This is a genomic window from Paenibacillus sp. p3-SID1389 (assembly GCF_025151705.1).
Taxonomy (GTDB): domain Bacteria; phylum Bacillota; class Bacilli; order Paenibacillales; family Paenibacillaceae; genus Fontibacillus; species Fontibacillus phoenicis.
The window spans coordinates 1-57671 of record NZ_JALXVO010000007.1; the positions used below are offsets into that span (position 1 = coordinate 1).

Here is a 57671-nt window from a genome sequence, read left to right on the forward strand (position 1 = left end):
TTCCCTTTGCCGGTGTGGCGGAATTGGCAGACGCGCGCGACTCAAAATCGTGAGGGAAACCGTGGGGGTTCGAGTCCCTTCACCGGCATCAAACAAGCAGATTTATTAAATCACGATTCGTGATTTAATAAATCTGCTTTTTTTGTTACAACGTGAGATGATCTTAAGTTTAATAATTACAATACCAAATGGCATCGAAGAGCTCAGGAGGAAACGATACAAAAGTCACCCAGTGAAAATTGATATAGCTGGCACAATAACTTACTTGAGTTAATGTTCGGCAGTAGCGCTGAAGCGTACGAGAAATTGTGCATTGACGGTTACTTGGTTAAGCCGTCTACTTTTGAATATACAAATGAAAAGAAATTTGGTTTCTTCAGTAATTGGCGGAGATAGCCAGGAACCAGAAATTGTAGCAGAAATTATAAATGGGTAGTATGAATTTCATAAGCAATTATTATTGCGATTTATTTGATTTAAATGGATATATTTTCTATTGATGTAATAATGTTTGACAAAAAATATTGAAATCAAATCTTAATTTGCAGTTTCTGTCTTGCGTCGATGTTGTAAGATGTTAGCTTTAATGTGCCGGCCGGATCAATAATCGGGTTGTTTATTGGTGATAACGGGGCAGGCAAATCAACGACATTCAAAGTAATCCTGGGAGTAGTATCCAAAAGATAGCGGTATAGTAAAAATATATAAGATAAAAAAATGTTTTGTACATAGTTGATAGAGTAGGCTTTTAGAGAAGAGGGACTTAGTCTAAAAAGATAGATTTAGATTTTCTTGTAGGGTTAGATGTGTTGTTTTTTAGTTGGAATGAAAACTTTTAAAGAGGTGAAAAACAGTGATCTCAAAAAAGATGAAAGCATTAACTGTATTTAGTCTTTTGGCATCTTTATTATTTCTTAGTCTTAATTCAGGTGTTTATGCATCGGAAACGAATCTTTCAAAAAGTACATTAGATGAAATTTCTGCTGTTTATGACTCCCTACCAAAGAATTTGAAACAAAATAAGGCCAATCTTATTAATGAGAACATTATGATTTATGATGAAAGCGGCCGAATTAAAAATGAAATCCATTCTGACGGACTTTCGGGAGAAACAGCTGTATCAAATAAATCTTGGAAAATTCAGCAATGCAGAAACAACTTTGAAAGATGAAATAGCTAAACAATATTCCCAAGGGCTAGTTGACAGTTCCACTGTTAATAGTCTCGAGAATAGTTCTGTTACTCCTTTTGCAGTTGTTGATTATTATGTTGCCGGCAAAAGGATGAATTCACTATTATCCTCAAGTGATTTTCTTTACAACAATGACGACGCAATGACTGAAAGTGAAATTCAGAGTTTCCTTACAAGTAAAAATTCTGTTTTAAGGAATAACATTAAGATTTACGCTATCAATTCTAGTGGTAATGCTTATGATACTGGTAGAACAGTAAAACCTTCAAAGGTTATTAGTGATGCAGCAAAGAATGCGGGTATTAATCCTCGAGTGATACTGGTTACCCTACAGAAAGAAAGCAGTCTAGTTACCAGTACAGATACTAACGTTAACAGAAGAGCATTTCATTACGCTATGGGCTATGGAGCGACGGATAGTGGGGATATTACCACGTACACCGGTTTTGATAAGCAGGTCGAACTTGCCAGTGCGTGGATGTATGATAAGTGGCTGCATGATTCCAAGCTAGATGTGTTTTTGACTGTTAATGGCGGTGTATCAAAAACATCTGGTGGTGTGACTTATGCTGGGAAAATACAGGTGGACACTTTTCCAGCATGGGTATTGTATACGTATACTCCACATGTAATTGACTATTCTTTATTACCGACAATAGGTGGCGGAAACTATTTATTCCTGAAAGTCTTTGAAGGCTGGTGGAGTAGCTGGTATGATTGAATATGAATAAAGAAAAAACACATGCGAGAGGATTTTTTATAATAAATGAAAAAAATTTTAATTGCTATTGTAAGTTGTCTGATTTTAATAGGCGTACTTTATTATATCAACTCTGATCCAAAGCGAGGACAAGAAGATCTTCAAGCATTATTCAACAGGTGGGATAGAGGAGAAGTAGAGGATTCAGAGAAAACAAAGATCATGAACACACTAGCCGATAGATTAAGGGAAAATCCACAGTTTTCTATTAAAGAGATAGAAGAAATATCAAATTTCTTTTCATTTTTTGAAGCTGATTCCTTAAAAGTAATTCAGTACATTGAAAATCCGGAGTTTTACGGCTCCAGTGGTAGGGAGAGTTTTCACATTGTGGTCTATAACGATCTGGTCGAGATCATCGACAGTCGAGGGAGTATGCGGATTGAAGATATAAAAAGGCGGGACGAACACCTTTATTATGTTTATGCCACTGATTATAAAATAACGAATATAACAGGTATCCACATATTTAAGATTGAGATCGAGGATGGACAAACCCTAGACTGGAGTTCTTTGATTAATAAAGAAAGGTTGACTGACAATTTTCAATATGATGAAGCAAGTGAAGTATTATATTATCACGATGGACACATCTATTATAAAGAAATAAGGGACAATGGGAATGAAGTTTTGATTACAGCAGCTGATACCGACTACTTATTACAATTGGGTGATGATGGTCTTTATTATATAGCACCTGAATAACGCTTATAAGGTATCGACTCGCAAGAAGTGACGATACGTCTGAATGCGGCGCTGGTTAAAGAGTAATCCAGTTTATTCCAAAGAACGTTGCCATCATGAGTCACGATAATATCACCATACTCAAATGCTGCAAAGCTGATATCATTTGTACCTTCAGGGGAATAGATAATAACGAATAAAATCGAATATTAATGCTTGACTTCTATGTCGAAGTCGATATAATAGAAAGAGTGGCCCGATTTTTTAGAATCGGTAAAACACTTGATTACGGGACGTAGCTCAGCTTGGTAGAGCACCTGGTTTGGGACCAGGGGGTCGCATGTTCGAATCGTGTCGTCCCGATCCATGGAAGCAGTCATCTTAACGGATGGCTGCTTTTTTAATGTTTAAGAATGGGATGCCGCCGTTTTCGAGAATTGAATAAAGGCTCCCACTATCGGTCAAAATAGAGACAAAAGTCCGATAGAAGGGGATAACCGTGAATATCTTCCAAATCAAAAAACATCTGAAAAAACGATGGAGAAGATGGAGACGCGCCATATGGACCGCCAGCGCCTTGGCACTGATTGCGGTTATGGCCTGGATGGGGCTTCGATTATCCGATCAAATGGAGAAGTTGATGGCTCGTGAACCGATGGCGATCGAAACCCTGGGAATGTGGCAAGAAGCTGCTCCGGATGCCGATAACGAATGGTTATCGGATCTGGAAGAGGGGAAATCGAGAATCGTCCATCTGACGAAAATATACACCTGTGGTGAAGAAAGCAGTGTTCTCGGCATTATGACCCCCAATGAAATCGCTGAGTTGATGAAGGATCACCCTACATGGAAAGGCAGACTTGGCGCAGGGGGCGACGTTTGGATCGAAGAGAAAATCGATGGTCTTTCCGAAGACTGCAAAACGCAAGGATACATCGGCTTGGACAAGGATGGCAACTTAACGTTATTTGACGGTCCGCCGAAGAAGGAAAAGGCAGTTCGTACTTTTTTTCAGATCGACGTGGAAATGATGGAGAGCGCTTTGCCGGCAGAAGTAATCCAGCAGTTGCGGCAAGGGATTCGTATTCAGGATGTTGAGGAATACAATAGTGTACTGTCCACCTTCAGCGATTTCGCGATTGAACCGTCGGAGAGAGTCATGCAGCAGGAGGAACAGCCTTAAAACGCTGCTCGCTTATTATCGCTGAATGAATAATAGAACAACCAGAAGAGGGTGTCTCATGAAGTTATCGTAGATAACGGAGGGACGTCCCTCTTTTTATTTTGCCAGCGTTAATTACACTTTTTTCACCTGCAAATAAGTTTTTCCTCAATCTTGACCGATCTTTTGCTATAATAAAGTGAATACATATGTTCGCTTTATGTAGGACAGGGCTCCATCCGAGGATCAAGGGGGAGTTATAGCAACGATAGGGGGAGATGAGCCTTGCGGATACTTGGAATTGACCCTGGCATTGCGATTGTCGGGTTCGGATTTATCGATAAACAAGGCAATAGGGTCACGCCGGTGCAGTACGGCTGCATCCAAACCGAGGCCCATACGCCCGAGGAAGAACGGCTTATGCATGTCTATGAGGCGATGGTTCAGTTGATTGACAAATATAAGCCGGATGCGGTGGCGTTCGAGAAGCTGTTTTTTAATCGGAACGTTACGACGGCGATGTCGGTCAGTCAAGCGAGGGGCGTGTTGGTGCTCGCTGCGGCACAGAAGGGGCTTCCGATTGCGGAATACACCCCGATGCAGGTGAAGCAGGCGATCGTAGGTTACGGGAAGGCGGAGAAGCGCCAGGTGCAGGAGATGACGCGCATGTTCCTGAAGCTCCAGGCGATTCCGAAGCCCGACGACGTGGCGGATGCGTTATCCGTGGCGATCTGCCATGCGCATTCGTATACTTTAAACTCTAAAATAAACGAGGTATTGCGTTCATGATCGATTTTTTGCGGGGCCAGATTGCCCATTTGGAAACAGAGTACGTCGTCTTGGATGTACAGGGGGTAGGGTATCGGGTGTTTTGTCCGAATCCGTACGCTTTTGCAGCCAAAGGACAGGAAACGGTGACGATCTACACCCATCACCATGTGCGTGAAGATGCGATTCTGTTGTTTGGATTCCCCACTCGTGAGGAGCAGAAGCTGTTCCGCAAGCTGATTGAGGTATCCGGGATCGGCCCGCGTGTCGCGCTGGGGATTTTGAGCGGCGGGAGCCCGGACCATGTTGTGGCGGCGATTCATCAGGAGAATGTCTCCTTTTTGACCAAGCTGCCCGGGATTGGGAAGAAGACGGCGCAGCGGATGATTTTGGACCTGAAGGACAAGCTGGAGGGCGTCGGAGGTACGTTGTTTGATCCGGTGCCTGCGGATGTTGGCGAGACCTTGGGGGATGACGGTAATCCGGGATGGCCGGAGGCCCGCGAAGGCCTGAAAGCACTGGGTTATACCGAAGCAGAGCTGGACAAGGTATGGCATCGCCTGAAGGACGATGTCGGGCCGGACGAGGCGGTAGATTCCGTCATGAAGAAGGCGCTCAAGCTGCTGTACGCCGGCTGAGGATGAGGACAGGAAGGGGAGCGTAGCGCATGATGGAGGACCGGATTATTTCCGCGAATTTAATGCTGGAGGACCAGGCGGTGGAGTTAAGCCTGCGGCCGCGTTATTTGGCGGAGTATATCGGACAGAACCAGATCAAGGAAAATTTAAAAATATATATCGAAGCGGCAAAAATGCGCAAAGAAGCGCTGGATCACGTGCTGCTCTATGGACCGCCAGGACTCGGCAAGACGACGCTGGCTAACATTATCGCCAACGAGCTGGGCGTGAATTTGCGCACGACCTCGGGACCGGCCATTGAGCGGCCGGGGGATTTGGCTGCGCTGCTGACCAATCTGCAGGAAGGCGACGTCCTGTTTATCGACGAGATTCACCGGCTGCATCGGACGGTGGAGGAAGTGCTATATCCGGCGATGGAGGATTTTGCGCTGGATATTATGATCGGCAAGGGGCCAAGTGCGCGGTCGGTTCGGCTGGACTTGCCGCCTTTTACGCTCGTTGGCGCTACGACGCGGGCAGGGCTCCTGTCGGCGCCGCTACGAGACCGTTTTGGGGTCGTCAGCCGCCTCGAGTTCTATAACATCGACGAACTTAGCTATATCGTGTCGCGAGGCGCGGATATTTTCGGCATCGAAATGATTGGGGATGCGGCGACGGAAATCGCGCTTCGTTCGCGGGGAACGCCGCGGATTGCAAATCGCTTGTTGAAGCGCGTGCGCGACTATGCGCAGGTGCGGGGCGATGGCATGATTACCACAGAAATTGCCAAAGAAGCGCTGAAAATGCTGCAGGTTGATCCTATGGGGCTGGATTTGATCGACCACAAAATGCTGCGGGCGATGATTACGAGCTTTCGCGGCGGCCCCGTCGGGCTGGATACCATCGCCGCAACCATCGGTGAAGAGAGTCAGACGATCGAGGACGTGTATGAACCTTACCTGCTGCAGATCGGATTTCTGCAGAGGACGCCGCGAGGACGGGTGGTCACGCCGGCAGCCTATCAGCATTTAGGTCTGCCGATGCCCGAGACACCTTAGCATTTGTGAACTTGGCTCGAAGGCATCATAAAGGGGGAGAAGCAGGTTTGAAACGTACAACACGAACGAGACGAGCATTTTCGTTAGCCCGATGGGGAAAAGGAATTGTTGCGGGTTTGCTGTTAGCTGGGGCTTTTCAGCTGCCGGCAGCGGCTGACGATTCGGATACATCTCGCGTCCGCGTAGCGATGTACCTGGACTTGGGCAGCACCTATAAATCGACAACTCCAGCTGTTACTTTAAAAACGGCGGCAGCGGCAGAGGTAATCTTGGCGGGCAGTTCGGCGCCGGAGACTTGGCTGCAGCTGGGAGCGGGGGCTACGACGAGATTTAGCGTCAATGGATATAAGGTTAAAGCATTGGAATCTGCGGATTGGGCAACGGTCGCTGCTGCGGTCAAGAAGCTGCAAGCCACGTCAGACCGTCCGGTGGCTTATGCCGTAAATCAAGCGGGAAGCACAATCTACCGCGTTTATACAGGCCCTTACGCCAGTGCAGAGGAAGCGCAAAAAGCAGCGGATCGGGTCAGCCAAACGCTGTCTGCATCCTTAAAAGGCGCTAAAGCCGAAGCACGCGGCCCTCTGTACGTGTCCGCCGGTTCGTTTGCAAGTCAGGCGGAAGCCGAGAATCTTCGCCAAACGCTGTCCGCCCAGCATGCGGAGGCGGTAGTGGCGATGACCGGCCCCGGGCAATATGCGGTATGGGTCGGCGGCGCGTTAAGTGCCTCCGAGCAGTCCGCGCTCCAAACCGAGCTGGCCGGACTCCATCCGAATCTTTCCTTAGCGCCAGTTAATGAAAATGTCCCTGCATTACTCCTGCACCGGGACGTGACGCTAAATTTGGAGGCTCCGGCAGGCGTTGACCATTATGAGTTAAGCGGAGAAGGCACCAAATTGACGCTTCGGGATAACGGCAATTCGCCGATCCAGGTGGTGGAGCGTTCGGGGCGCAGCTACCGCGGAGATTTTGAGATCAGTAAAGTGAACGGCCAACTGGCGCTCGTCAACGAGCTGCCGTTAGAGCAATACCTGTATTCTGTTGTCGCCGGTGAAGTTCCATCGTCTTGGCCGCAGGAGGCGTTGAAGGCCCAGGCGGTTGCGGCACGCAGCTATGCGCTGTATAATGCAGGGCTCAATAAGTTTAAGGTAGCCGGCCTGGTGGATACGACTTTAAGCCAAGTCTACAATGGGACGGAAAAAGAGGTCGCCAGCATCGTTCAAGCGGTGGATGCTACGGCAGGAGAAGTGCTGGTATCGTCAAACGGACAAATTGTAGAAGGCATCTTTGCGTCGAACAGCGGCGGGGTGACGGCGGATTCGGTTGAGGTTTGGGGGAATGTGAATCCGATCTATTCCAGCGTTCCCAGCGACGGGGACGAATCTGCGCAAGCCTCATTAAAATCGTGGTATTATGTGCTGTTGTCGAGCGGGATCACGGGATACGTCCGTGAAGATAATACCGTCGTCAACGGGACGAATCCGGCAGGGTTGCAGAAGCTGATGGTGACGACCAGCAATGTACTGGTCCGGAAGCTGCCGCTCATTCAATCGGATGTGGATCCCCTGGCGAAGCTGAATCCAGGCGACCAAGCCATCGTATTGGACAAGGTGCCTGAATCCAGCTCCTATGCATGGATTCGCGGACCATATACCTCCGATGAACTGGTGAAGTCTCTAAAGGGGAAAACGACCTCCGACGTCCCTTCCTCGATATCCAATCTGGAGGTCAGCCAGCGGGGCCCATCCGGACGCGTGACGCAGGTCAAAGCCAATGGACAGCCGCTGAACGTCAAATATCCGGATACGTATCGCTCTGCTCTGAATGGCTTGCCCAGCACTTTGTTTGATATCGTGCAAACGGGACGTTATACTGTACAAGGTGCAGGAGGAACGACTGGTACCGGTACAGCTATGTCCGCAACGACGATTCAGTCGGCATCAGGCAAGACGACAGCCAGCGGCAAGCTGGTTGTGATGAGCGGCGATCGAACAGCCCGCGTGGTGGATACGTCGAACCAATTCGTCTTCGTGGGACGCGGAAACGGTCATGGCCTGGGACTTTCCCAATGGGGGGCCAAAGGATTGGCCGACGCCGGGTATGATTACCGGCAAATCTTGCAACACTACTATCAAAATGTGTCTATCGTTAAGGAATGAGAATATACCGATGAATGTAGATCTATACGACTTCGAGCTTCCGGAGGAGCTCATCGCCCAGACACCGCTAGCCGAACGCACCGCTTCGCGCTTGCTGACGCTAAATAAACAGACCGGGGAAATCCGGCATCACAAGTTTTCCGATATATTGGATTACTTACAGCCAGGCGATACGCTGGTGCTGAATGATACGCGGGTCATTCCCGCCCGCTTGTTTGGGATAAAGGAAGGGACCGGTGCCAAAGCCGAAGTGCTGTTGCTCAAAAACTTGGGCGAGGACCGCTGGGAAGCCTTGGTCAAACCCGGTAAGAAATTAAAAACCGGATCGGTGATCGTGTTTGGGGACGAGCTGCGAGCCACCGTCGAGTCCGAAGGGGATATGGGCGAACGCGTACTTCGGTTCGCTTATAAAGGGATTTTTAACGAAATCCTAGATCGCTTGGGCCAAATGCCGTTGCCTCCTTATATTAAGGAGAAGCTGGATGACCGCGAACGTTATCAGACTGTGTATTCCAAGCATGAGGGTTCAGCCGCCGCACCAACGGCAGGCTTGCATTTCACCGAAGAGTTGCTGGAGCAAGTGCGGGCGAAAGGAGTGACGATCGCTTTCGTCACGCTGCACGTCGGGTTGGGCACGTTCCGGCCGATGTCGGTGGACCGGGTTGAGGATCACGTCATGCACGAAGAATATTATGTGCTGCCGCAGGAAACAGCTGACGTCTTAAATGAAACGAAAGCGAGAGGCGGCAGGGTCATTGCCGTCGGGACGACCTCGGCACGAACGTTGGAGACGGTGGCTAAGCAATGTGAGGGCGGCCCCATCGTCAAGAGCAGCGGCTGGACAGGGATCTTTATTTATCCCGGCTACCAGTTTGGACTGGTCGATGCGCTGCTTACGAACTTCCATCTCCCGAAATCAACGCTGGTGATGCTGGTCAGCGCGCTGGCGGGACGCGAGCGGATCCTCCAGGCTTACCAGGAAGCGATCAACTTGAAGTACCGGTTCTTCAGCTTTGGTGACGCCATGTTTATTTACTAAACGCATTTTTATTTGAGTAGAGGATGGTTGATCAGATTGGCAGCAGCAATTACGTATGAACATATCAAAACCTGCAAGCAGTCCGGAGCCCGGTTAGGGCGCGTGCATACGCCGCACGGCTCGTTCGAAACACCGATCTTTATGCCGGTGGGTACGCAGGCAACAGTAAAAACGATGAGTCCGGAAGAGCTGAAGGAGATGGATGCGCGAATCATCTTAAGCAATACGTACCATCTCTTCCTGCGTCCGGGACATGAAATTATTCGTGAGGCCGGCGGACTGCACAAATTTATGAATTGGGACCGCGCGATTTTGACGGACAGCGGCGGGTTTCAAGTGTTCTCGCTGAGTGAAATGCGCAAAATCACGGAGGAAGGCGTACATTTCCGCTCCCACTTGAACGGCGATAAACTATTCCTGTCTCCGGAAGTGGCAATGGAAATCCAAAATGCGCTCGGCTCGGACATCATGATGGCGTTTGACGAATGCCCACCGTATCCGGCGGATTATGAATACGTGAAAAATTCCCTGGAGCGTACGACCCGCTGGGCGGAACGCTGCTTGCAGAGCCATGCCCGTCCGCACGATCAAGGACTGTTTGCCATCGTTCAAGGCGGCATGTACGAGGATCTGCGCAAGCAAAGCGCCCGCGATTTGACTTCCCTAGATTTTCCGGGGTATGCTATTGGTGGACTGAGTGTAGGCGAGCCTAAGCCGCTCATGTACGAGGTGCTGGAATATACCGTTCCGCTGCTGCCGGCAGACAAGCCCCGTTATTTGATGGGCGTCGGGTCTCCGGATGCTTTAATTGAAGGAGCGATTCGCGGCATCGACATGTTCGATTGCGTGTTGCCGACACGGATTGCGCGTAACGGAACGACGATGACCAGCCAAGGCCGTTTAGTCGTACGCAATGCTCAGTATGCCAACGATTTCGGACCGCTGGATCCCGAGTGTGACTGCTATACCTGCCGAAATTACTCCAGGGCGTATCTCCGCCACCTGATCAAAGCCGACGAGACGTTTGGGCTGCGATTAACTACATACCATAATCTGCATTTCCTCATCAATTTGATGGGTAAAGTGCGTCAGGCGATTATGGAAGATCGGTTGTTGAGTTTCCGGGATGAATTTTTTGAGCAGTACGGTCTGTTTGGCAATGACAAAGGATTTTAAGCAAAGTTTCAGTTTGATGTTGGAAAGGGGGAAATGACATGTTCTTTCAGTATGCCGCGCAACAAACATCTGGAGGTAATCCGCTAATCTCCATGATCATTCCGTTTGTTATTATGATCGCCGTTTTCTACTTTTTATTGATTCGTCCGCAGAAGAAGAAGCAACAGCAACGGAACTCGATGCTGAGCGCTTTGAAGAAAGGCGATAAGATCGTGACGATTGGCGGATTGCATGGAACGATTATGGAGCTGACCGACGATACGGTAGTGCTTCGCGTGAATGACGTGACAAAGCTGACGTTTGACCGCAGCGCGATCAGTCACACCATTAAAGAGTCGGAAGGTTAATCGCGTTACAGACAAACACAAATAGGAAGAGCCTGTATGCTACAGGCTCTTTTTTAAGATATCAGAAAGTATAAACTTCGGGGCATTGGCATCCTGATATCGCAAGAAAAACTTCCGCTAAACGCGGTCTGTCTACTTTGAATGTACGTCGATAGACGTTTTTCTTATGGTCTGATGCGGCTTAAGGTTTCCGGATCGCGCGGAGTTCGCCAAGCGGTTGCCCCAGGCAAGGCCGATGGTGGAGGCCAAAGCAGCCAGTACCAGCCCTCCAAGCATGTCCGTCAACCAGTGAATCCCCATATAAAAGATTGAAAACACTATAATCAATGAACAAGCTGAAGCAAACCAACCCCAGCGCCGGTTCCCTGAACGGATCGCCAAAATAGCCATCGATACGGAGACCGAAGTGTGGAGGCTAGGAAAGCAGTTATTCAGACCGGACAAGGGGCGGTAAACCTGTTCGAAATTTGGAAAAACCTCTAGCATATAAAAGATAGCCCCTGACGGCGGATACGACCATACCTCGTTCACCGGGAACAGCAAATAAAAGGGGACCGCTGCCAGATAATTGAGGATCACAGTGCAACAGGTCGCATAAAGAAACGGCAGACGATCATCGGACGCATAGATTCCCAGCGATGCAAGAATTAACGCCTGCAAGATGACTAGATAGAAGAAAGCTGTTATTACCGTTACAGTCGTTGAGTGAAACAAGCTTTGAAACGTTGAAACGAAATGTCCCTCAATTCCAAATACCCACGGTGTGAAATCGGTATGAAAAGGAAGATGATCTTCTAGGATCAGTTCAAACTTATTTATCAGCAACACGCCAACCATCAGAAGTAAAAGCCAAAGCAAATGTTTTGATTTGATCAGTTGCTGCAATAGGGAAGTAACGGCATGCCATGGCGAGCGGAGCGTGTTCACCCAGACCATGATGATCACGGAAATCCCGGTCAGCCACGAGATGCCGGACATGGAATGATCCATCGTGCGAGAACGACCTCCTCATGATGATGTCGATTGGACTAAGTCTAACTTACCATGAATGGAGGCCGCCGTAAAACCTTAAGTTATTTGCGGCCAAGATTTACGCCAATCATGCCGCCGATCGCACCGATGACAAACCCCGGCAGGATATATCCCCATTCCCGGAGCCCCAATGACGTATCTAGAGCCAAGAAGCTGATCAGCAGCAAGATGAGCACGTACAGTGCACCGGTCAGAGCGCCTTGATACCATCCCTTCTGTTTGGCACGTTTGCCGGAGACGATCCCCCCGAACAAGACGGCAACAGCATGCACCAGATACGTGTACATCGACAGTTCAAACTCTTCAACCATTTCGCCTTGCAACAATAAAGATAGAATCAATGCGCCGATCATCATCCATAAAAATCCATACCACAACCCTGCAACGGTGGGCTGGGACATACGCATCCCGAAAATTCGGCGGATCAAATGCATCGTGGTCAGCCTCCTGTTTTCTGTCTTCGACAGACGTTTTACCACATTTTATGGTCAAGCTAACTGAGATAGACCTACTTGGCCCAATTGAGTTAGGAAGATTCATGTAAGCCTCCCGGATTTTAACCTGTGATCTTTCGCATGGAACGGGAAGGCGGCGGTCAGAATACCAATACCATGTTTTGTGCGAACTTGTAACCAGAGGAGGGATTGGCGTGGTCGAGCATGTGGCAAACCATGTTTTCCGAACCGTCCTGATGTATTTCTTGGTATTCGGAGTCATGCGGATTATGGGAAAAAGAGAAATCGGCGAGCTGTCGATCTTCGACCTGGTCATCTCGATCATGATCGCAGAGATCGCCGTTTTTGCCCTGGAAGATATCAATCGGCCGATTTATGACGGAGTCATACCGATGTTGACCCTGCTGCTGATTCAAATCGCCATCGCCATGCTGTCGCTTCGCTTCCGTAAAATAAGGCTGTGGTTTGATGGCGAGCCCAGCGTCATTATCCGAAACGGGAAAATTAACCGGGAAGAAATGAAACGCCAGCGATACAACTTAGATGATTTAATGATGCAGCTGCGCTCGCAGCAGATCGACAGCGTTGCCGACGTCGAGTTTGCCGTGTTGGAAACGAGCGGGCAGCTTAGTGTGATTCCCAAAGACAAATCCGAAGGGGGAGAGCAGCCTTCCCAAAAGAAGGATGCCAACCTCTCGGCAAAAATCAAATATGAAGCACTCCCGCTGCCGCTCATTATGGATGGCAAGGTAAACGACGAGAACTTGCGCAAAATCGGAAAAACCCGCTTTTGGCTGAAAAATCAGATTCAAATGAAAGGCTTAACGGATTTCAAGCAGGTGTTCTTTTGCAGTATCGATCATAATGGAAAGCTGTATATCAATGAGATGAACGCAAAACAATAACCTTCGTTATTTCCGAAACCATTTGCCTAGGACAGGCAGCCGCTTAAGGTCATGGAGATCAAACAATCCCATGATTCCGGCTAGAGCTAAATACAGCAATCCGGACAGGGAGGCCGCCATCAAGAACTGCCAGCCCATTTGAGAGCTCAGGACGAGGTTCTTATATAAATAGTCCGCGGCGGCGGCCATGATGATCATCGCCGCTCCAACCTTGAGGATATCCAGGTAAGGCATACGATAACGCAGTGATTTGGACACACCGACAGCATGCATGACGGTCACGATGATAAAGTTGATAATAATCGCGATAATTGCCCCGTAGATGCCTAGTGCCGGGTTCGAGGCCAGATAGAAGATTAAGGTGATTTTGATGATGGCCCCAACCAGTGTGTTAATGAGTGCGCGGCCCGGCTTATCCAACGCTTGCAGCGTGGCCTGCAGCGGCGTTTGGATATACAGCAGAAGGGCGAAGGGGGCCATGATTTTGAGCATGCCTCCGATCGTGCCATCGTTGTACACAAGCCGGCAGATCGGGTCAGCCAACACGAACATGATCGCGGCGAACGGAGCGCCGGTGACCAGCGCAAGCCGCAAGGATTGATGGAGACGCAGGTGGATCGTTCTGGTGTCGCCGCGTGCCTGCGCTTCAGCCAGCGAAGGGACAAGCGAGACGGCGAGCGACGAAGTTAACGCTCCCGGCAGCAGCAACAGCGGGATGATCATCCCTTGCAGCGCCCCGTATTGGGAGGTCGCAACGCCAACTCCTACGCCGGCGATCGCCAAGCTCCGCGCGGTTGTAATCGACTCCAGCAGGTAGGAGAGCGAGCCGACCAGACGGCTGCCGGTAACCGGAATGGCGATGCGCAGAATTCGGCGCAGGTTGGCGTGGAACGGATAGGCGGAGGAGGCGGATGTTTCCTCATTCGGGTTCACAGCATTGGCAGGGCTCACTGCTAGATTGCCGGGTGTAGAGCCTCCCAGCCGCTCCCTCCGCTTCAGGCGGTGATACTGCCAGAGCAGGACCCCCATGCCTACGATCTCGCCGGCAACAACACCAAGCATGGCTCCTGCAGCCGCATAGGCGATGCCCATCGGGAGCATGAGATACGAGAACCAGAGGACGCCGATAATTCGGGCCACCGTTTCCATGATGGACGACACCGCCGAGGGAATCATATCCTGCTTCCCTTGGAAATATCCGCGGAAGACCGAAGAGACTGAGACGATGATGATCATCGGGCTCATTGCGATAAAAGTGTGATAAACCCGGGCATCGGTCAGAATGTAACGGGTCACCCATGGCGCGCCAAACAAGCAGAGAAACGTAAACAGAAAGCCGGCTGCCGTCGTAAATACTAAGCTTGTCCGTAAAATCGACACCGAGCGCCCGGGCTGACCCGAGGATTCTGCTTCGGCCACCAGCTTGGCTACAGCGAGCGGAATGCCGCCGGTAATAATCGTTACGAGCACGAGAAAAAAGGGATAACCGAGCTGATACAGCCCTACGCCTTCGGCCCCAATCACACGGGGCAACATGATGCGCGGAATGAAGCCCAGGAGGCGGTTTACGATCCCAGCCACAAGCAGGATCATCGTACCTTGGATAAAGGTTTGCTTATTCAATCGAAACTCCACTCCCCCGGCAGCACTTTGGTAATTTCTACATACGCGAAGTCGATAGAAATCTGCTGCCTTATAAACTCGTAAGCGAGGCGTACAACCTCTCACTTCATGGATATGACAGACCTGTCCCGGTTCATGACTTGTCTTTTTCGCAAGATTCGAAAACCGAACAACTCGAGCAAGCAGGATTCGAAGATTTAGGGTAGAATGTAATAAGACGGGTTTTCGAAGGAGGCTGGAAGTATGGCTGAAGAACAAATGACGGACCAACAATTAAATGAGGCAATCGAAAGCTTGTGTCGCAGTAAGGCCGAGGAGTTCCGGCTGATCGGGTACGAGCATGTGACCGGACCTGACATTTGGGAATGTATCAGCCATAAATACGAGAAGGGGGGAATCCCTCCCTTGTACCAATTGGTGAATGACATTCTTTCTTTGAAAGTCACCCAGTTTATGAACTATATGACGATGTCCGCCTTTCGGGGATCCCGTTTGGATTAAATGGGATCTTTTTTTCGTGCCGGTCGTTAATCGAATTGACAATTTTAGATAAATTGACTGGTTTTTCGGCCATCGCTATAATAGGAATATTGAGAATTTGAAAGGGGAAAGAAGTACGGGATGAAAAGAATTATCACATTCATAACCGTCGTGGTTGTCTCGTTTGGCATCATGGCTTGGACAACCCCCGACCTATTAAAGAACGTACGTCTCGGCCTTGATCTGAAAGGCGGCTTTGAGATTCTATATGAAGCCAGTCCGTTGGAAGGCGGAGGTCAGGTCACGAAGGAATCCTTAATCCAAACGGCCAAGAGCCTGGAGGACCGGGCGAACAAGCTGGGAACCAGCGAGCCGGAAGTCACGACGGAAGGCACGAACCGGATCCGCTTGAAGGTGGCCGGCGTTACCGATGAAGAAACAGTGCGCAAGACGATGAAGGAGCCGGCTTCGCTGACGTTCCGCAGTAAGGACGGCACGGAGAAGAACGCGGACGAATACAACAAGATCGAAATGATCGGAACCGATTTCGCGGAAAATGGTGCCAAACTGGAATTCACACAGATGAATGAACCGGTTGTCAGCATTAAAGTGAAAAACAAAGAAAAGTTCGCTGAAGTCACCAAACGTTTGCTGGGACAACCCCTGGCGATTTATATGAACGATGAGCTGGTCTCCGCTCCGATCGTTCAAGCCGTTTTGACCGACGGGTCCGCACAAATCAGTGTGGGCGGCGACTTGGAGAAGGCGAAAGAGCTGCGCGACAAGATCAATCTTGGCGCCCTCCCGTTGAAGCTGACGGAGAAATATTCTCAAAGCGTCGGCGCGACGCTCGGTAAGCAGTCACTGGATCAGACGATTGAAGCCGGCCTGATTGGCTCTCTTTTCATTCTGCTGTTCATGGTCGGGATGTACCGGGTGCCTGGGCTAATTGCCTCGTTTACCCTGATTGTGCATACCTGGCTGCTCATTCTCGTGTTCGTCTGGGCAGACTTTACGTTAACTCTTCCAGGGATTGCGGCTATCATTCTCGGGATTGGGATGGCGGTGGACGCCAACATTATTACCAATGAACGGATTCATGAGGAAATACGGGCCGGCAAGAGTATCATGTCTGCGGTCAAAGCAGGGGACAAGCATTCTCTCCGTACAGTGCTTGATTCGCAGATCACGACGATTATCGTTGCGGCCGTGATGTATGCGTATGGTACGGGGGCCGTTAAAGGCTTTGCCTTGGTGCTCATCGTGGAAATCGTACTTAGTATCGCCACGAATATCTATCTCGCCCGTTTCCTGCTGAACCTGCTGCTCAAAGCCGGCAAGCTGTTGAAACCGAAGTATTTCGGTGTGAAGGAGCGTGACATTCGTGAGCTTTAAGAAGAACCTGGATTATATACATCTGAGTAAATACTTCTACACCCTTTCAATCGTCTTGACGATTGCCGGCATCATTTGCTTGGCGTTCTTCGGTTTGAACTATAGCGTAGATTTCAAAGCAGGGTCTAATGTGGATATTTCCCTGTCCAAGCCGCTGACGGCCGATCAAGTCCGCCCGATCTTGAAAAATATGGGGATCGAGGAGAATGAAGCGAGCATCAGTCCTGGACAAGACCGGATGAATATCCGATTTACGCAAGTATTAAGTGAAGAGAATGACGCGAAGCTGAAAGCGGAAATTGCCAAATTAGACGATAAAGCTTCGTTTGAAGTGAATACGGTTGACCCGGAAATGGCGAAAGAACTGGCGCGCAATGCAATTTATGCCGTGTTGATCTCCTGTATCGGGATTATTATTTACGTTGGCATCCGGTTTGAATGGCGGTTTGCTGTGGCTGCGATCATCGCGCTGCTGCATGACGCTTTTATGGTCATTTCCGTCTTCTCGATCTTCCGGCTCGAGGTTGACTTGACCTTTATCGTCGCTGTACTTACGATTATCGGCTATTCGATTAACGATACGATCGTTATCTTTGACCGGATTCGCGAAAATCTGCGATTTGCCAAAACGAAAACTCGTCAGGACCTGATCAATCTGGTGAACGTGAGCGTATCGCAAACGATTATGCGTTCCTTGTATACCGCGTTGACGGTGTTCGTGGCGGCCTTCTTCCTCCTCATTCTAGGCGGAGAGTCGATCCGGATGTTCTCGCTTGCGATGGTGATCGGCCTGTTGTTTGGGGCGTATTCGTCTATCTTTATCGCAAGCCCGCTCTGGTTCCTGCTCAAGAGTAAGCAAAAGCATAAACCGGCTAAAGCTTCCTGAACGGCCGAAATGTCTGATTGAAGCACCCATTCATTCGCTGAATTAAAGCTAGAGCCGCGTCTTCTGACGCGGCTTTCGTAACTTGTCCGCTTTTACGTGCATCAGGAGGGGGATTATGACACGAGAACAAGCTGTTATTCCGGCACCGACAGCATGGCCCGGGATCGTTGGGGATCTTGTCCTGGCCGTGTTTTTGGGGACGGTTGGTCTGCTGTACGACAGTCTGACATTGCTGGCCGGGGCATTATATTCTGCGTACGATGTTGCGGTTGGCGTCGCCGCGAGACTGTCTGTACCGGGAAAAAGGCGTTTGCGGCTGGCTGGTTCGTCCGCAAGCAAAGCGACGCCTGAGCCGCTGCCGGCGATTTTCTTCTCCGTTTTTTTGTTGATGGGCACCGTTCAACTGTGGATTGCGTCCATCACTGACATGGTTGAGGGCGACACCACTCCACCGGAGACTTTCGTTTTGGCAGCCGTGCTCCTATCGATGGCTTTGCGGGAAACGTTGTTTCAAATCAAGTTGCGTATTTCCCGCAGGAAGTCGGATCAGGAGTTGCAGCTGATCGTCGAGAAGCATCGTCATTCGTTGTTCTCATCTGTAGTTGTTCTCGCGGGTGTGTTTGGGGCGATGGGAGGGCAAGCCTGGGATGTGCCCGTCCTGGCGTATCTTGATCCGGTTGCCGCGATCCTTGTCGCCTTACATGTGATGATCCAAGTCTATCGGCTGGTGAGACGCTCCATCTACGGACCGGTTCGGACGGAGGTACGCGAAGAGGATGCTGCTACCTTCATCGAGACGGTACAGCGGGTGCATGGCGTGATTACAGTAGATGATTTGAAAGCGCAGGAGAACGGACATTATGTGACCGTGACCGCCAAGATTAGCGTAAATCCTAAGCTTACCGTTATGGAAGCCAACGATATCGCCAATCGGGCCAAAATGCTGCTGCTCAACCGCTTTTCCCATGTCACTGACGTTCGGATTCAAGTCGGGCCTTACGAGGCGGGGTATCCTTATAAGAGCAATACCGATGCTGATAGTGATTTGCCGAACTTGCTGCAGTAAGCTGGCCCCGGGATAGAACCGACAGGAAGAAAGAAGGTGACGTTTTTTGCTTCATGCCAAATATCGCTGGACACAGCTTCCCTATGACGAAGAGGCTGCCAGACGGCTGGCCGGCCAGCTGAATATTTCCCCTTTGCTGGCGTCTTTGCTGGTGACGCGGGAGATGGAAAGCCCTGAGAAGGCGGAGCTCTTCTTAAGAGGAAGCCTTGCCGATCAACACGATCCCATGCTGCTCAGCGGCATGAAAGAAGCCGTACCGCGCATCCGCCGTGCGGTGGAAAATGGGGAGCGGATTTTGATATACGGGGATTATGACGCCGATGGGGTGTCATCGACGACTTTAATGATCTACCTGATGAGGCATCTCGGTGCTACATATGACTACTACATCCCGCATCGAACGAAAGAGGGATATGGGCTACATATTCCGGTGCTGGAGCATTATCACAAGAAAGGCTTTACGCTGATCGTGACGGTAGATACGGGGATCAGCGCCGTTGAGCAGGTGGCCTACGCCAATGCGGTGGGCATGGACGTGATCGTCACTGACCACCACGAACCGCCGGCGGTTTTACCGGAAGCGTACGCTTTGATTAACCCCAAGCTGCCATACTGCACGTATCCGTTTAAAGGACTGGCCGGGGTGGGGGTGGCGTACAAGCTGGCCCAAGCGCTCCTGGGGGAGGACACCCCCATTGCTTGGACCGAGCTGGCCGCGCTGGGGACGATTGCCGACCTGATGCCACTGACCGGAGAGAACCGGATGATCGTCAAGTCCGGTCTGGCATCGATGGAGCGCTCGGCATTCCCGGGCATGACGGCATTGCTCGGAACCTCCGGCTGGTCCAGCGGGGAAGTTACTTCGACAGCCGTCGCCTTCGGGTTGGCACCGCGGATTAATGCCAGCGGCCGCATGAGCCACGCCAACCGCGCCGTCGCCTTATTGACGGCGGAGAACATGGAAGAAGCCGAGGCGATCGCCGAGGAGCTGGATGTGCTGAACAAGGAGCGCCAAATAATTGTCGAGGATATGGTGCAAGAAGCGCTCCAGCAGCTGGAAAGCCAGGAGCAGTCGGAAGGGCTGCCCGACGTGATTGTGGTGGCCGGCGAAGGCTGGAATGCCGGCGTTGTCGGGATCGTCGCCTCCAAATTGCTGGAACGGTATTATCGCCCGACCATCGTGTTGGGAATTCATCCCGAGACCGGGGAGTGCAAAGGCTCCGCCCGCTCAATTCCCGGCTTTGACATCTATGAAGCCTTAACCGATTGCGCCGACCTGCTGGACCACTTTGGCGGACATCCATCCGCTGCAGGGATGTCCCTAAGCCGGGAGCGATTGGAGGAATTTGGCCGAAGGCTGAATGCTTTTGCCGCCGGGCGGCTCACGCCGGAGCATTTCGTGCCGGTCCTGGAGACCGATTTGACTTGCTCTTTAAAAGACATTACGCTGCAAGCAATCGAACAACTCCAGCAACTGGCTCCATTTGGCATGGCAAACACCTGTCCCAGGCTGCTTCTTCGTGGCCTAAAGCTGCTGGAATGCCGCCAGATGGGCAAAGACGGCAAGCACTTGAAGCTGATTCTTGGCCAAAACGGTAAAACCGTAGAAGCCGTCGCGTTTGGCAAAGGTGAATTGGCCCCGTTGCTGTCGGAAGAAGCTCGGATCGATATCGTTGCGGAAGCCAGTGTCAACGAGTGGAACGGCTCGCGCAAGCCGCAGCTCATGATCCAGGATTTAGCGGTGTCTCATCTGCAGGTGTTTGATTACCGCGGCTCCCGGAATCCATCGCAGCTGCTCGAAGAGCTTCGAGGGAAGCTGGATAAGCTGCCCGCCTGCGGTTCGGGAGCGTCGGCTGTCGTCGTAAATGAAGGTTCCGCATTTTTCCATACCCTTGATTTGAAGGAGACCCCGATTTGGGTATATGATAAGAACGTTGGCGTGCGTCCTGGGAACGAGCTCGCGCAAACCGCTGGGATTCACGCTGCGTCGACATTGTTCGTCCTGGAGCTTCCGGATGCACCGGAGAGCTGGACTGGGATGGTATCCGCTTTTACCGGTCTGGAGCGCATCTATATGCTGCATTCGCTGCGTGCGCCCCAAGAGCGCATCGAGCCGCCTTCTCGCGATCATTTCAAGCTCGTGTACAGCTTGATCTATCGGGGAGCCGGCCAAGGGCTTCCTGAGGAAGAACTGTTGGCGGCGCTTGTGAAGCGTACCGGTTGGTCAAAGCGGATGGTTGAGATGGCGCTTGGGGTATTCGAGGAGCTGGGATTTATTATTCGGGCATCCGGGATGATTCGGATCCATCCGTCTCCTTCCAAGCAGGCCTTGGAAACGTCAAGCCGTTACCGGGAGCTGGGACTGCTGGCTGAAATCGAACAGATGCTGCAGTACGGCCGGGTGCCGGAAATTACGGAATGGATGCTAACCCATATTCAGGGAGCCTCATAAATGTTTTGTTCTGAAACTTAGAAATGATTTGCACGCATTTGAACTAGGAGGAGATTGGTTTGGATTTTAAAGAGTACATCCGGGTGATTCCTGATTTCCCTCAACCGGGCATTAGCTTCAAGGATATTACGACGTTGCTCAATGACGGTAACATGTACCGCAAGGCGATCGACGAACTGAAGCAGCGGGTATCTCATTTGAAGATCGATTTGATTGCCGGCCCTGAAGCCCGCGGTTTCGTTGTGGGTGCGCCGCTGGCTTACGCGCTTGGCGTCGGGTTCGTACCGATCCGCAAGAGTGGGAAGCTGCCTTATAAAACGATTGAGGTGGAATACGACCTGGAATACGGCAAAGACCGGTTAGCGATGCACAGCGATGCGGTAAAGCCGGGGCAAAACGTGCTGATTGCGGATGACTTGCTAGCGACTGGGGGAACGATCTCAACCTCTGTGGATCTGGTTCGTCAACTAGGAGGGAACGTCGTTGGTACTGCCTTCCTGATTGAGTTAAGTGAGCTGGAAGGCCGCAAGAAGCTGCCGGGAATTGAAGTCTTTTCACTCGTGCAATACGAATAAAAATAGATCCCATACAAAAGGGGCTGCTGCCACGTATCACATGGCAACAGCCCCTAATTTGTATAGAAGAGTGAGCTTAATGGGCCGCTTCTTCGTTATCGTTGCTTAACTTCAGCACTTGAATGAGCTTGAAGAACAGGCTAAGCACAATGCCAACGATCGTTGCCAAGGCCATACCCTTCAGCACGACGTTACCCATGGTCAGTTGGGTGCCGCTCAGGCCGATGACCAGCACAACGGTGGTCAGCAGCATGTTGGTAGGCTTGGAGAAATCCACCTTCTGCTCCACGAAGATCCGCAAGCCCGAGGCGGCGATAACGCCAAACAGCAGCAAGGATACGCCGCCCATAACCGGATCCGGAATATTAGCGATGATTGCCGAGAACTTCCCGGAGAAGGAGAGCAGGATGGCAAAGATCGCCGCACCCCCGATCACGTACACAGAAAACACGCGGGTTAATGCCATGACACCAATGTTCTCCCCATAGGTCGTGTTCGGCGTGGAGCCTACAAAACCGGAAAGAATCGTGGAGATCCCGTTCCCCATCAGCGACCGGTGCAAGCCCGGGTCCTTGGACAAGTCCTTGCCCACAATGTTGCTCGTCACCAGCAGGTGGCCGATATGCTCCACGATGACGACCAGCGCGACCGGCACGATCGAGATGATGACGGAGGTATCCCATTGCGGGGTTGTGACCGTCGGCAGGGTGATCCACTTCGCTTGTTCGATCGCTGAGGTGTCGACCACACCCATGAATAAAGCTAGAACATAACCAACGACGATCCCGATCAAGATGTGAATAATCTTCGGAAAGCCGCGGAACAAGACAGCGCCAAGTACCGTAACGACTAACGTCACGAGCGACAGCGTGATGGACGTTCCATCTGGCGTCCAGCCCTCCGAGCCATCGGTGATCCATCCGGCCATGCCGGCTGCGACGGGAATCAGCTCCAGGCCGATCAGGGCAACGATAGCCCCCATAGCGGCTGGTGGGAATACGACGTCGATCCACTTCGTGCCAGCGTATTTAATCAGCAGCGCAATCAGAACGAAGATCGCGCCGGTGACGATAAACGCGCCGAGAGCCAAAGCGTAGCCGTTCCCCGGATGAGTCTGGAGAACCGCCTGAACCGGTGCGATGAAGGCAAAGCTGGAACCCAGATAAGCAGGGATTTTCCCTTTGCAGATGAGGATGTACAACAGGGTACCGATGCCGTTCATCAGCAGGATCATGCCGGGGTCGACGCCAAACAGGTTAGGCACCAGCACCGTGCTTCCGAACATGGCAAATAAGTGCTGCAGGCTTAACAGCACGCCCGGTCCGAACGGGACTTTCTCATTCACTTGAATTTCACGTTGCAACGAGTTCACTCCTCTATAGATACGTTCATAAGATAACTATCCTTAATAGGATAATGACATTGGCGACAATTTTCAACATAAAAATACTTGACTTTTGTTTTTCTTTCCCAGGTAATCCCTTCATCGGCTGGTCGGTATACCCTCCCGAAGGCAGGCAGATCTTGCCGGGATGCTGTCCGTGCAGCGAAGACAATACCTGGAGTTGACGTGAGGGAACGCAAGAGGCATAATTATAGGAAATCAAAATGAGGCGAATTATGCTCTTGTATGCGTTTTTTCAGTATATTTTCATATAGAAAGGAATCAACAGGATCTCAATGGGCATAGAGCAATTACTCGAAAAGGCGTCTGCCTATATAAAGGAACCGGATCTGAAGCGGATTCGGGAAGCGTACGAGTTTGCGGATCAAGCCCATCACGGACAGGTTCGCAAATCCGGAGAACCTTATATCCTACATCCTTTGGCCGTAGCGGATATTGTAGTGAACATGCAAATGGATGCGCTGTCGGTCATTGCGGCCTTGCTTCATGATGTGGTGGAAGACACGACAGTGTCCTTAAAGGAGATACAGGAGCATTTCGGCAGTGATTGTGCATTGCTCGTTGACGGCTTAACCAAGCTGGAGCGGATCAAATTCCAATCCAAAGAAGAGCAGCAGAACGAGAACTACCGTAAAATGTTCATTGCGATGGCACAAGACATCCGCGTCATCGTCATCAAATTGGCGGACCGGCTGCATAACATGCGGACTTTGAAATACCAGTCCGAGGAGAGTCAGCGCCGGATTGCATATGAAACGCTGGAAATCTTCTGCCCTATCGCGAACCGGCTCGGGATCTCCGCTATCAAATGGGAAATGGAGGATATTGCCCTGCGGTACTTGAACCCGCAGCAATATTACCGGATCGCCAACTTGATGCGCAAGAAACGGGCGGAGCGCGAGGAATACATCAAGAACGTGATCGCCCGTATCGCCGAGAAGCTGGACGAAATGGGCATCCAAGCGGATTTGTCGGGGCGACCCAAGCATATTTACAGCGTGTATAAGAAAATGACGATGAAAAACAAGCAGTTCAACGAAATTTACGATCTGCTGGCCATCCGTATCATCGTGGACAATATCAAGGACTGTTACGCGACCCTGGGGATCATCCATACGTTATGGAAGCCGATGCCGGGGCGGTTTAAAGACTATATCGCCATGCCGAAGGCGAACATGTACCAGTCGTTGCATACGACGGTCGTTGGGCCTAACGGGGAACCTACAGAGGTTCAAATCCGCACATGGGAAATGCACCGGACGGCAGAATACGGGATTGCCGCGCACTGGGCCTACAAGGAAGGCGCAGGGACGAGCGGTCTCGAGAACAAAATTACGTTCTTTAACGAAATCCTGGAGCTTCAACATGAAGCCAAGGATGCTTCCGAATTCGTGGAATCGCTCAAAATGGACTTCTTCTCGGACCTGGTGTTTGTGTTTACGCCGTCCGGGGAAGTCATTGAGCTTCCGGCAGGCTCCGTGCCGCTGGACTTCGCGTACCGTATCCATACGGAAGTTGGCAATCGTACGATTGGGGCCAAGGTGAACGGACGGATCGTCCCGCTGGATCATCGGCTGAAAACCGGGGACATCGTGGAGATCTTGACCTCCAAACACTCGTACGGACCTAGTCAGGACTGGCTCAAAATTGCGCAATCCTCCCATGCTCGCAGCAAGATCAAGCAATGGTTCAAGAAGGAAAAGCGCGAAGAAAACGTGGAAAAAGGACGCGAAGCGATCGAACGCGAGCTGAAGCGGGCGGGGCTCGAGCCTTCCTTGTGGATGAGCGACGACAAGCTGTTGGAAGCGGCGAAGAAGTATGCCTTCAACGACATCGACGATATGCTGTCGGCGATTGGGTTCGGCGGGATCACGGCCTCCCAAGTCGTGACGAAGCTGACCGAGAAGCTGCGCAAGGAGCAGGAGGAAGCGGCCGGGCACATCGAGTTGACCACCGAGGTCAAAGAAGTGAAAGCGCCGGAAGAACGCCGGCATCGCCCAACGAACGGCGTCGTCGTGAAGGGGATCGACAATTTGCTGGTGCGGTTTGCTAGATGCTGCAATCCGGTACCTGGCGACGAGATCGTTGGTTACATCACCCGCGGCCGCGGCGTATCCGTGCATCGCAGCGACTGTCCGAACATCCCGAGCGGAGGAGAAGGCGAAGAGGCGGCGCGTGTGATCGACGTGGAATGGGAAGATTCGATCGAAGCGAATTACAGTGTCGATATCGAAATTACCGGGCACGACCGTCGTAACTTCTTAAACGAAGTGCTGCAGGCTGTGTCGGAAAGCAAAACGAATATTTCGGCCGTCTCGGGGCGGTCGGATAAGAACAAAATGGCTTTGGTGCATATGACGATTCTGATTCGGAATACCGATCATCTGCAATCCGTTGTGGAGAAGATCAAACGGGTGAAGGATGTGTACACGGTTCACCGGATTATGCAGTAGCAGATAGGAAAGGATTCAAACCAAGATGAGAGTGGTTGTGCAGCGTTGCCGTGAGGCGCGCGTGGTCGTAGCGGGAGAGACGGTAGGGGCGATCGGACCGGGGCTCATGCTGTTGGTTGGCGTGACGCATGAGGATACCGAGCAGGATGCCGCCTATTTGGCGGAGAAGATCTCCGGCTTACGCATATTTGAAGACGAAGCAGGCAAGATGAACCTGGCGGTTACGGAGATCGGCGGGGCGATTTTGTCGGTCTCCCAGTTTACCTTGTACGGTGATTGCCGCAAGGGCAAACGGCCCAACTTCATGGCGGCGGCCCGGCCGGAAACGGCGGAGCCGCTGTACGAGCGGTTTAACGAGCTGCTTCGGGCGAAAGGGTTGACGGTCGAAACCGGTATGTTTGGCGCCGATATGGACGTTCAGCTGACGAATTGGGGTCCGGTGACCCTGATCGTGGACAGCCCTGGCAGCGAGGGATAACTGCGAGGATACGGAAGTGGGGCAAGACGCGGAAATTCTGCGTCTTGCCCCGCTTTTATGTTAGGAGGAAGGTATCGGACAGATTTTCTTGCTGTGCAACGGAACGGGGCAATATGGACAAATTCCCTTCATTTTCATGCAGGATTTCGGGTTCTGTAGGATAAGCGGACCGATTTTGGTACAACCTTGTGATAAAGAGCTTGACGACCAAAGGAGGTGCTCACATGCACCAATCCGTGAAATCGAGAGACTGGCAATCCTCTCCGCTCATGACAGCGGGACACCGCAGCGAAGCCCGGATGACGGCCCGTCTGGCCGAACCGGAGCGCTTTGAACCGATGATGCAGGAGACCAGGCCCTCTGCCGAATGGCTCCCTCGACCCGGAAGCTGATGCTGAATGAATAAGGAGGAATCGGTCATGGCCAGACATATTCAGGCCTATTTTAATACAGAAGATCAAGTGGAAGGTGCGCGTATCGCCCTGCTGGCCTACAACACGAATGAGGTTGAAGCAGGGAATGTATCGAACGAATGGGGCGAAGACGATGAGCTTCAGGTTTCGTTATTGCCTCTAAATAATGGGGTGATCAGCGCATCAGGCGCAAACAACCCGGGAGTTGTTCCTGTACCCGGAACGGTACGCGGTGTGCAGAGCGTGCTGCCGGTGGTAGCTTTGGGAGAAGACAATACCGGCGACACGTTAGATGGTGAACGCAGCCAAGCGGTGGGAGACGGAGAACGGCTAATGACATCGAAACCTCCCATCGAGACCGGTGACGAGCCGCAGGGATGGAAATATGTACTCAGTGCAAAGGTGAAGGACAGCGATTATGAGACGGTTGTGCGGAAATTGCGCGAACATGGGGGCTATGTTGTAACGGAATAGTAGGGGGATATGGGTTCTTGTAATATAACTGTAATATTAGATACATGTTCCCTTAACATTGCTTGTTTATAATAACAGCATGACCCCCTTTTTAATATAATACCTTTTGGACCTGCACCCCGTTGGTGACAGGTTTTTTTCTTTGTGTAGACATTTTTCGCGTCTCGGGCTTGACTTTAGCGCGGTGGTTTCATACAATCTAAAAATAACAGTTGACGTCACTTCTATGGCGTAAATTGAAACGAATAGGTATTCGATGACGGGACAAAGTAGTTTAACCCCACACCCACAGAGAGGAATCCCCGACTTCGGCGCGGCAGACGGATCAATCGTATTCGTTATGCGGGCGGTGAAGCAGGCTGGAAGGATTCTGATGATGATTAAACGAAAGACTTCCCCGAGAACCGGCGGCGAAATCTAAGGCGGCTTATGGCTTGGACTTCGAGAGTAGACGTGCGGCGTAGGCGGGCGATAACCGTTTGAAGCGAATTTGATGCTTGGAAGCTGATGCGCATGTGCGAAGCGGAGCAGCTTTTGAGAGTCGACATTCGGAATGTGGGTGGCACCACGGGTGATTGTGAAACGATCTCTCGTCCCTGTTTGGATCAAACAGGAACGGGAGATTTTTTATATTGGCTTACGAGTCTGAGATGGAGGATGAACAATATGGCTTTTCAGAAACCGACGGGCACGCAGGATATCTTGCCAGGAACCGTCGAGAAATGGCAGTTTATTGAGGAGAAGGCCAGGGACTTGTGCCGGCGTTTTAATTACCGGGAAATTCGGACCCCGATCTTTGAACAGACCTCGCTGTTTGAACGCGGCGTAGGGGAGACGACGGATATCGTCGAGAAGGAAATGTACACGTTTCTGGATAAAGGGGATCGCAGCATGACGCTGCGTCCAGAAGGGACGGCCGGCGTTGTCCGCTCCTATGTGGAGAACAAGTTGTACGGCGAACCGGACGTCAGCAAGCTGTATTATATCGGGCCGATGTTCCGTTACGAGCGCCCGCAGGCAGGGCGTCAACGCCAATTCCACCAGTTTGGAGTGGAGGCGTTTGGTGCGACGGATCCGGCGATCGACGCCGAGGTTGTGGCGCTGGGTTATCAGTTTTGCCGTGAGCTGGGTCTTCAAGGGGTGAAGGTGGAGATCAACTCCGTTGGCAATCCATCCAGTCGGGCGGCTTACCGCGAGAAGCTGCTGGAGTTCCTGCTGCCGATGAAGGACAGCTTGTGCAAAGACTGCCAAGCTCGGATTGAACGCAATCCGCTGCGTGTGCTGGACTGTAAGACGGACCAGGATAAATTCGACGGGGCGCCGTCGATTCTGGATAGTTTGGATGAGGAGTGCACCACGCATTTTGCGAAGGTTCAGGAGCTGCTGAGCGCGATGGAGATCGACTATGAAATCAATCCACGCCTTGTTCGCGGGTTGGACTACTACACGCACACCGCTTTTGAATACAAAGCCCAAGGCATCGGCGCCATCGATACGATTGGCGGCGGCGGCCGTTATAACGGGCTGGTGGCGGAAGTGGGCGGTCCCGATCAACCGGGCATCGGGTTCGGGATGGGACTCGAACGGATCGCGCTGATTTTGGAAAAGCAAGAGATCGAGCTCGGCGCCGTCAAGCCGCTGGATGTGTATCTGATTGCCTTAGGCGAAGCTGCGGAGAAGGAGATTACGACCCAGCTGTTTAAGCTGCGGCAAGCGGGATTCTCTGCGGAACGCGATTATCTGGGCCGGAAGATGAAGGCGCAAATGAAATCCGCTGACCGGATGCAGGCGCGCTATACCGCAATTCTCGGCGACGATGAGCTGCAGCGCGGGGAAATCGCGTTGAAGTCGATGGACAGCGGCGAGCAGCGCACCGTGAAGTTAAGCGAATTGCTGAATGAGTTGCAGTAACCTAAACAACTACAAAAACAAAACGCGAAGAAAAGGGGAGTTACGATGAAACGAACGCATCATTGCGGCGCGCTGAGCACCGCGAACATCGGGGAAACCGTTACATTAAACGGCTGGGTGCAAACCCGCCGGGACTTGGGGGGTGTCCTGTTCATCGATCTGCGCGACCGCAGCGGCATTGTGCAAATCGTCTTTAACCCGGCTTATTCCGGCGAAGCGCTAAAAATTGCCGACCGCGTGCGCAGTGAATACGTGCTGGCCGTTACCGGGAAAGTGGTAGCCCGTGATCCTGAAACGGTCAACCCGAACCTGCCAACCGGCGATATCGAAGTGCAAATTACCGAAATCGAAGTGTTGAACGCAGCTAAAACGCCGCCGTTTTTCATTGAAGACGGCATCGAAGTGGATGAATCGCTGCGTCTGAAATATCGTTACCTCGACCTGCGCCGTCCGGAAATGCAGCAAACGTTGTGGCTGCGCTCCAAGGCGGCGAAGGTATTCCGCGATTTCCTTGACGGAGAAGGCTTCATTGAGGTGGAAACTCCGATCTTGACCAAGAGCTCGCCGGAAGGGGCACGCGATTACCTTGTGCCAAGCCGCGTGCATCCGGGAGAATTTTTTGCCCTGCCGCAATCGCCTCAGCTGTACAAGCAGTTGCTGATGGTCAGCGGCATCGAGCGTTACTACCAAATCGCCCGCTGCTTCCGCGATGAGGACCTGCGTGCCGATCGTCAGCCGGAGTTTACCCAGGTCGACATCGAGACTTCGTTCCTATCGCGCGACGAGCTGCTCGAGATGATGGAGAAGTTGATCGTACGCCTGTTTAAAGAAACGAAAGGCATTGATATTCCTACGCCATTCCAACGCATTAGCTATGCTGACGCGATGGATAAGTACGGGTCGGACAAACCGGACCTCCGTTTCGGTTTAGAGCTGGTGAACGTCAGCGATCTTGTGGCGAATAGCGGCGTTAAAGTATTTTCTTCGGTCATCGAAAAGGGCGGGGAAGTCAAAGTGCTGAACGCTAAAGGATGCGGGACTTGGAGCCGTAAGGAGATCGACGATCTTGGACCGTATGCAGCCCGTTATGGCGCGAAAGGTCTGGCCTGGATTCAAGTGAAGGAAGGCGAGTTCCGCGGTCCAATCGTGAAGTTCTTTACGGAGCAGGAGATCGAAGCGATTAAGGAACGCACCGGCGCCGAAGAAGGTGACCTGCTGCTGTTCTCCGCCGATAACAAGAAGGTTGTTGCTGACGTCCTCGGCGCATTGCGTCTGAAAATCGGCCGCGATCTTGGTCTGATCGACGACAGTGTGTATAAATTTGCTTGGGTCGTGGACTTCCCGCTGCTTGGCTGGGATGAAGAGCAAAAACGCTACGTCGCCGAGCACCATCCGTTCACCCGTCCGCGCGACGAGGATCTGCCGCTGTTCGACACCGATCCGGGGAAAATCCTCGCGCAAGCCTACGATCTTGTGCTGAACGGCTATGAAGTTGGCGGCGGTTCGATGCGGATTTACAAACGCGACGTGCAAGAGAAGATGTTCAAAGCGATCGGCTTGTCGCCGGAAGAGGCTCAAGATAAATTCGGCTACCTGATGGATGCTTTCGAATACGGTACGCCGCCGCACGGCGGGATCGCCTTCGGTTTCGACCGTCTGGTGATGCTGCTGGCCGGCCGTTCCAACTTGCGTGAGACGATTGCCTTCCCGAAAACGGCGAGCGCAACCGATTTGCTGATGAACTCGCCTTCCGAAGTCGACGGATCGCAGCTGGATCAGCTGCACATCAAGCTGGCTCCCAAGCTGGCGGAAGTAAAGAAATAATCGGTTAAGATGTCAACCTAACGGAGGTACACTGACCATGCTTCATCAATTTTCGCGGACAGAACTCGCCATCGGGGCAGAGGGTCTGGATATTCTCAAGAAAAGCACGGTTGCCGTGCTTGGCGTCGGCGGCGTAGGAGCGATGGCCGTCGAAGGGCTGGCCAGAACCGGAATCGGCCGGATTATCATGATCGACAAGGATGTTGTCGATATCACCAACATTAACCGGCAAATTCATGCGCTGACGACGACGATCGGACAGAAGAAAGCCGATCTGATGCGCGAACGGATCAAGCTCATTAACCCGGAGTGCGAAGCGATTGCGCTGAATATGTTCTACACGGAAGAAACTTACGAAGAGCTGTTTAAGTACGATATCGATTATGTACTGGACGCTTCGGATACGATTACGTACAAAATTCACCTGATCAAGCAATGCTTGCAGCGGGGCATCCCGATCTTGTCGAGCATGGGGGCTGCCAACAAAATGGACCCGACGAAATTCCAGGTTGCGGATATTTCGAAAACCCATATGGACCCCATGGCTCGTGTGATTCGCACGAAGCTGCGAGAGGACGGGATCAAGAAGGGCGTTAAGGTCGTTTTCTCGACTGAACCGCCGGTACGACCGCGCAAGGACGTCACGGAGAAAATCGCGCCAGCCGGCGCAAAAATCCGCAAGGCGAAGCAGCCGCCGGCCAGCAACTCGTTTGTGCCGCCGGTGGTCGGCTTGATCATGGTCAGCGTAGCGGTGCGTGAGCTGCTGGAGCGCGGAGGCGTAAGCGTAAGCGTATGAATCCGGAGCTCGTCAAGAAGCTGCGGTTACCTGCGGACAGCGACCGCGTGCTCGTGCTGGATGCGCCGGCCGGGTAGGTGGAGCAGCTGGGCTTAAGCTCGGAACAAACGCGAAGCGGCAGCCCTCACCGCCGCCGGAAACGCCGGAAGATCTAGCGGCAGCGCTGAGCGGGTTAGCCCCTTCGCATAAGAAGGCGTATATCGAGTGGATCTTGGATGCCAAACGGGCAGAAACATGAGCGAGCCGGATTGCTCAAACCGTGGAGAAGTTTAAGGCAGGCTTAAAGCGCCCGTCGGATAAAGCATAGAAAAAATAAGACGCTGGGATTAGGCTTGTTAGACAAGTCTACCAGCGTCTTATTTTTTTGAGAAAATTCGCCTTTTGACCTGAGGTAGTGGTATAATGGAACTCCTTTTGAGTCTGGAGTACACAAAAACCTTAGGAGGTAACTGAAATGAATGATTTTCAAAGTGCCTATCAAGAAGAGAAGGCGCGGCTGGACCGCACCTTGGAAGAGATCGATCGGCAGCTGCAACGGCTGCGTTCGATTCCGGTGTACACCGGACATGACTTTACCGAGCAGCTCCTCGAGGAGAATCGGGAAACCCAGCGGAAGCAGCTGGAGCAGTCGATTCAAGAGCCGTATTTTGGCCGGCTGGATTTTGAGGAGCGCAGGGGAAGAAGAAAGCCGCTTTATATTGGCAAGGTCGGGGTGGGCGATCCGGATGGCAAAGACCCCATTGTCATCGATTGGCGCGCGCCTGTGGCTAGTTTGTTCTACTCGTTTACCGGCGGGGACGATGCTTCGTATGAAGCGCCTGAAGGCTTGATCGAAGGCTTGGTTTACTTGAAGCGCAACATCGTGATCCGCAAAGGCATCCTGGACCGGGTCGTGGATACGTATAACCGCGACAGCGACGGTCCGGCCGTATCAGATGAGTTCCTCGTGTACCGGCTTGGTGAGAACAAGGACAACCGCCTGCGTGACATCGTCTCGACCATTCAGGCCGAGCAGGACCGAATTATCCGGGCGGCGAAAAATACGGCGCTGATTATCCAAGGCGTAGCCGGCAGCGGGAAAACGACCGTGGCGCTGCATCGGCTGGCTTTTTTGCTGTATCAATATAAGGAACAGATTAAGGCGGAACGTTTAGTTATTTTTGCACCCAACCATATGTTTATCGACTATATATCCGAAGTGCTGCCCGAGCTTGGGGTCGGGGATATCCAGCAAAGCACGTTCAGTGATTGGGCGGCTAAGGTGCTGGGACTGGACGAGGTCCCAAGCGATGGATCGGAGGCGTTGTCCCGCTGGTTTGACGGCGGAGCGACAGGGGCGGAAACGTGGCAGGATACAGAGCTGCCGGGACGCTTCAAGGGCTCGATGGCGTTTAAGGAGATCATCGATGCGTCGGTAAGTACGCTTGAGTCGGCCTGTGTTCCTGAGGGCGATTTCGAGCCTTGGGAAGGCGCTCGGCTGCCGCGTAAGGAGATCTTGGCCTGGTTCGAAGGCGAATACCGCCATTTTCCAGTGGCACGGCGCAAGGAACGGGTGCTGGCGCGGATCCATCGCTGGATCGAGATGGAACTGAAGAAGGCGCCGTCGGCGGCGGCCCTGAAGGACCTAAAGAAAAAAGCCCAGCAACGGGAAAAAAGCTATGCGAAAAAATGGCCGGAGCTGACGCCGCTCAGCCTCTACAGGGAGCTGTTTGGCATCCGGAGAAGCGGCGGCACGGAAGGAATGGCCGATGTCTCCGACCGGATACCGCCGGGCATCTGGAAGGAGACGCAGGCGCGCTTAAAGAAAAACGTCGTCAAGGAAGAGGATTTGGCCGCCCTTTTGTATTTATATACTTTGATCCACGAAATCGACGGCAATCTGACCTTCGACCACGTCGTGATCGACGAGGCTCAGGACTTTACGCCGTTTCAGGTATATGTGTTGGACCGTTTTGTCAAAGGGCACTCCTTTACGATTCTCGGAGATTTGTCCCAAGGGATCCATTACTACAAAGGGGTACGTAGTTGGGAAGAAATGCAAGTTTTGTTCCGGCCGGAGGAGACCGCTTATTTCGCATTAACGCGCAGCTACCGGTCAACGATGGAGATCATCCAATTCGCCAACGATATCCTGGAACGGGGTGTAGGTACGGAATTGCTGGCGGTCCCGGTATTCCGCAGCGGGGAGCCAGTGCGGCTGTTAGAAGCGGATAGTGAGCAGTGGCTGCCGTTAATTCGGAAGGCGTTGGACAAGGTGCTGGGCGGCTCGTTCCGTACGGTAGCCGTATTAACCCGAACGATGCGGGAGGCAGAGGAGCTGCATGCCGCGTTAATCCAAGGTGGGCTGGAAGTCAACCTGATTACCGGGGAGCTGACGCAATACGCCGGTGGGATCTCGGTGCTGCCGGTGTACCTGTCAAAGGGCCTGGAGTTTGATGCGGTGATCGTGACTGATGTTGACCGGGAGCATTACGGCCCCAAGGACGCCAAGCTCCTGTACGTCGGCTGCACCCGCGCCCTGCACGAGCTATGGCTGCTGCACGGCAAGGAGCTGCCGGATTACGTCCCGGGCGAGGGTTCGACGGACAATGCCGTCAGGACGAGCTTAGAGGCGTAAGGGTACGGGGCGTGAGTTGGCGGCTGATTATAGGGGAAGGTCCTGTCCCCTTTGCCCCCTTTTGCGGCATTATCCCTTTTGTTCAGGTGAAGGCGGACGAGAAAGTGCATGCGGATTGGATGTGGAGATGTGGGATTAGCAGCTCTTTGGTGGTCTTTTGCGGCATTATCCCTTTTGTTCAGGTGAAGGGCGAAAAAACATGCACACCAGGCAGGCTTTACTCGGAAACCTTCCTGGGCGGCGAAGCGCAAAAGTCACGCGTTTGGAAATGTGTTCGATTTTTCATATATAATTTACCGAAAAAAGCGAAAAAACCGAATTGTATTCGGTTTTTCGCATAGATTCTGGGCAAACACCTTCAGTAGGCGCGAATGTATATGAAATTTCATATACATTTAGCCAAAATCGCTCAAAGCCGCCCAAATGTATTCGGTTTTTCATATAGAATCACATAACGTGGTCTCTTCAATGTACGGATTGCGGATACATGTGGTGGTTTATAAGCTTATCGCTTCTTCCCTATGGAACATAAAACGTGTACTTTGATCATACATCGTCCTGCATGAACTCGTCCAGCCACCGATCGGCTTTGCTCTGGTTGCAGAGATTGCAGGCGCAGACGCAGTTTACCGGGGTCGTGTGACCGCCCTTGGCTCTTGGCAGCAGGTGGTCGATCGTATCGCCGTACTCCCCGCAGAAGAAGCAGGTGTAATCATCCCGCGTCAAAATATAATGGCGGAACGCTTTGTTCGTGTACAAACGCCGGATGGTGAAGGGGTTCACGACGACGGCCATATGCTCGCGCACGAGTGTGACCGCCAGATCATAGTCGATCTCCTGTTGCCAGCGCCGACCTTTGTCGGTACGCCCGCGCAGGCGGATCATGCCGTTGCGGTTCGGTCGCAGGGTCCGGACGTCGGGACCCTCGACCTTCGGCGGCGGGGCGGGCAGCGCCCGCTTGATCCGCCGCTTGGGCGGCGCGGCTTCACCGCCGTGCCGCCCCGCGGCGGCAGCCGGCGCCGCCGCATTAACGGCGCTTGCGCCGTCCTGAAAGGCCGCGATCTGTGCCGCGGCCTTTTTGCTGCGGCGCTTGCGCTTGCGTTTGCGCGCCGCCTTGGCCGTGCCTGCGGCGCCGGCCTCCGCGCCCGGCGGCGCGCTGGGCCCGGCCGCCGCGGCTTCGCTCGCGCGGCCGTCGCCGCTTGGCGCCGCCGGCGCGGGCGCGTTCGCTGGCGCTGCCAGCGCTGCGCCAGCGGGCTCAGGGGCCGCGGCCTGCGGCAACGCGGCCTGAGCCTGGGCAGCCTGCTGCCGCTTGCGCAGCGCCCGGCAGCTGCGGCAAGCGCCCCGGCGCGAGCCTTTGCCGGAGCGCTTGCCGGTGCGGCGCAGGAATTCGCCCAGCGGTTTGGCTTCGCCGCAATAGGCGCATATTTTTATCGCTTTCGCGGAAGTGGAGACGTGCTCAGGTTGCTGCTGCTGAGTCAAGGGGGTCACCTCAGTTTGGAATAGGCTGTAAGTAGGATCTGACTCCATTATACCTGATTCGATATAAATTAAGCCAAGACCGGCCGGTCTTGGCTTATGGTTTATGATAATGGATGTGATTTTGTAATGGGATGTTCCCAGGTTGCCGTTACTCGGACACGGTTGCGGGTTGTCTTAGGCTGCGCATTTTGGTTAAGATTTTGCGGATGCTTTCATCGGAGAGGTGAAATCTTTCGGCTAAATCCCGTACCTTGCTCCCGGCGCGGTACAAGCGAAAAATCTCTTCGTTTCGCTTGGCGATGGTGAGGCGGGAACCGCTCAGTTCTCCCCATAACGCCCTTGACCGTTCCGGCTTGGGAATGTATAGCAGCTCGCCCTGAATATAAGTTTGGAGCTCCTTCAGCAGCCTAGGGGGAAGAACATCCTTTCCATTTTTGTAATTCACGATCATGTACCTCCTTATTTCGTGCTCCGTCCTTGATTGCTGTTACGATATAAGTCAACATGCTCGCTTCCCCCTTTCAATTTAGTATTGGTAGCCGCTTCATCCAACCTTCTCGGTGTAGAGCAAACGACTTTTGACTTTAAATAAAGACAAAATTTGGTTTTAACTGGATCTATCTTAACACAGGTATCGTCAAACATAAATAAGGGAGGCTGTTCCCAGCCCCCCGTTTTATTGTGGTGCCGCTTACGCGACAGCCACCTCACTCACTGAAATCACTTCGATCAGCCCCCTTTCCCGTGATTCGTCGGCCCGACATCTATATTAACTCATATTTTCTGCCGCAGGAAAAGCGAAAGAACAACTATAAGTGTTTTTTACGTAAGGTATGCTAGAATAAATTTGGTATCATTCCATGTATCCTGTTTATCATGCTAACGATCAAGGAAGTGACTTGAAGGTGGATTTGTTTTCTTTCAATCAAGAGCAAAGCCCGGCGGGGCGGTTGCTGGCCGACCGGATGCGGCCGACCTCGCTGGATGAATATATCGGACAAGAGCATATCGTCGGCCCGGGCAAGCTGTTACGGCGGGCGATTGAAGCGGACCAGGTCTCCTCGATTTTACTGTACGGCCCTCCCGGCTGCGGCAAAACGACACTCGCCCACATTATCTCCCATCATACGAAGGCGGAGTTCGTCCGGCTAAACGCGGTGGATGCGTCGGTGAAGGATGTGCGCGAGGTAATTGAAAAAGCGCAGAACGACAAAGCTTTTTACGGCACGAAAACGATTCTGTTCCTGGACGAGGTCCATCGATTTAACAGCTCCAGACAAGATGCTTTACTGCCGGCGGTGGAAAAAGGTACGGTCATCTTCATCGGTGCGACGACGGAAAATCCGTTCCACTACGTTAACGGCGCTCTTATGAGCCGTTCCACGCTGTTCCAGCTGGAGCCGCTGACGAAGGAGCACTCGCTGATCGCGATGCGGCGGGCTTTGGCCGACCAAGAGAAGGGGCTTGGCTTTATGCCGCTGCAGGTTGACGAAGAGGCGCTGCTGCACATCGCTGCGATGGCGAACGGCGACATTCGGCGCGCGCTGAATGCCCTGGAGCTGGCGGCGATGACTACGCCCCCGCAACCGGACGGGACGGTGCACATCACGCTCGAAGTGGCGGAGGAATCGATCCGCCGGCCGCTCGTCAAAGCGGACGAGTCCACGCAATACGACGTGCTGTCGGCGTTTCATAAATCGATTCGCGGCTCCAGCGATGCGGCGGTGTTTTGGTTCCTGTACGCCGTAGAGAAGCTGGGGATGGATCCGATGACGTTTATCCGCCGGCTGATCGCCGCCAGCAGCGAGGATATTGGCCTGGCCAACCCGCAGGCGATGGTGCAGGCGGTCAGCGCCTTAGAGGCTTACCGTAACAATGGCTGGCCAGAAGCGCGGCTGAACATTGTCCAGGCGATCCTGTTTGCGGTCGAAAGTCCAAAATCCAACGCGGTGGTTGAAGCGATTGGGAACGCCATGGCGGCGATCGAAGAGGTCAAATCTGCCGAAGTGCCGCTCCATTTGCGCGACACGCATTATAAGGGAGCGGTGAAGCTTGGGCATGAAGGCTACAAATATCCGCATGATTATCCCGGGCATTACGTACAACAGGAGTATCTGCCGAAACGATTGTCCGGCCGGACGTTCTACCATGCCACGGAACAGGGGAACGAAGCGAAGATCAAGCATAACCAGGAACTGCGGCGCAGAAGCGGAAGGTAGAAGGGAAAGTGCGAGGCGAGGGAAGGCAAGAGGATCGCAAGCCAAGTCGCAATAGCCCGGTTATGCATAAAAAAAGGGAGCCCCACGTCATTCACCGACGCGGGGCTCCTCTTTATTGTTAGGCTTGTACAGCCGAAATCTCGGTCCGCAGCTTCACCGGGGCTTCGATCGTGCCGCCGCCGAGGCATTCTTCGCCTTGGTAGAACACGACCGCTTGGCCTGGGGTGATCGCCTTTTGCGGTTCATCAAATGCGACATGCACCGTGCCGTCTGGTTGCTTCGTCAGCGTCACACCTTGATCGGGCTGACGATACCGGAATTTCGCCGTGCACTTGTACGGCCCCTCCGGCATTTTGTCTGCGCCAGCGATCCAGTTAACGCCGGAAGCAATCAGCGACGTCGAGTACAAGCTTGGGTGCTTGTCACCTTGCACAACATACAAAATGTTGCGCTCCAGATCCTTATCAGCCACGAACCAAGGTTCGCCGGTACCGGAGCCGCCGATACCCAAGCCTTGACGTTGACCCAGCGTATAGTACATCAGGCCATCGTGACGGCCCTTAACCTCGCCGGTGACAATGTCGATCATATCGCCGGATTGGGCCGGCAAGTAATTGCTCAGAAACTCCTTGAAATTCCGTTCGCCGATAAAGCAGACGCCGGTGCTGTCCTTCTTCTTCGCGGTATAGAGGCCAGCTTCTTCGGCGATCCGCCGTACCTCCGGCTTCGGCAGGTGGCCGATCGGGAACATCGCTTTGGACAACTGCTCCTGATTCAGGGCATTGAGGAAATACGTTTGATCCTTATTGCTGTCAACGCCGCGCAGCAGCTTGTACGTCTTGTTCTCTTCCACGACCCGTGCATAGTGCCCGGTCGCCACGTAATCCGCGCCGAGGTCCAGCGCTTTGTTCAAGAATTCGCCAAACTTGATTTCCCGGTTACACATGACGTCCGGGTTAGGCGTCCGGCCCCGCTTATATTCTTCGAGGAAATAGGCAAATACTTTATCGTAATATTGCTTCTCGAAGTTCACGGTATAGTAAGGGATATCGATCTGCTCGCAGACGCGGCGAACGTCTTCAGCGTCCGCTTCGGCTGTGCAGTAACCGAACTCGTCGGTATCGTCCCAGTTCTTCATAAATATACCGATGACGTCGTAGCCCTGCTGCTTCAGCAGGAGTGCCGTCACCGAGGAATCGACGCCGCCAGACATGCCGACGACGACGCGGATTTCGCTGTTAGGCTTAGCCATCATTATCACTCCTTTGAGCGGCGAATCGCTCGTCGTTTATTTTACCACAATTGTCGCTTTATTTCCCAAAACACATATGATATGTTACGATAAGCACAGGGTAAAGATAGGAATAGGGAGGAATCCCCGGATTTGGGCGCGTATGTCGCGGAAGAACGCGGCGAATGGCCTGATACTGTTTTTTAAGGATCAAGGATTAATTATATAAAGTTTATTTGAAAATTGAAAGAGGTGCCTTCTTTGAAGATTTCGACAAAAGGACGCTACGGATTGACGATTATGATGGAGCTGGCCGCTAAATACGGCGAAGGGCCAACTTCCCTGAAAAGCATCGCCGAGAAAAACCAATTATCCGAGCATTACCTGGAGCAATTAATCGCGCCGCTGCGCAATGCCGGTCTGGTGAAGAGCGTGCGCGGTGCTTATGGCGGTTATATTCTTTCCAAAGAAGCTAGTGAAATTACGGCGGGAGACATCATTCGTGTGTTGGAAGGGCCGATTTCTCCGGTGGACTTTACCGAGGAGGACGATCCGGCCAAACGGGATTTGTGGCTGCGCATCCGCGACAGCATCGCTGAAGTGCTGGATTCGACGACGCTGGAGAATCTGGTGAACTACGAGGAACATGGAACCAAAGAAAATTACATGTTCTACATTTAGTCTGCGAACCGACTTGCCATCCACAATGAAATAAGATACAATCAACGAACAATTCGGTAGCCGTCCCGATTCCGGGGCGGTGATTTACGTTTTATCAAAAAGTTTTTGGGACAAGGTGAGAGCCATGAAGCATATTTATATAGATCATGCCGCTTCCACGCCGATCCATCCGGAGGTAGCGGAAACGATGCTGAAGGTGATGCGGGAGCAATTTGGCAACGCCTCCAGCGTTCATTATTTCGGTCGGGAGGCCAAACGTTTGGTGAACGGGGCGCGGGATACGGTTGCCGCACGCATCGGTTGCCGCCCGGATGAGCTGGTGTTTACCGGCGGAGGGACGGAGAGCGATAACCTGGCGTTGTTTGGCACGGCGTTTGCCCGGAAAGCGGAGGGACGTCATATTATTACGACCTCCATCGAGCATCATGCGGTGCTGCACTCCTGCGAGCGCTTGGAGAAGGACGGGTTTGAGGTGACCTATTTGCCTGTGGATCGTTATGGACAGGTGCATCCGGAGCAAGTGCGGGAGGCCATCCGGCCCGATACGATCTTGATCAGCGTGATGTATGGCAATAACGAGGTGGGAACGATTCAGCCGATTGCTGAAATCGGCGCGATCGCGAGGGAGCGGGGGATCGTTTTTCATGTGGATGCCGTGCAGGCGTTGGGCGCGTTGTCGATCTCTTGCCGGGATTTGCCGGTCGACTTGATGAGCTTCTCTTCGCATAAAATCAACGGTCCCCAAGGCGTCGGGGCTTTGTATGTACGTAAGGATCTGGTGCTGGAGCCGATTCAACACGGCGGGCTGCAGGAGCGCAAGCGCCGCGCTGGCACGGAAAATATGGCCGGCATCGCCGGCTTTGCCAAGGCCGTGGAATTGGCTGCGGCGGAGCGGGAGACGCGCGTCGCTCACGATGAGCAGCTGATCCGGGAGCTGCTGTCCGCACTGGAACAGCGGATCACCCGGGAGGCTTTCCATGTCAACGGCCATCCGACGAATCGGCTGCCGCATATCATCAACATCAGCTTCCCAGAGGTGGATTCGGAGACGATGCTGATGAATTTGGATATGGAGGGCATCGCTGCCTCCAGCGGCTCCGCATGCACCTCGGGGTCTCTGGAGCCGTCCCATGTGCTGGAAGCGATGCATCTTCCGGAAAGTTTTTTGCGTTCTGCGATTCGATTTAGCGTCGGAATGGGTAATACTAGGGAAGAAATTTACGAAATCACCGAAAAAATTGGAACCATCCTGGAACGTCTCCGTAGAAAAAAATAATGGGCATATTTTTGGGCTCAAATCGGCTTTTGCGGAGGGGAGGTTAGTTTTTTCGGTATTAGTATGAGATGCCCAAACAGGGAGTGTCCATTTCAACATGAGAATGCAAGAAATGATCGGTCTGACCGTCTATGATGTGGAGCGTGGCAAGAAGGTCGGGAAAGTCGTTGACCTCCTCCTGGACCACAATTGGTCGATCGTCGGCATCCAACTGGAGAATCGATTGTTTTGGAATTCCAGCGTCAAGGCCGTGCGATGGGAGGATATCGTGGCTTACGGTGAAGATGCCGTGATGATCTGCAATCAACAGGCTGTCCGCAAGTGGGAAGCCGAGAATATACAGAATACCTTCTTAACGGGAAATGGAAAATTAAAAGAACTGCCTGTCCTGACTGAAGACGGAATACGTCTAGGCCATGTAACGGATGTTTATTTTGAACACGAATTGGGAAATACAATTACTGGAATTGAAATTAGCGACGGGTTTTTCACCGATCTGATGGAAGGGCGCAAGCTGCTGCCATTTATGCCGGAAATGACCCGAGGGGAAAACGCGATCATGGTGCCCCTGGGCAGCGAACAGCTGCTTGAAAAGCCGTGAATTTTTTGTGGATGGATAGGTGATGGTTCTATGATGAAATGTCCAAATTGCAATTCCAAGGATATTGGGAAAATCGGCTCCCACCAGTTCTACTGCTGGGGTTGCTTTATCGAATTGACGGTAAACGGCGATAAAATGTCCGTATATCAAGTAGAAGAAGATGGAACGCTCAGCTCTCTGGATGATCTGTTCTTCGGCGAGGAAATGGTGCAGGACTTCCCGCAAATGCACGCTTCCTCGTAACAATATATTGCTGCTATGCTGTGAAGATGCACAAGCTGTCCCCTTTTTTATATCGAAGGGGGCGGCTTTTTTTTGTTTAGGCAGGAATCACTCTTCAAATGTTGACAACAATAATCATGACGAAACCGTGTTTTGATTTGATTGAGTTAGAAAGCGCTTTGAATTAGGATGAGGGTAGAAACACGGTAAGCCAACAAGCAAGACTGTTGATGATCCGTGCATCTTTATAAGGGGGTTACTCTTTATGGCTATAGCACAAACCAAACAGCCGTCTGCAGGAACCGGCGGAGCCCGGGTGAAGGTTCAGCAGTTCGGTCGTGCGCTCAGCGGTATGGTGATGCCGAATATCGGCGCGTTTATCGCATGGGGGCTCATTACCGCATTATTCATCCCGACCGGATGGATTCCGAACGAGTATCTCGGCAAACTGGTCGATCCAATGATCAAATATTTGCTGCCGCTCCTCATCGGCTACACCGGTGGGCAAATGGTTCACGGGAAACGGGGTGCGGTAACGGCAGCCATTGTGACGATGGGGGTTATCATCGGCAGCGACATCCCGATGTTTCTCGGCGCGATGATCGTTGGTCCATTGTCCGCTTGGGTCATTAAGCAGTTCGACAAATTGGTCGAGGGAAAAATTAAATCCGGCTTTGAAATGCTGGTGAACAACTTCTCGATCGGGATTCTGGGCGGTCTCATGGCATTGGGATCATACTCCGGCATTGGACCGGTTGTAACCGCGATCAGCAAAGCGTTGTCTTCGGGCGTTGACTTCCTGGTGGACGCGAAATTGCTGCCTCTGGTCAACCTTATTATTGAACCGGGGAAAGTATTGTTCCTGAACAATGCAATCAACCACGGCGTAATTACGCCAATCGCTGCGGAAGAAGCACTTCGGGTTGGCAAATCGATGCTGTTTATGCTCGAATCGAACCCAGGCCCAGGTCTGGGGATCCTGCTGGCTTACTGGATCTTCGGTCGCGGCATGGCGAAACAATCGGCTCCAGGCGCGGTTGTGATTCACTTCCTGGGCGGGATTCACGAGATTTACTTCCCGTACATTTTGATGAAACCGATTCTGGTGCTGGCTGCAATGGCTGGCGGCGTTGCCGGTACGTTTACGTTCCAATTGACCGGTGCAGGTCTTGTAGGTTCTCCTTCTCCGGGTAGTATTTTTGCTTACTTCCTGATGACGCCAAAAGGCGGATACGTCCCAATGTTAAGCGGGGTCATTGTTGCGGCAGTCGTTTCGTTCCTTGTTGCGTCGCTGCTGCTCAAAACGGGTAAACAAACGGATGAAGAAATGGACTTGGAAGAAGCTTCGGCGAAAGTGAAAGAAATGAAAGCTGCAGGTACGAAGAACACGGCGGCAGCCCCTGCTGCTGCAGGCGGCGTGAAGAAACAAACGGTGAACAAAATCGTGTTCGCTTGCGACGCTGGTATGGGTTCCAGTGCGATGGGTGCATCCGTTCTGAGGAAGAAAATGCAGGACGCCGGCGTGAAGGTGACGGTCGTGAACTCGGCAGTCAGCGAAATTCCAAGCGACGCCGACATCGTCATTACGCAAAAAACGCTGACGGATCGCGCGATCGCCAACAAACCGGACGCCGAGCATATCTCCATTGATAATTTCCTGAAGAGTCCCAAATACGATGAACTGGTTGAGCGTTTGAAAGGCTAAGCAACGCCAGTTACGATGCGGGGGCAGAACACTGGCGATTTTCGCCGGTGTTTTGCGTCTATATTAGGAGAGACTTGATATGCGGAAAATGACCGCACGACAAAAGCAAATCCTCGTTCTCCTCCTCGGACGCAAGCACGGGATGACCGCTGCGGAAATCGCAGCGGAGATCAACGTCAGCGTCAGAACGGTTCACCGGGAACTGGACGAGATTGAAAAAATATTAGCCTATTTCGGCTTAGTCCTGCACCGTAAATCCGGTACCGGAATCTCTGTCTGGAGCAATGCCGAAGGCAGCGAGGAGGGCGAGAAGCTGCAAGAGGCCAAACGATTGCTGCTGGTCGATAAGCCCAGCGACTATTCCGTCGAGGAGCGGCATCTCTTACTGATCTGCCGTTTGCTTGAGGAGCAGGAGCCGTGTAAGCTATTTACGCTGGCCCATGGCCTAAAGGTGACGGTAGCGACCATCAGCAGCGATTTGGACGAGGTGGAGCCCTGGTTCAGCCGCTTTGGGCTGGAACTGGTTCGCCGCCGCGGCTACGGCGTCGAGTTGCTTGGCGAGGAACAGCAGAAACGCGCGGCGTTATGCCAACTGGCGGCTGAGCATTTGGATTACTCCGACTTGATTGGAGGCTCGCCGGAAAACCAAGTCTCCTCCGCCACGGCCAGACTGCTCGAGGTCGTTGGGACGGATAACCTGATGACGGTAGAAAACACGCTATGGGCGATGAATTGGAGCTGGACGGAGCATTTGTCCGAAAATGCCTACACGCAGCTGCTCATTCGTCTCTCCGTTTCAGTGAATCGGATCAAGGCAGGAAGGCTGGTTAGTTGCGCAGGCAAGAACCGCAAGCTACCTCCCGCCGGGGGCGGAGAGCAGGATGAGGCCGAAACGGCCCGATTCGCTTCTCGTTTGGCCGAGAAGCTCGAGCTGACATTCCCGCCGGAGGAAATCGCTTATATGAACGGCTTGTTCAGCCGGGCCAAAGAAGCTTCACCCGAGCTCGTCCAAGCGGATATGGAGCTGGTCGATACGGTGTATCGGCTGACCGAGAACGTCGTTAAGCGTACCGGAATTCCGTTCCAGGAGGATCGACTGCTCCGAAGCGGTCTGCTAGAGCATATGGGCCCGGCTTTCAAACGCATCCGCGAAGGCTCCCGCATCCGCAACCCGTTGTTGGGCGCCATTCGTAAAGACTACGATGAATTGTATGGCATCGTACGTGAGGCGATGAACGAAAGTGTGGCCGGCTTAGAAATCCCGGACGAAGAGATCGGCTTCCTGGTGATGCATTTCGGAGCCTCCATGGAGCGTCTGAACCAGCTTGGCCTCAGCGTACGGGCGATTCTGGTCTGCTCGAGCGGGCTAAGCTCCTCCAAGCTGCTGGCCACGCGGCTTGCCAAAGAAATGCCGCAAATCGAAGTGCTGGGCAATGTCTCGTGGTACGAGGCGAAGCGGCTTCCCGAATCCGATTACGACTTAATCATCTCGACGATTGATTTGCCTCTTCCAGAGGATCGTTACGTGAAGCTAAGTCCGTTGTTAACGGACGAGGACACCGAGCGGCTGCTCGAGTACGTCCAGCGTACGGTATTAAAATCGCGGAAGATGACACCTGAGCCGGAATCCACAAAAACAAGGGCTTTTGACAAGGTACGGTCGCTGTCGGTGTCTCTGAACGAGGTTGTCAGCCTGCTGGAGCAATTCGACGTGCGTGTGCTAAATAACAGGGGATTTTCACTGCGGGAGACAGTTACGGTGGCGCTGGAGGAAATGAACCGGTTATTCGTCCCGCCGTCCGGTTCCGCAAGCTTTGGGCCGGAGGAGTGGCAGACGAAGCACACTGTATCCGATGTGCAGGCTGTAACCGACCGTTTGCTGGAACGGGAGAAAATGGCCAGCCAGGTGATTCCGGGGACTTCGCTGGCGCTGTTCCATACACGAACCCGGTTCGTGAATTACCGTTCGCTGGCGTTGTTTCGGCTGGAAGAACCCGTGGTGTTGGACGGGGGAACAGAAGTTAGTGCGCTGCTATTTATGCTCGCGCCGCGGGAGCTGTCGCGCGAGAGCTTGGAAGTGCTGAGCGAAATCAGCGCCTTGCTGCTGAAGCCGGAGCTGGTGGAGCTGCTGGAAACCGGAGAACGTCAGGAGATCCGAAATTTTTTGGCGACCGAGCTGTTGGTTTATTTTGAGAATTTGTAAACAAAAGAGAAGATAGGATAACGTGGAAAGGGAGAGAACAATCATGAAATTATTGTCTAAAGAGAAAATTATATTAAATGGAAAAGCGAGCGATAAATATGAAGCGATCCGCCTCGCCGGAAAGCTGCTGGTTGACGCGGGTCATGTGACGGAAGAATACGTGGACAAAATGATCGAGCGTGAAGAGATCGTCTCCACCTATATGGGCGGAGGTTTGGCGATCCCGCACGGGACGAAAGAAGCCAAAGGCATGATTTTCTCGACCGGACTGTCGGTTGTCCGCTTCCCTGAAGGCGTTGATTTCGGCGGGGATGAGCCGGCCTTTATCGTGATTGGCATCGCCGCAGCCGGCGGGGATCACATGGAAGTACTGACCAATGTCGCTATGGTGTTCACGGACGAATCCAATTTGGAACGAATTATGAATGCCACAACGGAAGAAGAAATTGCGGAGATCCTTGAAGGGGGCATGGAAGGATGAAGGCGGTCCATTTTGGTGCAGGCAATATCGGCAGAGGATTTATCGGTTTGCTGTTGTCCCGTTCCGGTTACGAAGTATGCTTTGTCGATGTGAACGAGAAGCTCGTTTCGGAGTTGGCACGGCGTAAGGAATACCCTGTTACCCTGGCGAGCGATCAGCAGGAGACGGTCATCGTAAAAGGCGTGACGGCGATTAACAGTATGAGTGATCCCGCTGCTGCTGCCCAGGCGATTGCTGAGGCCGATTTGGTCACGACGGCGGTTGGTGTGACCATCCTGAAGCATATCGCCGGTACGATCGCCCAAGGGCTGGTGTTGCGGAAAAACGAAGCTGCGGCTTCCCCGCTGCATATCATTGCCTGCGAGAACGCGATCGGCGGCAGCTCCCAGCTCAAGGAGCATGTCTATGCCCAGTTGGATGAAGCCACACGGCAGTGGGCGGACCGTCATGTAGCGTTTCCCGATGCGGCGGTCGACCGGATCGTTCCGTTGCAACAGCATGAGGACCCGCTGCAGGTTGTGGTGGAACCTTTTTATGAATGGGCGGTTGACCAATCGCAAATGTTTGACGGCTTCCATCGGGTCGAAGGCGTTCACTATGTTGACCGGTTGGAGCCTTATATCGAACGCAAGCTGTTTACCGTAAATACCGGCCATTGCTCGGCCGCTTATATGGGATATCTGCAGGGCCATGCCACGATTCAGGAAGCGATGAATGATCAAAAAGTCGCCCAGCATGTGCGCGCCGTCCTCTCGGAGACCGGGGCGGTGCTTGTGGCGAAACATGGATTTTCGCCAGCCGAGCATCAGGCGTATATCGATACGATTCTGGAGCGCTTCGCCAATCCGGCGCTGACGGACGAGGTTTCGCGGGTCGGCCGTTCACCGATCCGCAAGCTGTCCGCCGGCGATCGGCTGGTCTCCCCGGCAACGCAGGCGTATGAACGGGAGTTTGGATACGGCTACCTGGCGCTGACGATGGCGATGGCGCTCTGTTTCGATGTTCCGGACGACCCGGAAGCCGCGGAGCTGCAGGCGTCGCTGCGAGAAGTTGGCGCTTCGCAGACCTTGGCCAAATACACCGGCCTCGACGCCGAGCACCCGATCCATCAAGCGGTGCTGGCGCATTATGAGGAGTTGAAGAGCCGCTAAGCGGTGGCAAGCAGGGGAAGAGCTTATTCAGGGCATGTGAATAACGACCTCGGGCCGCTCTTGTCCGCCGTTTGTCACGGATGAGATGAGAGGCTTGAAGCTCTTCTCCGGCTCGCTTCAGCAGCCCGGATGCATCGGTAACACCAGATGTATCCGGGCTTTTTGGTTGTGGATGTCCGTGGGGGGTCTAACGGACCCAGGAGACCTTATTCGCTTCTGGATCCGGTAGTCGGGAATCTAACGGACTGAGAAGACCTTATTCAACTGGAGTTGCCCCTGTTAGCTGCATTTCGAGCTGATTAAGGGCCACTGGGTCCGTTACATCGGGAAATGGACGGGAAATGACCTAATAGCGTCTCTCAGGTCCGTTACGAGCAAGCGGCTCCACGCAATCCTTACTTACATGCCCGGACAATCATGCCTTGCAGATTGCCGGGCCACAGCTACACCCCCCGGCGGCGAAGAACCGGGGATTGGTGGGAGCGATGAAGAAGAGCACCAAAGGCCAGAGGGGGAAATGATTCTGGAGAAACTAAACTTCAACTCTTTTCAAGCTCTCGTACCCCACATCCCCGCCTCTTCGCCGCCCCCTCTCATAAATTTACCTCCCCAGACAAATACTGATCTATACGAGTAATTCGCTGTGAAATAGGGAGGGGCGTAGCATCGATGGGACCCAATGAACAGAAGGAGCAAGCGCACAAGCAGCAGAAGGAGCAAGCGCAAAAGGAACCGAAAAAGCAAGAAGAGCGGGAAGAGCAGAAGCAACCGCTGGTACCGATCACCCAAAGCAAGCTGTTCCAATATGGCGTTTGGCTGTTGTTGGGGCTGGTGATCCTGTTTTTTGTGTGGCAGCTGCGGCCGATGTTTGCGCTCGTCTACCGATTTTTGAAGGCCGTTTTCGCTCCGTTTGTCATCGCCATCATTATCTCTTATGTCTTAAATCCGATCGTTCGGATGCTTGGCGGGCGGAGGGTGCCGCGGACGATGGCCGTGCTGCTGATCTATGCGGTGTTTCTGACCGGCTTGTCCGTGGTGCTCATGAACGTGATTCCGATGTTCGTCGAACAGCTGGAGGAGCTGGGCGAGCATTTGCCGGAGCTTACCCTTCACACCCAGCAAATGATGAATCGTTGGGACAACGGTATTTTGCCGGGGAGCATCCGCATGGGGATGAACAACTGGTTTTATCAATTTGAAAACCGCTTGGCAAGCGCTATCTCCGGCTTCCTGGACAATATCGGAACAACGATCGGCGTCGTGTTTAATGCGTTTATTATCCCGTTCCTGATCTTCTACATGCTGAAGGACATCGAGCTGATCGAGCGGCTGATCCTGCAGTACTTGCCGCGCTCGCGGCGCAAGTCGATCATCACGCTGCTGAAGGAAATCGATATGGCTCTGGGTAACTATGTCCGGGGGCAACTGCTGGTATGCGTCATTATCGGTGTGCTCGCCTATATCGGCTATATGTTAATCGGCATGCCGTTTGCGCTGCTGCTGGCGGGAGTGGTTGCTCTGTGCAACATCATCCCTTACCTGGGCCCATTTCTCGGGGCTGCCCCGGCCTTGGTTATGGCGACAACGATTTCTTGGAAAATGGTGCTGCTGGTCCTGCTCGTCAACATGCTGTGCCAAACGATCGAAAGTAACGTCATTTCCCCGCAGGTGGTTGGACGTAGCTTACATATGCACCCGATGCTGATCATTTTGGCGCTTCTCATTGGCGGGGAGTTGGCGGGGGTGCCCGGGTTGATTTTGGCGGTGCCGTTTTTTGCCGTGGTGAAGGTAGTTATTCAGCATTTCTATGCCTACTACGTTCGCCGCAAAGCGATGTAACGCAAGGTGGACAAGCTGCATTGACACGGCGTTCCTCGCCTTATATACTTAAAATGTTATGTGAAAATTTTCAAAGCGTTGATGAAATCAAGTACGTTCGGCAAGCGGATTTGCCAGAGAAGGGTTCCGCTGCAGGCGGCGTCCCGCAAGGGAGGCCGAGGCGGTGGCTGAGAGAACCTGAAATCTCGCGCGGACGGAAAGCTAATTTCGGAGTGTGGGCTACAAATTCACCGGCAGGTCCCCGTTATCGGACCGACGAGGCGATCGCTTTAGAACGCCGGCGGACAACCCGTCCAGCCGCATCGGAAGCGATAACCAGGGTGGTACCGCGATGCAATCGTCCCTGATTTTCAGGGGCGTTTTTATTTTTAGAGGAACATTTAGGAGGTCAAGACGATGAAAGCAAGTGAAATCCGTTCCAAATGGCTGGAGTTCTTTGCCAGCAAAGGCCATAAAATCGAACCCAGCGCTTCACTCGTCCCGCATAACGATCCTTCGCTCTTGTGGATCAATGCAGGGATGGCGCCGCTGAAGCCTTATTTCGACGGGCGGATAAAGCCGGAAAATCCGCGCCTCGCCAACTCGCAAAAATGTATTCGCACGAATGATATCGAAAACGTCGGGAAGACGCGCCGGCACCATACGTTTTTTGAGATGCTGGGCAATTTCTCGATCGGGGACTATTTTAAAGAAGAAGCGATTACTTGGGCTTGGGAATTCCTGACGGACAAGAAATGGATCGGTTTTGATCCGGATCGCCTGTCGGTCACCGTATATCCTGAGGATGAAGAAGCGTTTAAGCTGTGGAATGAAAAAATCGGGATCCCTGCAGATCGCATCATTAAGCTGGAGGATAACTTCTGGGATATCGGTGAAGGGCCTTGCGGACCTTGTACGGAAATTTTCTACGACCGCGGCGAAGCTTACGGCGATCTATCTGATCCGGAATGTTACCCGGGCGGGGAAAATGAACGGTTCCTTGAAGTGTGGAACCTGGTGTTCTCGCAATTCAACCACAACAAGGACGGCAGCTATACGCCGCTTCCGAATAAAAACATCGATACCGGGGCCGGCCTCGAGCGGTTTGCGTCGATTTTGCAGGACGTGAACTCCAACTTCGACACCGACCTGTTCCAACCGATTATCCAAAAAACGGCAAGCCTGGCTGGGGTAACTTACGGCGCTGCTGAGGACAGTGACGTCGCACTTAAGGTTATCGCCGACCATATCCGTACGGTGACCTTTGCGGTAGCTGACGGCGTCCTGCCGTCGAACGAAGGCCGCGGCTATGTCATTCGCCGCCTGCTGCGCCGTGCGGTACGTTATGGCAAGCTGATCGGATTGGACAAACCGTTTATGTTCAGCTTGGTAGAGACGGTTGGCGACATTATGGGCACCTATTATCCGGATGTTGTTATTAAACGCGAGTTTATTGAGAAAGTCATCCGCACCGAAGAGGAACGCTTCCATGAAACGTTGAGCGACGGCTTGGCTATTCTGGCCGATATCAGTGCCGAAGCGAAAGCGCAAGGACGCACGCAGATCAGCGGGGACGATGCGTTTAAGCTGTACGACACCTACGGCTTCCCGCTGGATTTGACTGAGGATTTCGCAGCGGAGCATGGTCTTAGCGTCGATCGCGAAGGCTTTGAAGCAGCGATGGAAGAACAACGTGAACGCGCCCGGGCAGCCCGTCACGAAAGCGGCAGCATGAAGGTGCAGGGCGGCGTTTTGGCGGATTTTACGACTAAAACCGAATTCGTTGGATATAATGAGCTTGAAGTTACCACCAGCATTGTAGCTATTGTGGTCGACGACGCTTTCGTGGATACGCTTGGTGAGGGTCAATCGGGTCAAGTGATTCTGACTTCCACGCCGTTCTATGCGGAAAGCGGCGGTCAGGTCAGCGACCAGGGGACGATTCACAACGACTCCGCTAGTGCAACCGTGGAAGGCTTGTTTAAAGCCCCTCATGGGCAGCATGTCCATCAAGTCACGGTGAAGACCGGCGAACTGCGGGTTGGTGCCGAAGTTACCGCTTCCGTGGATCGGGAACAACGCAGCCATACGGTGAAGAACCATACGGCAACCCATCTGCTGCATAAAGCGTTGAAGGAGACGCTTGGCGAACACGTGAACCAGGCCGGCTCCCTCGTTGAACCGCAGCGCTTGCGCTTCGACTTCTCCCACCTCGGCAGCATCTCGCCGGAGGAACTGGCGGAAATCGAACGCCGCGTCAACGAACAGATTTGGAATGCCTTGCCTGTAACGACCTCGCTGAAGCCAATTGATGAAGCGAAAGCGATGGGGGCAATGGCGCTGTTCGGTGAGAAGTACGGGGACATCGTCCGCGTCGTCAAGGTTGGCGACTACAGCTTGGAGCTTTGCGGCGGCTGCCACGTGAACAACTCGGCTGAGATCGGCCTGTTCAAAATCGTCAGCGAAAGCGGCATCGGTTCCGGGGTACGCCGGATCGAAGCGGTGACTGGACGCGGCGCATATCTGTTTATGGATGGACAGCTGGACCTGCTGAAGCAAGCGGCTGGCCTGTTGAAAGCCAACGTAAACGATGTGCCGAAGCGGGTTGAGGGATTGTTCCAGCAGCTTAAGGAATTGAGCCGTGAGAACGAATCGCTGCAAAGCAAGCTGAGCGTCATCGAAGCCGGCGAATTGACGAGCCAAGTGGTGAGCGTTGGCCAAACCAAGCTGTTGGCTGCACGCGTGCAAGCCGGCAGTATGGATGCGCTGCGCACGCTGGCTGACGAGCTGAAGGTGAAATTGCCGGATGCCGTGCTGGTGTTGGGCGCGCCAAACGAAGACAAAGTAAATTTTGTCGTCGTTGTTCCGAAGGAAGAAGTGGCTCGCGGATTGCATGCCGGCAAGCTCGTCAAGGAAATTGCGGCGGTATGCGGCGGCGGAGGCGGCGGTCGTCCGGATATGGCTCAGGCCGGAGGCAAGGATGCCAGCAAGCTGGACGAAGCATTAAAAGTAGCAGCGGAGTGGATTGCTTCCCAAGCCTGAGAAGGTGGTGAAATTTGACGGGGCATATCACTGAAAATTTCCTTATGGAACCCATGATATGGTATAGTATGATTAGGCTAAGAGGAAAACAGCTGCGATCATAAAGGCGTATGTCGAAGAAGCGAGGTGTCATCATGGACTCCATGGATAAAACCGTCAAATTTAACGTCAAGGGCGATGAACTAGAAGCGTCGGCGCAGGAGATTCTTCTTACGGTTTACCAGGCTTTGCAGGAGAAGGAGTATAATCCGGTAAACCAGATCGTCGGATATCTATTATCGGGGGATCCGGCCTATATACCGCGTCATAACAATGCGAGAAGTTTGGTTCGCAAGAAGGAACGCGACGAGCTGATCGAAGAGCTGGTGCGCTTTTACATGGCGAATCACCGTTGATGGCAGCGAACCTTCTCAAGAACGGATAAGCGGTGGATCCGCATTTAAAGGAGCAATACATGAAAATCATGGGCCTAGACTACGGGGACCGGCGGATCGGAGTGGCTGTGAGCGACAGCTTGGGTTGGACCGCCCAAGGGCTCGAAACCATCGAGCGCCGCAAGGAAGGCAGCGAATTTGAGCGCATCGCCGAGCTTGTGAAGCAGCACGAGGTGGAAGAGATCGTTGTGGGTTTGCCCAAGAATATGAACGGTACGATTGGTCCCCGTGGAGAAATATGCATGGCGTTTGCCGAGGATCTGCGGGCTAAGCTGAATCTGCCCGTGCATCTCTGGGATGAACGGCTGACCACCGTTTCTGCGCAGCGTACGCTGCTGGATGCGGATGTCAGCCGGAAGAAACGCAAAGGTGTCGTCGACAAGATGGCCGCCAGCTTGATTTTGCAAAATTATTTGGACTCTAAGAGTATAAAGTGAGGGTGATCGCGTATGTCTAAAGATCGTATCGGAAATGAAGAAGAACCGGAAATTATTTATATCCCCGATGAAGAGGGCAATGAAGAAGAGTTCGAAGTGATTATGAAATTCGAAGTCGACGGTTCGGACGCCAAGTATATGATGGTCGTTCCTTTGGATTCCGATGGGAATGAAGATGAAGAGAGCGAAGAGGTATACGCGTTCCGTTACGAGGAAGACGGCGATGACCTGAAGCTGTACACGATCGAAAGCGACGAAGAATGGGAAATCGTTGAGGAGACCTTTAATACGCTTATCGACGAGTTTGATGGAGAAGATGGCAATGACTGAATTTACAGCAGACCAAGCAGTAATGACGTCGCGGGTTCGCGACACATTTGGCCCAGTCGTGGAACTTGAAGACGAATCGGGCAATGTCTCCTATTATCAAGTCGTTGAGGAGTTTGACGTCGCCGGAGCGGCCTACGCGGTATTATTGCCGGAGGACGCGTCCAAGGATGAAGAGCCGGAGATTTTCAAGATCGTGACGAGCGGCGATAAGCTGGAACTGGTCACGATTGATGACGACGAGGAATGGGAGAACGTATCCGAGCTGTACGATGAATTGACCTTTCCGGAGTAACGGGAAGGCATTGCAAGAGCACGATAGATCAGTCTGGGAAGAGCGGGAGATTTCCGCTCTTTTTGGCTGTTAAGGGGGAAGGCGGTTTGAGGAAAGCGCTGAAATGGCTGGCCGTTCTGCTGCTGATCGTGATCATCGGAGCAGGGGCGGCCGGATTTTATGTGTACACAAGCATGCTCCCGGTTGAAGCGAAGGAACAGCCAGTCAAGATTACGATCGAACCGGGAACGGGAACGGCCGACATCGCAAAGTTGCTGGAAAACCAGGGACTAATTAAAAATTCCTTTTTGTTCGTTTCGTATTTAAAATGGAAGTCGGAAGGCAGCCGGTTTCAGGCCGGGGTCTATGAGATGCAGCCGGGCATGACGTATGACGAGATCATCGCCAAGCTGAACAGCGGCGACGTGGTTAAGGCCGAGATGATCCGGTTTACGATTCCCGAGGGCTTCACGGTCAAACAAATGGCTGACAAGCTGGCGGAGGAAGGCTTGGTTGATCAAGCCGCGTTCTTGCAGCTGGCGAAGGATGCAGCGGGTCTTCACGATGAGCTGTTATCGCAAATCCCGACGGACGAGCGGTTGACGTACCGGCTGGAAGGGTATTTGTTCCCGGAAACCTATGAGCTGAAAAAAGGCAGCAACGAGCAGGACATCATCGCTCGGATGCTGCAGGAAACCCGTACCCGGCTCGGTAAAATCCCCGATTTTGAACAAAAGCTGCAGGCTCGCGGCCTTACGTTAAGTGAGCTGATGACGATAGCTTCGCTGGTAGAGCGAGAAGTGGTTGTTGATGCTGAACGGCCATTGGTGGCCGGAGTCATCTATAATCGGCTAAAGGACGGCATGAAGCTGGAAATTGACGCCACGGTGCAGTATGTGCTGGATAAACCCAAGGAGCGCTTGCTCAATTCGGATTTACGAAGCGTGGACAGCCCCTACAATACCTATTTGTATGAAGGGCTGCCTCCGGGGCCGATCGCTGCGCCTAGCCTCAAATCGATCGAAGCGGCGCTTGAGCCGAAATCCTCGGACTATCTATTTTATGTGACGAAAAAAGACGGCAGCGGGGAGCACCTGTTCGCCAAGACTTACAAGGAGCACTTAAAGAACATCGAAACAAGCAAGGCGATGGCCAATCAATGAATAAGGTGGAAGTTCAAAATGTAGATAACGTTTTGAACAACCTTTTAAAGGTGGTAGTATCAACATGAGTAAAAAACCGGAATTGTTAGTTCCTGCCGGTTCGCTGGAAGAACTGAAGCGCTACTTTGCGGCAGGGGCTGACGCGGCGCTGGTTGGCGAAGCCCGCTACGGAATGCGTCTCCCTGGCGATATGACGCCCCAAGACATCGCTGAAGCGGTTCAGGTAGCGCGCCAGTACGGAGCTAAAATTTATGTTAGCCTGAACAACCTGATGACCAATGACATGCTGGAGGGTTTGCCCGATTATGTGAAGCAGTTGGCGGAGTGCGGCGTAGACGCCGTTGAATTCGGTGACCCGGCCGTGCTTCAAACGGTGCGCACGGTTGCGCCTCAGCTGAAGCTGCATTGGAACGCGGAGATGACCTCCACCAACTATGCCACGGCCAATTACTGGGGCACGAAGGGAGCTTCCCGAGTTGTGCTCGCTCGTGAGCTGAATATGGACGAGATCACTGCAATGCCTCCGAAGCTGAACATCGAAGCAGAGGTTCAGGTGCATGGAATGACCAATATTTATCACTCGAAGCGGCGCTTGGTGCATAGCTACATGGTGTCTCAAGGGCGGCCGGTTGATCCGGACAGCAACCTGGGGATGAGCCGTGGGCTGTTCCTGATCGAGGCCGAACGGCCGGACGAGAAGTTCCCGATCTTCGAGGATATCAACGGAACGCATATTATGAGTTCGGACGATATTTGTATCTTGGAGGATTTGCACCTGCTGATGGCGGCTGGCGTGGACAGCTTCAAAATCGAGACGCTGCTGAAGCCGGCATCCTATAACGAAGTGGTCATTGCTTCGTATCGCCAAGCCATCGAAGCTTATTTCCGCGATCCGGACGGCTATGAGCTCGATGAGAACTGGCTTGAGGCCATTCGCGAGATTCAAGATCCGGAGCGGGAGCTGACCTTCGGCTTCTTTTATAAGGAACAGGTCTATTAAGAGGAAGTTGGGTGCTGAAAAGCCGACTTTTTTGACCTATATTTTAAATTTAAAAACCCAAAAAATGATGAGAGGTGAACGAAGATGCAAACTGCGGAGAAGCATATCCCGAAATATACGGGAAAACGTTATCGGCTGGCGAAACCCGAGCTGCTTGCCCCGGCAGGCAATCTTGAGAAGCTGAAATTCGCTGTCCATTACGGCGCCGATGCCGTGTATATCGGGGGACAACAATACGGCCTTCGTTCCAATGCAGATAATTTCAGCTTTGAAGAAATGCGGGAAGGCGTGGAATTTGCCAAGAAGTACGGCGCCAAGGTGTTTGTCGCCACGAATATTTATGCCCATAATGAGGATCTGGAGGGCATCGAGGAGTATTTGCGTAATTTATACGAGGTAGGCATCGCTGCCATTATCGTCGCCGACCCGGTGATCATAGAGACCGCGAAGCGGGTCGTCCCCGAACTGGAGGTTCACCTGAGTACTCAGCAATCGACGGTGAACTGGCAAGCGGTACAATTCTGGAAAGACCAAGGCTTGCCGCGGGTCGTACTGGGACGGGAGACCAGCCTTGAGGAAATCGAGGAAATTAAACGTCATGTCGACATCGAGATCGAGGCGTTTATTCATGGCGCGATGTGCTCCTCGTACTCGGGACGCTGCGTGTTGTCCAACCATTTTACCGACCGTGACTCCAACCGTGGGGGTTGCTGCCAATCCTGCCGTTGGAAATACGACCTGTTCACGGACGCCCGTGCGGATGGCGAATGGATTTCCGAGGAAGAAGCCCGCGATAACAGGGTACTGGAGAAGTTCCGTCTTGGCGTAACTCAGCTACCGATGTTTGAGGAAAACGATCATGCATTTACGATGGGATCGAAGGACTTGTGCATGATTGAGCATATTCCTGATCTCATCGACGTCGGGGTAGACAGTTTCAAAATCGAAGGGCGGATGAAGTCCATCCACTATGTGGCGACGGTGGTGAATGTCTATCGCCAAGCGATTGATGCTTACATGGCGGATCCGGACAATTACGTCTTGAAGCCGGAGTGGATCGAAGAAATCAACAAAGCGGCGAACCGGCCGCTGAATACCGGATTTTTCTACGATACGCCGGATCATGAAGATCATATTTACGAACCGGAAGAGAAGGCGGCGCCTTATGATTTTGCCGGATTGGTGATGGCGTATGACGAATCGACGGGAATGGCAACGATCCAGCAGCGCAACCATTTCAAACCGGGACAAGAAGTCGAATTTTTTGGTCCAAACGGGACGTTCTTTAAGCAGAAGGTCGGGACCATCTACGACGAAGACGGCAATGAATTGGATGCCGCCCGCCACCCGCTGCAGCGGATCCAAATGAAGGTGGACCAACCGGTTTCCTATTTCGATATGATGCGTAAAAGAAAGTAATGGAAAAAATCAATATGCTTTAGGGCCTGTTCGTTTCTAGGACGAAAGGCCCTTTTTTGTGACTTTTGTCAATATTATTTAAAATCCACCACATATGAAACCGATATTATAGAGGAGAACGTCAGGTATTGTCGAATATTTTCAATAGCTGACGAGAAATGTGAGAAACCAACAGCATTATGTATGACCTCAAGCCTAAAAATTGAGGTCTGCAACTATTATGAGTGGTGGGTGATCAACATGAGTCTGGTTCCGAAGAACGAGGACCAAGAAACCAACAGCAAAAAGAAGGAAAAGAAACAAAAGGGA

51 protein-coding genes, 2 tRNA genes and 2 pseudogenes (1 of these 55 running past the window's edge) are annotated in these 57671 nt (G+C 52.6%); 48 read left to right on the forward strand and 7 right to left on the reverse strand.

The features are described from left to right. The first annotated feature begins 8 nt into the window (after positions 1-8). From M3G15_RS04495 to yajC, 13 genes and pseudogenes are all read left to right on the forward strand, one after another. Positions 9-88 (forward strand) — tRNA-Leu (locus M3G15_RS04495). Between the two features lie 485 nt (positions 89-573). Further along, a pseudogene (locus M3G15_RS04500) lies at positions 574-706 on the forward strand (ATP-binding cassette domain-containing protein); the annotation flags it as partial. Between the two features lie 349 nt (positions 707-1055). After that, positions 1056-1913, forward strand: coding sequence for a hypothetical protein (locus M3G15_RS04505; protein ID WP_260070206.1), 858 nt, complete (start codon positions 1056-1058; stop codon positions 1911-1913). A 45-nt stretch (positions 1914-1958) separates the two neighbouring features. Next, positions 1959-2657 carry a hypothetical protein gene (locus M3G15_RS04510; protein WP_260070207.1) on the forward strand — a complete coding sequence of 233 codons (699 nt, stop codon included), beginning with the start codon at positions 1959-1961 and terminating at the stop codon, positions 2655-2657. 268 nt (positions 2658-2925) lie between these two features. Further along, positions 2926-2999 (forward strand) — tRNA-Pro (locus M3G15_RS04515). A 136-nt stretch (positions 3000-3135) separates the two neighbouring features. Then, entirely contained in the window at positions 3136-3819 is a 684-nt protein-coding gene (locus M3G15_RS04520; RefSeq protein ID WP_009224424.1) for a BofC C-terminal domain-containing protein, read from the forward strand. Between the two features lie 264 nt (positions 3820-4083). After that, positions 4084-4587, forward strand: coding sequence for a crossover junction endodeoxyribonuclease RuvC (gene ruvC, locus M3G15_RS04525; protein ID WP_009224423.1), 504 nt, complete (start codon positions 4084-4086; stop codon positions 4585-4587). After that, a complete protein-coding gene (gene ruvA, locus M3G15_RS04530; RefSeq protein ID WP_009224422.1) occupies positions 4584-5204 on the forward strand; it encodes a Holliday junction branch migration protein RuvA in 621 nt (206 codons plus the stop codon). Before ruvC ends, ruvA begins: the two co-directional genes overlap by 4 nt. Positions 5205-5236: 32 nt before the next feature. Then, positions 5237-6241 carry a Holliday junction branch migration DNA helicase RuvB gene (gene ruvB, locus M3G15_RS04535; RefSeq protein WP_260070253.1) on the forward strand — a complete coding sequence of 335 codons (1005 nt, stop codon included), beginning with the start codon at positions 5237-5239 and terminating at the stop codon, positions 6239-6241. A gap of 47 nt (positions 6242-6288) precedes the next feature. Then, on the forward strand, positions 6289-8397 hold the full coding sequence (locus tag M3G15_RS04540) for a SpoIID/LytB domain-containing protein (RefSeq protein ID WP_311202254.1): 2109 nt from the start codon (positions 6289-6291) through the stop codon (positions 8395-8397). A gap of 10 nt (positions 8398-8407) precedes the next feature. Beyond that, positions 8408-9436, forward strand: coding sequence for a tRNA preQ1(34) S-adenosylmethionine ribosyltransferase-isomerase QueA (gene queA, locus M3G15_RS04545; protein ID WP_260070208.1), 1029 nt, complete (start codon positions 8408-8410; stop codon positions 9434-9436). A gap of 36 nt (positions 9437-9472) precedes the next feature. Continuing rightward, positions 9473-10612, forward strand: a complete 1140-nt coding sequence (gene tgt, locus M3G15_RS04550; RefSeq protein WP_009224418.1) for a tRNA guanosine(34) transglycosylase Tgt — start codon at positions 9473-9475, stop codon at positions 10610-10612. Between the two features lie 38 nt (positions 10613-10650). Continuing rightward, the gene (yajC, locus tag M3G15_RS04555) at positions 10651-10959 is read left to right on the forward strand and encodes a preprotein translocase subunit YajC (protein ID WP_016311151.1); all 309 of its coding nucleotides are present in this window, start codon (positions 10651-10653) and stop codon (positions 10957-10959) included. Positions 10960-11091: 132 nt separating this feature from the next. Here yajC and M3G15_RS04560 read toward each other — a convergent pair whose 3' ends face one another. Together M3G15_RS04560 and M3G15_RS04565 are read right to left on the reverse strand one after the other, a co-directional pair. Further along, positions 11092-11949 carry a phosphatase PAP2 family protein gene (locus tag M3G15_RS04560; protein WP_260070209.1) on the reverse strand — a complete coding sequence of 286 codons (858 nt, stop codon included), beginning with the start codon at positions 11947-11949 and terminating at the stop codon, positions 11092-11094. 83 nt (positions 11950-12032) lie between these two features. After that, a complete protein-coding gene (locus M3G15_RS04565) occupies positions 12033-12425 on the reverse strand; it encodes a TIGR04086 family membrane protein (RefSeq protein WP_009224415.1) in 393 nt (130 codons plus the stop codon). Between the two features lie 257 nt (positions 12426-12682). On the opposite strand from M3G15_RS04565, the gene M3G15_RS04570 reads away from it, so the two are divergent. After that, positions 12683-13351 (forward strand): DUF421 domain-containing protein, encoded by a 669-nt coding sequence (locus M3G15_RS04570; RefSeq protein ID WP_397376589.1) that lies wholly within the window; start codon positions 12683-12685, stop codon positions 13349-13351. Between the two features lie 6 nt (positions 13352-13357). Here the strand turns inward: M3G15_RS04570 and spoVB are convergent, their stop codons facing one another. Further along, positions 13358-14974: a stage V sporulation protein B gene (gene spoVB, locus M3G15_RS04575; RefSeq protein WP_009224413.1), complete on the reverse strand. Its 1617-nt coding sequence runs from the start codon at positions 14972-14974 to the stop codon at positions 13358-13360. Between the two features lie 243 nt (positions 14975-15217). Here spoVB and M3G15_RS04580 point away from each other — a divergent pair, with 243 nt between their 5' ends. From M3G15_RS04580 to M3G15_RS04605, 6 genes are all read left to right on the forward strand, one after another. Beyond that, positions 15218-15475, forward strand: coding sequence for a post-transcriptional regulator (locus M3G15_RS04580; protein ID WP_009224412.1), 258 nt, complete (start codon positions 15218-15220; stop codon positions 15473-15475). Positions 15476-15595: 120 nt separating this feature from the next. Next, a complete protein-coding gene (gene secD / locus M3G15_RS04585; protein ID WP_009224411.1) occupies positions 15596-16849 on the forward strand; it encodes a protein translocase subunit SecD in 1254 nt (417 codons plus the stop codon). Further along, on the forward strand, positions 16839-17735 hold the full coding sequence (secF, locus tag M3G15_RS04590) for a protein translocase subunit SecF (RefSeq protein WP_050769721.1): 897 nt from the start codon (positions 16839-16841) through the stop codon (positions 17733-17735). The genes secD and secF overlap by 11 nt, the downstream gene beginning before the upstream one ends. Before the next feature lie 115 nt (positions 17736-17850). Further along, positions 17851-18801, forward strand: coding sequence for a cation diffusion facilitator family transporter (locus M3G15_RS04595; RefSeq protein WP_260070211.1), 951 nt, complete (start codon positions 17851-17853; stop codon positions 18799-18801). A 46-nt stretch (positions 18802-18847) separates the two neighbouring features. Further along, positions 18848-21253, forward strand: a complete 2406-nt coding sequence (gene recJ / locus M3G15_RS04600; protein ID WP_009224408.1) for a single-stranded-DNA-specific exonuclease RecJ — start codon at positions 18848-18850, stop codon at positions 21251-21253. A gap of 59 nt (positions 21254-21312) precedes the next feature. Beyond that, positions 21313-21828, forward strand: coding sequence for an adenine phosphoribosyltransferase (locus M3G15_RS04605; protein ID WP_009224407.1), 516 nt, complete (start codon positions 21313-21315; stop codon positions 21826-21828). Positions 21829-21904: 76 nt separating this feature from the next. Here the strand turns inward: M3G15_RS04605 and uraA are convergent, their stop codons facing one another. Beyond that, the gene (gene uraA / locus M3G15_RS04610) at positions 21905-23191 is read right to left on the reverse strand and encodes a uracil permease (protein ID WP_036644729.1); all 1287 of its coding nucleotides are present in this window, start codon (positions 23189-23191) and stop codon (positions 21905-21907) included. A 317-nt stretch (positions 23192-23508) separates the two neighbouring features. Here uraA and M3G15_RS04615 point away from each other — a divergent pair, with 317 nt between their 5' ends. The 9 genes and pseudogenes from M3G15_RS04615 (at position 23509) to M3G15_RS04650 (ending at position 34199) form a co-directional block, all read left to right on the forward strand. After that, positions 23509-25686, forward strand: a complete 2178-nt coding sequence (locus M3G15_RS04615; protein ID WP_260070212.1) for a RelA/SpoT family protein — start codon at positions 23509-23511, stop codon at positions 25684-25686. Between the two features lie 25 nt (positions 25687-25711). Beyond that, complete coding sequence (dtd, locus tag M3G15_RS04620) at positions 25712-26164, forward strand: D-aminoacyl-tRNA deacylase (RefSeq protein ID WP_260070213.1); 453 nt, start codon at positions 25712-25714, stop codon at positions 26162-26164. A 224-nt stretch (positions 26165-26388) separates the two neighbouring features. Next, positions 26389-26556 (forward strand): hypothetical protein, encoded by a 168-nt coding sequence (locus tag M3G15_RS04625; RefSeq protein WP_260070214.1) that lies wholly within the window; start codon positions 26389-26391, stop codon positions 26554-26556. Between the two features lie 27 nt (positions 26557-26583). After that, positions 26584-27051, forward strand: coding sequence for a hypothetical protein (locus tag M3G15_RS04630; protein ID WP_260070215.1), 468 nt, complete (start codon positions 26584-26586; stop codon positions 27049-27051). Positions 27052-27717: 666 nt separating this feature from the next. Further along, complete coding sequence (gene hisS, locus M3G15_RS04635; protein ID WP_260070216.1) at positions 27718-28962, forward strand: histidine--tRNA ligase; 1245 nt, start codon at positions 27718-27720, stop codon at positions 28960-28962. A gap of 45 nt (positions 28963-29007) precedes the next feature. Continuing rightward, positions 29008-30786, forward strand: a complete 1779-nt coding sequence (gene aspS, locus M3G15_RS04640) for an aspartate--tRNA ligase (protein ID WP_260070217.1) — start codon at positions 29008-29010, stop codon at positions 30784-30786. A 37-nt stretch (positions 30787-30823) separates the two neighbouring features. Then, on the forward strand, positions 30824-31582 hold the full coding sequence (locus M3G15_RS04645) for a tRNA threonylcarbamoyladenosine dehydratase (protein WP_260070218.1): 759 nt from the start codon (positions 30824-30826) through the stop codon (positions 31580-31582). Between the two features lie 160 nt (positions 31583-31742). Then, positions 31743-31820 (forward strand): annotated as a pseudogene (locus M3G15_RS21745) (YdeI/OmpD-associated family protein); the annotation flags it as partial. A 216-nt stretch (positions 31821-32036) separates the two neighbouring features. Next, the gene (locus M3G15_RS04650) at positions 32037-34199 is read left to right on the forward strand and encodes a HelD family protein (RefSeq protein ID WP_260070219.1); all 2163 of its coding nucleotides are present in this window, start codon (positions 32037-32039) and stop codon (positions 34197-34199) included. A gap of 546 nt (positions 34200-34745) precedes the next feature. On the opposite strand, the gene M3G15_RS04655 is transcribed toward M3G15_RS04650, so the two are convergent. Both M3G15_RS04655 and M3G15_RS04660 read right to left on the reverse strand, forming a co-directional pair. Next, positions 34746-35687: an HNH endonuclease gene (locus tag M3G15_RS04655; RefSeq protein WP_397376590.1), complete on the reverse strand. Its 942-nt coding sequence runs from the start codon at positions 35685-35687 to the stop codon at positions 34746-34748. A 139-nt stretch (positions 35688-35826) separates the two neighbouring features. Further along, positions 35827-36129 (reverse strand): CD3324 family protein, encoded by a 303-nt coding sequence (locus tag M3G15_RS04660; protein WP_009224396.1) that lies wholly within the window; start codon positions 36127-36129, stop codon positions 35827-35829. 454 nt (positions 36130-36583) lie between these two features. Here M3G15_RS04660 and M3G15_RS04665 point away from each other — a divergent pair, with 454 nt between their 5' ends. Continuing rightward, positions 36584-37897: a replication-associated recombination protein A gene (locus tag M3G15_RS04665; protein WP_260070221.1), complete on the forward strand. Its 1314-nt coding sequence runs from the start codon at positions 36584-36586 to the stop codon at positions 37895-37897. A 118-nt stretch (positions 37898-38015) separates the two neighbouring features. Here M3G15_RS04665 and mnmA read toward each other — a convergent pair whose 3' ends face one another. After that, on the reverse strand, positions 38016-39149 hold the full coding sequence (mnmA, locus tag M3G15_RS04670; protein WP_260070222.1) for a tRNA 2-thiouridine(34) synthase MnmA: 1134 nt from the start codon (positions 39147-39149) through the stop codon (positions 38016-38018). Between the two features lie 240 nt (positions 39150-39389). Between mnmA and cymR the strand changes: the two genes are divergently transcribed. From cymR to M3G15_RS04760, 18 genes are all read left to right on the forward strand, one after another. Beyond that, on the forward strand, positions 39390-39809 hold the full coding sequence (gene cymR, locus M3G15_RS04675; protein WP_036644716.1) for a cysteine metabolism transcriptional regulator CymR: 420 nt from the start codon (positions 39390-39392) through the stop codon (positions 39807-39809). A 124-nt stretch (positions 39810-39933) separates the two neighbouring features. After that, positions 39934-41085, forward strand: coding sequence for a cysteine desulfurase family protein (locus M3G15_RS04680; RefSeq protein WP_009224392.1), 1152 nt, complete (start codon positions 39934-39936; stop codon positions 41083-41085). A 97-nt stretch (positions 41086-41182) separates the two neighbouring features. Further along, positions 41183-41686 (forward strand): PRC-barrel domain-containing protein, encoded by a 504-nt coding sequence (locus tag M3G15_RS04685; protein WP_009224391.1) that lies wholly within the window; start codon positions 41183-41185, stop codon positions 41684-41686. A gap of 33 nt (positions 41687-41719) precedes the next feature. Then, positions 41720-41929, forward strand: coding sequence for a hypothetical protein (locus tag M3G15_RS04690; protein ID WP_026263546.1), 210 nt, complete (start codon positions 41720-41722; stop codon positions 41927-41929). A gap of 244 nt (positions 41930-42173) precedes the next feature. Then, the gene (locus tag M3G15_RS04695; protein WP_009224389.1) at positions 42174-43613 is read left to right on the forward strand and encodes a PTS mannitol transporter subunit IIBC; all 1440 of its coding nucleotides are present in this window, start codon (positions 42174-42176) and stop codon (positions 43611-43613) included. 79 nt (positions 43614-43692) lie between these two features. Then, positions 43693-45816: a BglG family transcription antiterminator gene (locus tag M3G15_RS04700; protein ID WP_260070223.1), complete on the forward strand. Its 2124-nt coding sequence runs from the start codon at positions 43693-43695 to the stop codon at positions 45814-45816. 43 nt (positions 45817-45859) lie between these two features. Beyond that, on the forward strand, positions 45860-46297 hold the full coding sequence (locus M3G15_RS04705; protein WP_009224387.1) for a PTS mannitol transporter subunit IIA: 438 nt from the start codon (positions 45860-45862) through the stop codon (positions 46295-46297). Next, a complete protein-coding gene (locus M3G15_RS04710; protein ID WP_260070224.1) occupies positions 46294-47448 on the forward strand; it encodes a mannitol-1-phosphate 5-dehydrogenase in 1155 nt (384 codons plus the stop codon). The genes M3G15_RS04705 and M3G15_RS04710 overlap by 4 nt, the downstream gene beginning before the upstream one ends. A 669-nt stretch (positions 47449-48117) precedes the next feature. Beyond that, complete coding sequence (locus tag M3G15_RS04715; RefSeq protein ID WP_397376585.1) at positions 48118-49287, forward strand: AI-2E family transporter; 1170 nt, start codon at positions 48118-48120, stop codon at positions 49285-49287. Positions 49288-49683: 396 nt separating this feature from the next. Then, a complete protein-coding gene (alaS, locus tag M3G15_RS04720; protein ID WP_260070225.1) occupies positions 49684-52308 on the forward strand; it encodes an alanine--tRNA ligase in 2625 nt (874 codons plus the stop codon). 134 nt (positions 52309-52442) lie between these two features. Then, positions 52443-52703, forward strand: a complete 261-nt coding sequence (locus M3G15_RS04725) for an IreB family regulatory phosphoprotein (RefSeq protein ID WP_016311191.1) — start codon at positions 52443-52445, stop codon at positions 52701-52703. Between the two features lie 59 nt (positions 52704-52762). Further along, entirely contained in the window at positions 52763-53179 is a 417-nt protein-coding gene (gene ruvX, locus M3G15_RS04730; RefSeq protein ID WP_009224381.1) for a Holliday junction resolvase RuvX, read from the forward strand. 12 nt (positions 53180-53191) lie between these two features. Further along, on the forward strand, positions 53192-53509 hold the full coding sequence (locus M3G15_RS04735; RefSeq protein WP_009224380.1) for a DUF1292 domain-containing protein: 318 nt from the start codon (positions 53192-53194) through the stop codon (positions 53507-53509). Further along, positions 53502-53801, forward strand: a complete 300-nt coding sequence (locus tag M3G15_RS04740) for a DUF1292 domain-containing protein (protein WP_036644712.1) — start codon at positions 53502-53504, stop codon at positions 53799-53801. Before M3G15_RS04735 ends, M3G15_RS04740 begins: the two co-directional genes overlap by 8 nt. 86 nt (positions 53802-53887) lie before the next feature. Next, positions 53888-54943: an endolytic transglycosylase MltG gene (gene mltG, locus M3G15_RS04745; RefSeq protein WP_036644815.1), complete on the forward strand. Its 1056-nt coding sequence runs from the start codon at positions 53888-53890 to the stop codon at positions 54941-54943. A gap of 64 nt (positions 54944-55007) precedes the next feature. Then, positions 55008-55943: a peptidase U32 family protein gene (locus M3G15_RS04750; protein ID WP_260070226.1), complete on the forward strand. Its 936-nt coding sequence runs from the start codon at positions 55008-55010 to the stop codon at positions 55941-55943. A gap of 84 nt (positions 55944-56027) precedes the next feature. Continuing rightward, positions 56028-57362 (forward strand): peptidase U32 family protein, encoded by a 1335-nt coding sequence (locus tag M3G15_RS04755; RefSeq protein ID WP_009224376.1) that lies wholly within the window; start codon positions 56028-56030, stop codon positions 57360-57362. 240 nt (positions 57363-57602) lie between these two features. Continuing rightward, on the forward strand, positions 57603-57671 hold the start of the coding sequence (locus M3G15_RS04760; protein ID WP_036644710.1) for a methyl-accepting chemotaxis protein. Its footprint extends 2109 nt past the window's final position; only the first 69 of its 2178 coding nucleotides appear in the window; the start codon lies at positions 57603-57605; its stop codon lies beyond the right edge, outside the window.

Bases quoted from the DNA above. Each gene is read 5' to 3' on its own strand.
- M3G15_RS04505 (WP_260070206.1), top strand. From the start codon at position 1,056: ATGATGAAAGCGGCCGAATTAAAAATGAAATCCATTCTGACGGACTTT.
- M3G15_RS04510 (WP_260070207.1), top strand. From the start codon at position 1,959: ATGAAAAAAATTTTAATTGCTATTGTAAGTTGTCTGATTTTAATAGGC.
- ruvA (WP_009224422.1), top strand. From the start codon at position 4,584: ATGATCGATTTTTTGCGGGGCCAGATTGCCCATTTGGAAACAGAGTAC.
- ruvB (WP_260070253.1), top strand. From the start codon at position 5,237: ATGGAGGACCGGATTATTTCCGCGAATTTAATGCTGGAGGACCAGGCG.
- queA (WP_260070208.1), top strand. From the start codon at position 8,408: ATGAATGTAGATCTATACGACTTCGAGCTTCCGGAGGAGCTCATCGCC.
- yajC (WP_016311151.1), top strand. From the start codon at position 10,651: ATGTTCTTTCAGTATGCCGCGCAACAAACATCTGGAGGTAATCCGCTA.
- M3G15_RS04560 (WP_260070209.1), bottom strand. From the start codon at position 11,949: ATGGATCATTCCATGTCCGGCATCTCGTGGCTGACCGGGATTTCCGTG.
- M3G15_RS04565 (WP_009224415.1), bottom strand. From the start codon at position 12,425: ATGCATTTGATCCGCCGAATTTTCGGGATGCGTATGTCCCAGCCCACC.
- M3G15_RS04570 (WP_397376589.1), top strand. From the start codon at position 12,683: ATGTATTTCTTGGTATTCGGAGTCATGCGGATTATGGGAAAAAGAGAA.
- M3G15_RS04580 (WP_009224412.1), top strand. From the start codon at position 15,218: ATGGCTGAAGAACAAATGACGGACCAACAATTAAATGAGGCAATCGAA.
- secD (WP_009224411.1), top strand. From the start codon at position 15,596: ATGAAAAGAATTATCACATTCATAACCGTCGTGGTTGTCTCGTTTGGC.
- M3G15_RS04595 (WP_260070211.1), top strand. From the start codon at position 17,851: ATGACACGAGAACAAGCTGTTATTCCGGCACCGACAGCATGGCCCGGG.
- M3G15_RS04615 (WP_260070212.1), top strand. From the start codon at position 23,509: ATGGGCATAGAGCAATTACTCGAAAAGGCGTCTGCCTATATAAAGGAA.
- dtd (WP_260070213.1), top strand. From the start codon at position 25,712: ATGAGAGTGGTTGTGCAGCGTTGCCGTGAGGCGCGCGTGGTCGTAGCG.
- M3G15_RS04625 (WP_260070214.1), top strand. From the start codon at position 26,389: ATGCACCAATCCGTGAAATCGAGAGACTGGCAATCCTCTCCGCTCATG.
- M3G15_RS04630 (WP_260070215.1), top strand. From the start codon at position 26,584: ATGGCCAGACATATTCAGGCCTATTTTAATACAGAAGATCAAGTGGAA.
- hisS (WP_260070216.1), top strand. From the start codon at position 27,718: ATGGCTTTTCAGAAACCGACGGGCACGCAGGATATCTTGCCAGGAACC.
- aspS (WP_260070217.1), top strand. From the start codon at position 29,008: ATGAAACGAACGCATCATTGCGGCGCGCTGAGCACCGCGAACATCGGG.
- M3G15_RS04645 (WP_260070218.1), top strand. From the start codon at position 30,824: ATGCTTCATCAATTTTCGCGGACAGAACTCGCCATCGGGGCAGAGGGT.
- M3G15_RS04650 (WP_260070219.1), top strand. From the start codon at position 32,037: ATGAATGATTTTCAAAGTGCCTATCAAGAAGAGAAGGCGCGGCTGGAC.
- M3G15_RS04660 (WP_009224396.1), bottom strand. From the start codon at position 36,129: ATGATCGTGAATTACAAAAATGGAAAGGATGTTCTTCCCCCTAGGCTG.
- mnmA (WP_260070222.1), bottom strand. From the start codon at position 39,149: ATGGCTAAGCCTAACAGCGAAATCCGCGTCGTCGTCGGCATGTCTGGC.
- M3G15_RS04680 (WP_009224392.1), top strand. From the start codon at position 39,934: ATGAAGCATATTTATATAGATCATGCCGCTTCCACGCCGATCCATCCG.
- M3G15_RS04685 (WP_009224391.1), top strand. From the start codon at position 41,183: ATGAGAATGCAAGAAATGATCGGTCTGACCGTCTATGATGTGGAGCGT.
- M3G15_RS04690 (WP_026263546.1), top strand. From the start codon at position 41,720: ATGAAATGTCCAAATTGCAATTCCAAGGATATTGGGAAAATCGGCTCC.
- M3G15_RS04695 (WP_009224389.1), top strand. From the start codon at position 42,174: ATGGCTATAGCACAAACCAAACAGCCGTCTGCAGGAACCGGCGGAGCC.
- M3G15_RS04700 (WP_260070223.1), top strand. From the start codon at position 43,693: ATGCGGAAAATGACCGCACGACAAAAGCAAATCCTCGTTCTCCTCCTC.
- M3G15_RS04705 (WP_009224387.1), top strand. From the start codon at position 45,860: ATGAAATTATTGTCTAAAGAGAAAATTATATTAAATGGAAAAGCGAGC.
- M3G15_RS04710 (WP_260070224.1), top strand. From the start codon at position 46,294: ATGAAGGCGGTCCATTTTGGTGCAGGCAATATCGGCAGAGGATTTATC.
- M3G15_RS04715 (WP_397376585.1), top strand. From the start codon at position 48,118: ATGGGACCCAATGAACAGAAGGAGCAAGCGCACAAGCAGCAGAAGGAG.
- alaS (WP_260070225.1), top strand. From the start codon at position 49,684: ATGAAAGCAAGTGAAATCCGTTCCAAATGGCTGGAGTTCTTTGCCAGC.
- M3G15_RS04725 (WP_016311191.1), top strand. From the start codon at position 52,443: ATGGACTCCATGGATAAAACCGTCAAATTTAACGTCAAGGGCGATGAA.
- ruvX (WP_009224381.1), top strand. From the start codon at position 52,763: ATGAAAATCATGGGCCTAGACTACGGGGACCGGCGGATCGGAGTGGCT.
- M3G15_RS04735 (WP_009224380.1), top strand. From the start codon at position 53,192: ATGTCTAAAGATCGTATCGGAAATGAAGAAGAACCGGAAATTATTTAT.
- M3G15_RS04740 (WP_036644712.1), top strand. From the start codon at position 53,502: ATGACTGAATTTACAGCAGACCAAGCAGTAATGACGTCGCGGGTTCGC.
- M3G15_RS04750 (WP_260070226.1), top strand. From the start codon at position 55,008: ATGAGTAAAAAACCGGAATTGTTAGTTCCTGCCGGTTCGCTGGAAGAA.
- M3G15_RS04755 (WP_009224376.1), top strand. From the start codon at position 56,028: ATGCAAACTGCGGAGAAGCATATCCCGAAATATACGGGAAAACGTTAT.